This window comes from Mesorhizobium sp. C372A, assembly GCF_030323245.1.
Classification (GTDB): Bacteria; Pseudomonadota; Alphaproteobacteria; order Rhizobiales; family Rhizobiaceae; genus Mesorhizobium.
Map to the genome: position 1 here is coordinate 6456295 of NZ_CP100475.1, position 56299 is coordinate 6512593.

Annotated in this window: 54 protein-coding genes and 3 tRNA genes (2 of these 57 running past the window's edge); 33 read left to right on the forward strand and 24 right to left on the reverse strand. The window is 62.2% G+C overall.

What is annotated here, in order from left to right:
- The 3 genes from NLY42_RS31120 to NLY42_RS31130 form a co-directional block, all read right to left on the reverse strand.
- Positions 1-40: the beginning of a DMT family transporter gene (locus NLY42_RS31120; protein WP_023729069.1), read on the reverse strand. The gene continues 914 nt to the left of window position 1, outside the view; the window shows 40 of its 954 coding nt (coding positions 1-40); it begins with the start codon at positions 38-40; its stop codon lies beyond the left edge, outside the window.
- A gap of 161 nt (positions 41-201) precedes the next feature.
- On the reverse strand, positions 202-1101 hold the full coding sequence (locus tag NLY42_RS31125) for a DUF2167 domain-containing protein (protein ID WP_031244436.1): 900 nt from the start codon (positions 1099-1101) through the stop codon (positions 202-204).
- A gap of 149 nt (positions 1102-1250) precedes the next feature.
- Complete coding sequence (locus NLY42_RS31130; protein ID WP_023753888.1) at positions 1251-2678, reverse strand: helix-turn-helix domain-containing protein; 1428 nt, start codon at positions 2676-2678, stop codon at positions 1251-1253.
- 249 nt (positions 2679-2927) lie between these two features.
- On the opposite strand from NLY42_RS31130, the gene aceA reads away from it, so the two are divergent.
- The 3 genes from aceA (at position 2928) to NLY42_RS31145 (ending at position 5250) form a co-directional block, all read left to right on the forward strand.
- Complete coding sequence (gene aceA, locus NLY42_RS31135; RefSeq protein ID WP_023753887.1) at positions 2928-4217, forward strand: isocitrate lyase; 1290 nt, start codon at positions 2928-2930, stop codon at positions 4215-4217.
- 52 nt (positions 4218-4269) lie between these two features.
- A complete protein-coding gene (locus NLY42_RS31140; RefSeq protein ID WP_023669318.1) occupies positions 4270-4512 on the forward strand; it encodes an SMc00767 family acetate metabolism repressor in 243 nt (80 codons plus the stop codon).
- A gap of 276 nt (positions 4513-4788) precedes the next feature.
- A complete protein-coding gene (locus NLY42_RS31145) occupies positions 4789-5250 on the forward strand; it encodes a response regulator (protein ID WP_023669317.1) in 462 nt (153 codons plus the stop codon).
- A gap of 30 nt (positions 5251-5280) precedes the next feature.
- Here the strand turns inward: NLY42_RS31145 and NLY42_RS31150 are convergent, their stop codons facing one another.
- Positions 5281-5988, reverse strand: coding sequence for an HAD family hydrolase (locus NLY42_RS31150; RefSeq protein ID WP_023753886.1), 708 nt, complete (start codon positions 5986-5988; stop codon positions 5281-5283).
- Positions 5989-6135: 147 nt separating this feature from the next.
- Between NLY42_RS31150 and NLY42_RS31155 the strand changes: the two genes are divergently transcribed.
- The 3 genes from NLY42_RS31155 (at position 6136) to NLY42_RS31165 (ending at position 10114) form a co-directional block, all read left to right on the forward strand.
- Complete coding sequence (locus NLY42_RS31155; protein ID WP_023681878.1) at positions 6136-7572, forward strand: glutamine synthetase family protein; 1437 nt, start codon at positions 6136-6138, stop codon at positions 7570-7572.
- Positions 7573-7706: 134 nt separating this feature from the next.
- A complete protein-coding gene (locus tag NLY42_RS31160) occupies positions 7707-8993 on the forward strand; it encodes an NAD(P)/FAD-dependent oxidoreductase (RefSeq protein ID WP_023753885.1) in 1287 nt (428 codons plus the stop codon).
- A 275-nt stretch (positions 8994-9268) separates the two neighbouring features.
- Positions 9269-10114, forward strand: coding sequence for an SH3 domain-containing protein (locus NLY42_RS31165; RefSeq protein ID WP_023753884.1), 846 nt, complete (start codon positions 9269-9271; stop codon positions 10112-10114).
- Positions 10115-10135: 21 nt separating this feature from the next.
- On the opposite strand, the gene NLY42_RS31170 is transcribed toward NLY42_RS31165, so the two are convergent.
- The 3 genes from NLY42_RS31170 to NLY42_RS31180 form a co-directional block, all read right to left on the reverse strand.
- Positions 10136-11431, reverse strand: coding sequence for a Mur ligase family protein (locus NLY42_RS31170; protein ID WP_023753883.1), 1296 nt, complete (start codon positions 11429-11431; stop codon positions 10136-10138).
- 85 nt (positions 11432-11516) lie between these two features.
- Positions 11517-12812, reverse strand: coding sequence for a Mur ligase family protein (locus tag NLY42_RS31175; protein ID WP_023753882.1), 1296 nt, complete (start codon positions 12810-12812; stop codon positions 11517-11519).
- 179 nt (positions 12813-12991) lie between these two features.
- Entirely contained in the window at positions 12992-13738 is a 747-nt protein-coding gene (locus tag NLY42_RS31180; protein ID WP_027049416.1) for an SDR family oxidoreductase, read from the reverse strand.
- 320 nt (positions 13739-14058) lie between these two features.
- Here NLY42_RS31180 and zwf point away from each other — a divergent pair, with 320 nt between their 5' ends.
- From zwf to edd, 3 genes are all read left to right on the forward strand, one after another.
- Positions 14059-15528 (forward strand): glucose-6-phosphate dehydrogenase, encoded by a 1470-nt coding sequence (gene zwf, locus NLY42_RS31185; protein ID WP_023753881.1) that lies wholly within the window; start codon positions 14059-14061, stop codon positions 15526-15528.
- Positions 15510-16226, forward strand: a complete 717-nt coding sequence (gene pgl, locus NLY42_RS31190) for a 6-phosphogluconolactonase (RefSeq protein WP_023753880.1) — start codon at positions 15510-15512, stop codon at positions 16224-16226. The genes zwf and pgl overlap by 19 nt, the downstream gene beginning before the upstream one ends.
- Before the next feature lie 64 nt (positions 16227-16290).
- Positions 16291-18114: a phosphogluconate dehydratase gene (gene edd, locus NLY42_RS31195; protein ID WP_023753879.1), complete on the forward strand. Its 1824-nt coding sequence runs from the start codon at positions 16291-16293 to the stop codon at positions 18112-18114.
- Between the two features lie 77 nt (positions 18115-18191).
- On the opposite strand, the gene NLY42_RS31200 is transcribed toward edd, so the two are convergent.
- From NLY42_RS31200 to NLY42_RS31215, 4 genes are all read right to left on the reverse strand, one after another.
- Positions 18192-19856, reverse strand: coding sequence for a vWA domain-containing protein (locus NLY42_RS31200; RefSeq protein ID WP_023753878.1), 1665 nt, complete (start codon positions 19854-19856; stop codon positions 18192-18194).
- A gap of 149 nt (positions 19857-20005) precedes the next feature.
- On the reverse strand, positions 20006-21004 hold the full coding sequence (locus tag NLY42_RS31205; RefSeq protein WP_032888631.1) for a GlxA family transcriptional regulator: 999 nt from the start codon (positions 21002-21004) through the stop codon (positions 20006-20008).
- 17 nt (positions 21005-21021) lie between these two features.
- Positions 21022-21921 (reverse strand): bifunctional methylenetetrahydrofolate dehydrogenase/methenyltetrahydrofolate cyclohydrolase FolD, encoded by a 900-nt coding sequence (gene folD / locus NLY42_RS31210; RefSeq protein ID WP_023669302.1) that lies wholly within the window; start codon positions 21919-21921, stop codon positions 21022-21024.
- Between the two features lie 355 nt (positions 21922-22276).
- On the reverse strand, positions 22277-24565 hold the full coding sequence (locus tag NLY42_RS31215; protein WP_023692390.1) for a GumC family protein: 2289 nt from the start codon (positions 24563-24565) through the stop codon (positions 22277-22279).
- A 198-nt stretch (positions 24566-24763) separates the two neighbouring features.
- Here NLY42_RS31215 and NLY42_RS31220 point away from each other — a divergent pair, with 198 nt between their 5' ends.
- On the forward strand, positions 24764-26059 hold the full coding sequence (locus tag NLY42_RS31220) for a lipopolysaccharide biosynthesis protein (protein WP_023669300.1): 1296 nt from the start codon (positions 24764-24766) through the stop codon (positions 26057-26059).
- On the opposite strand, the gene NLY42_RS31225 is transcribed toward NLY42_RS31220, so the two are convergent.
- The 3 genes from NLY42_RS31225 to NLY42_RS31235 are packed head-to-tail and all read right to left on the reverse strand — an operon-like array spanning position 26056 to position 28939.
- Complete coding sequence (locus tag NLY42_RS31225) at positions 26056-26979, reverse strand: DUF6492 family protein (protein WP_023669299.1); 924 nt, start codon at positions 26977-26979, stop codon at positions 26056-26058. The two genes, NLY42_RS31220 and NLY42_RS31225, sit on opposite strands and share 4 nt — an antisense overlap.
- On the reverse strand, positions 26976-27770 hold the full coding sequence (locus tag NLY42_RS31230) for a WecB/TagA/CpsF family glycosyltransferase (protein WP_023669298.1): 795 nt from the start codon (positions 27768-27770) through the stop codon (positions 26976-26978). Before NLY42_RS31230 ends, NLY42_RS31225 begins: the two co-directional genes overlap by 4 nt.
- Complete coding sequence (locus NLY42_RS31235) at positions 27767-28939, reverse strand: glycosyltransferase family 4 protein (RefSeq protein ID WP_023753877.1); 1173 nt, start codon at positions 28937-28939, stop codon at positions 27767-27769. Before NLY42_RS31235 ends, NLY42_RS31230 begins: the two co-directional genes overlap by 4 nt.
- A gap of 173 nt (positions 28940-29112) precedes the next feature.
- Between NLY42_RS31235 and NLY42_RS31240 the strand changes: the two genes are divergently transcribed.
- The 3 genes from NLY42_RS31240 (at position 29113) to proC (ending at position 32302) form a co-directional block, all read left to right on the forward strand.
- Positions 29113-30111, forward strand: coding sequence for a glycosyltransferase family 2 protein (locus NLY42_RS31240; protein WP_023735748.1), 999 nt, complete (start codon positions 29113-29115; stop codon positions 30109-30111).
- Entirely contained in the window at positions 30080-31399 is a 1320-nt protein-coding gene (locus NLY42_RS31245) for an O-antigen ligase family protein (RefSeq protein ID WP_023753876.1), read from the forward strand. Before NLY42_RS31240 ends, NLY42_RS31245 begins: the two co-directional genes overlap by 32 nt.
- Before the next feature lie 87 nt (positions 31400-31486).
- On the forward strand, positions 31487-32302 hold the full coding sequence (gene proC, locus NLY42_RS31250) for a pyrroline-5-carboxylate reductase (protein ID WP_023753875.1): 816 nt from the start codon (positions 31487-31489) through the stop codon (positions 32300-32302).
- Between the two features lie 22 nt (positions 32303-32324).
- On the opposite strand, the gene NLY42_RS31255 is transcribed toward proC, so the two are convergent.
- The 7 genes from NLY42_RS31255 to NLY42_RS31285 all read right to left on the reverse strand — a co-directional run bounded on the left by NLY42_RS31255 (position 32325) and on the right by NLY42_RS31285 (position 41570).
- On the reverse strand, positions 32325-33224 hold the full coding sequence (locus NLY42_RS31255; protein ID WP_023753874.1) for an MBL fold metallo-hydrolase: 900 nt from the start codon (positions 33222-33224) through the stop codon (positions 32325-32327).
- Positions 33225-33499: 275 nt separating this feature from the next.
- Positions 33500-33892 (reverse strand): type II toxin-antitoxin system VapC family toxin, encoded by a 393-nt coding sequence (locus NLY42_RS31260; protein WP_023747214.1) that lies wholly within the window; start codon positions 33890-33892, stop codon positions 33500-33502.
- Positions 33892-34134 (reverse strand): type II toxin-antitoxin system VapB family antitoxin, encoded by a 243-nt coding sequence (locus NLY42_RS31265; RefSeq protein ID WP_023669292.1) that lies wholly within the window; start codon positions 34132-34134, stop codon positions 33892-33894. Before NLY42_RS31265 ends, NLY42_RS31260 begins: the two co-directional genes overlap by 1 nt.
- Positions 34135-34214: 80 nt before the next feature.
- A complete protein-coding gene (locus tag NLY42_RS31270; RefSeq protein WP_023753873.1) occupies positions 34215-35528 on the reverse strand; it encodes an NAD(P)H-dependent oxidoreductase in 1314 nt (437 codons plus the stop codon).
- 152 nt (positions 35529-35680) lie between these two features.
- Entirely contained in the window at positions 35681-37075 is a 1395-nt protein-coding gene (locus NLY42_RS31275) for a multicopper oxidase family protein (RefSeq protein ID WP_023753872.1), read from the reverse strand.
- 182 nt (positions 37076-37257) lie between these two features.
- On the reverse strand, positions 37258-41130 hold the full coding sequence (locus NLY42_RS31280; RefSeq protein ID WP_084779703.1) for a caspase family protein: 3873 nt from the start codon (positions 41128-41130) through the stop codon (positions 37258-37260).
- Positions 41131-41495: 365 nt separating this feature from the next.
- Positions 41496-41570 (reverse strand) — tRNA-Thr (locus NLY42_RS31285).
- Positions 41571-41720: 150 nt separating this feature from the next.
- On the opposite strand from NLY42_RS31285, the gene NLY42_RS31290 reads away from it, so the two are divergent.
- The 14 genes from NLY42_RS31290 to NLY42_RS31355 all read left to right on the forward strand — a co-directional run bounded on the left by NLY42_RS31290 (position 41721) and on the right by NLY42_RS31355 (position 50154).
- Positions 41721-41915 carry a hypothetical protein gene (locus NLY42_RS31290; RefSeq protein ID WP_023753870.1) on the forward strand — a complete coding sequence of 65 codons (195 nt, stop codon included), beginning with the start codon at positions 41721-41723 and terminating at the stop codon, positions 41913-41915.
- A 134-nt stretch (positions 41916-42049) separates the two neighbouring features.
- Positions 42050-43342 (forward strand): UDP-N-acetylglucosamine 1-carboxyvinyltransferase, encoded by a 1293-nt coding sequence (gene murA / locus NLY42_RS31295; RefSeq protein WP_023753869.1) that lies wholly within the window; start codon positions 42050-42052, stop codon positions 43340-43342.
- A gap of 167 nt (positions 43343-43509) precedes the next feature.
- Positions 43510-43944, forward strand: a complete 435-nt coding sequence (locus NLY42_RS31300; protein WP_023753868.1) for a DUF2948 family protein — start codon at positions 43510-43512, stop codon at positions 43942-43944.
- A 134-nt stretch (positions 43945-44078) separates the two neighbouring features.
- Positions 44079-45371: a histidinol dehydrogenase gene (hisD, locus tag NLY42_RS31305; RefSeq protein ID WP_023732390.1), complete on the forward strand. Its 1293-nt coding sequence runs from the start codon at positions 44079-44081 to the stop codon at positions 45369-45371.
- 6 nt (positions 45372-45377) lie between these two features.
- Complete coding sequence (locus NLY42_RS31310) at positions 45378-45863, forward strand: UPF0262 family protein (protein WP_023669283.1); 486 nt, start codon at positions 45378-45380, stop codon at positions 45861-45863.
- Between the two features lie 41 nt (positions 45864-45904).
- Entirely contained in the window at positions 45905-46315 is a 411-nt protein-coding gene (locus NLY42_RS31315) for an arsenate-mycothiol transferase ArsC (protein ID WP_023669282.1), read from the forward strand.
- Between the two features lie 185 nt (positions 46316-46500).
- Positions 46501-46719: a translation initiation factor IF-1 gene (gene infA, locus NLY42_RS31320; RefSeq protein ID WP_006200926.1), complete on the forward strand. Its 219-nt coding sequence runs from the start codon at positions 46501-46503 to the stop codon at positions 46717-46719.
- Positions 46720-46738: 19 nt separating this feature from the next.
- The gene (locus NLY42_RS31325) at positions 46739-47365 is read left to right on the forward strand and encodes a Maf-like protein (RefSeq protein WP_023753867.1); all 627 of its coding nucleotides are present in this window, start codon (positions 46739-46741) and stop codon (positions 47363-47365) included.
- Positions 47362-47553: a DNA gyrase inhibitor YacG gene (gene yacG, locus NLY42_RS31330; protein WP_023669280.1), complete on the forward strand. Its 192-nt coding sequence runs from the start codon at positions 47362-47364 to the stop codon at positions 47551-47553. The genes NLY42_RS31325 and yacG overlap by 4 nt, the downstream gene beginning before the upstream one ends.
- Before the next feature lie 214 nt (positions 47554-47767).
- A tRNA-Phe gene (locus NLY42_RS31335) sits at positions 47768-47843 on the forward strand.
- A gap of 162 nt (positions 47844-48005) precedes the next feature.
- On the forward strand, positions 48006-48728 hold the full coding sequence (locus tag NLY42_RS31340) for a hypothetical protein (RefSeq protein ID WP_023753866.1): 723 nt from the start codon (positions 48006-48008) through the stop codon (positions 48726-48728).
- Positions 48725-49480 carry a hypothetical protein gene (locus tag NLY42_RS31345; RefSeq protein WP_023753865.1) on the forward strand — a complete coding sequence of 252 codons (756 nt, stop codon included), beginning with the start codon at positions 48725-48727 and terminating at the stop codon, positions 49478-49480. Before NLY42_RS31340 ends, NLY42_RS31345 begins: the two co-directional genes overlap by 4 nt.
- Before the next feature lie 62 nt (positions 49481-49542).
- Entirely contained in the window at positions 49543-49953 is a 411-nt protein-coding gene (locus NLY42_RS31350; protein WP_023753864.1) for a hypothetical protein, read from the forward strand.
- A gap of 127 nt (positions 49954-50080) precedes the next feature.
- Positions 50081-50154 (forward strand) — tRNA-Gly (locus NLY42_RS31355).
- 411 nt (positions 50155-50565) lie between these two features.
- On the opposite strand, the gene NLY42_RS31360 is transcribed toward NLY42_RS31355, so the two are convergent.
- Entirely contained in the window at positions 50566-50841 is a 276-nt protein-coding gene (locus NLY42_RS31360; protein WP_023756344.1) for a hypothetical protein, read from the reverse strand.
- 456 nt (positions 50842-51297) lie between these two features.
- Here NLY42_RS31360 and NLY42_RS31365 point away from each other — a divergent pair, with 456 nt between their 5' ends.
- The 6 genes from NLY42_RS31365 to NLY42_RS31385 all read left to right on the forward strand — a co-directional run bounded on the left by NLY42_RS31365 (position 51298) and on the right by NLY42_RS31385 (position 55440).
- On the forward strand, positions 51298-51708 hold the full coding sequence (locus NLY42_RS31365; protein ID WP_156933730.1) for a hypothetical protein: 411 nt from the start codon (positions 51298-51300) through the stop codon (positions 51706-51708).
- A 489-nt stretch (positions 51709-52197) separates the two neighbouring features.
- Positions 52198-52407 carry a hypothetical protein gene (locus tag NLY42_RS31370; protein WP_023753860.1) on the forward strand — a complete coding sequence of 70 codons (210 nt, stop codon included), beginning with the start codon at positions 52198-52200 and terminating at the stop codon, positions 52405-52407.
- A gap of 1414 nt (positions 52408-53821) precedes the next feature.
- Entirely contained in the window at positions 53822-53956 is a 135-nt protein-coding gene (locus NLY42_RS31885) for a YHYH domain-containing protein (protein ID WP_023756346.1), read from the forward strand.
- 1 nt (position 53957) lies between these two features.
- Positions 53958-54287 carry a DUF6804 family protein gene (locus NLY42_RS31375; RefSeq protein ID WP_023756347.1) on the forward strand — a complete coding sequence of 110 codons (330 nt, stop codon included), beginning with the start codon at positions 53958-53960 and terminating at the stop codon, positions 54285-54287.
- A gap of 312 nt (positions 54288-54599) precedes the next feature.
- Positions 54600-54746 carry a hypothetical protein gene (locus NLY42_RS31380; RefSeq protein WP_023753853.1) on the forward strand — a complete coding sequence of 49 codons (147 nt, stop codon included), beginning with the start codon at positions 54600-54602 and terminating at the stop codon, positions 54744-54746.
- Between the two features lie 250 nt (positions 54747-54996).
- The gene (locus NLY42_RS31385) at positions 54997-55440 is read left to right on the forward strand and encodes a hypothetical protein (RefSeq protein WP_031244443.1); all 444 of its coding nucleotides are present in this window, start codon (positions 54997-54999) and stop codon (positions 55438-55440) included.
- 17 nt (positions 55441-55457) lie between these two features.
- Here the strand turns inward: NLY42_RS31385 and NLY42_RS31390 are convergent, their stop codons facing one another.
- Entirely contained in the window at positions 55458-55676 is a 219-nt protein-coding gene (locus tag NLY42_RS31390; RefSeq protein WP_023753851.1) for a hypothetical protein, read from the reverse strand.
- A gap of 545 nt (positions 55677-56221) precedes the next feature.
- Positions 56222-56299, reverse strand: partial view of an ATP-dependent DNA ligase gene (locus tag NLY42_RS31395; RefSeq protein ID WP_023753850.1) — the 3' portion only. 780 nt of this gene lie beyond the right edge of the window; the window shows 78 of its 858 coding nt (coding positions 781-858); its start codon lies off the right edge, out of view — the gene reads right to left on this strand; it ends in the stop codon at positions 56222-56224.

A 56299-nucleotide genomic window follows, 5' to 3' on the forward strand; every position in this document is an offset into this window, starting at 1 on the left:
TCGGCGGTGCGGCGATTGGAGAAGATGCGGTATCGGTCATGGGGTGCGACTGTCGGCTATCTCGGGGTGGCATGATGCACAATGGACGACAGAAACGTGCCGTATTCGCCTAGCGCATAGGCTACCGCCGGACGTGACCCAGCCCGGCATTCCCTTTGGCGCACCGCCAACCGGCAGCCATACGGGCAAACACCGCCGTTTCTAGGACATGCCCTTGTTGCCGCGGATAAAGCGCCAGAGACCGGCCAACGGTACCAGCAGCAGAATGCCGAACTTTTTCAGGGCGATGAGCGCGACTGCAATCAGGCCGGCCTTTGCCGCGAGTTTTCCGGCGATGAGGCCGCCAATGCCAACCGCGGCGACCGTGTCGGTGCCTGGCAGAAAATCGGTGTATTTCTTGCCGGTGTTGAAGTCCGCCACGCCCAGCACTTCGTCCAGGCTCTGCTTGATCTCCGGCAATTGTTCGACCGTAGCGATGTAGCTCATCACGAAGACGCCTTCCCGGCCGAGGAAACGGACGTCGTAATTGAGCGTGTGGACGGTATCGTCTCCGAACTGCAGTTCCTTGGCCCAGTGCAGCCGCTTGTGGACGAAATCATAGACCGGCGGCGAGGCCCAGCCGATCAGCTTGATCGGGGGAAAGCCGTCCTTCACCCGCTGATCGTTGGCCGACAATGTGTCCGCCTGCATGCTGCTCAGCAATTCGGTGTAGTCGATGGATGCGGCGTCGGCGTCATCGACATGGCCGATCTTTTCATAGCGCAATTCGATGCCCCAACCGTTGCCGGCGATGGGCTCGTACTTGGCCGGGAAGATCATGCCGATTGCTTCGGACGCGGTATCAGGCGGATTGCCCCAGGCCTCGGTCAGGACGGACGTCGCGTCCTTCTTGCCCAGAAAATAGAACTTGTCCTTGAGATCGAGATGGATGCCTTCGGGAAGGTCGACCGCGCCGGTCTTTGGATCGATTTTGTCCAGGAATGCCTTGCCGTCGTCACTATACTGTTGATAGTCCTTGAAGAATTCCGAGGATTTTTCTGCCAGAACAGGCCCCGCCAAAAGGGCAAGCGCCACGCCAAGCCACAAAGCTTTCCTGTTCATAAGCCGTCCCCCCTTGGCTGCCCTGCAGCTCACCTTCGATAGCGCAGCGCCGATGCTTAATCAATATTTGGTTCGGCGATGGTTCGGGCCGCGCTCTATTGCTTAGCGCAAACAGCTGCGGTCTTCCGCGACCTCCTGCCCGAGAAGCATCACTGGAAATCGAAGGCGCTCAGGCCCGTCGCCATCTCGTCCAGGCCCAGCGGACGGGTCACCGGCGGCTCGGCGCGGGCGAGGCAGCCGATGCGTTCGCACAGCCGGCAAGCGGGACCGACCGGCGTGGCGGCGCCCTGTCCGGCCTTTGCCAGCAGCCCGGCGCCATAGACGATCTCGTCGCGAAAGCCGATATCGCAGCCCAACAGCAGCGCGGTGCGGCGCGGACGCTCGGAGAACGAACCCTGCGGCCCTTCGAGCGTGCGTGCGATGCAGAGGAACTCGGCGCCGTCGGGCATTTCCACCGCCTCCACCAGGATTTGGCCAGGCGAAGCGAAAGCGGCATGGACCGGCAGTTTCGGGCAGCCGCCGCCAAAGCGGCTTTGCGGAAAGCCCTGGCCGCCGGCCTTGCGGAAGCGGTTGCCGGCATTGTCGACCTCGAGCATGAAGAACGGGACCCCGGACAAGCCAGGACGCTGCAGCATGGTCAGGCGGTTCGCCGCCTGTTCGAAGGAGACGCCGAAACGCGAGCGCAGCACATCGATATCGTAACGAGCCCGCACGGCGGCGGCATGAAAGGCCTGATAGGGCATCATCAAGGCATTGGCGGCGTAGCGGCCGAACTCGAAGCGGGCGAGCCGGCGGGCTTCGTCCGTACCGAGCTTCAGCGCCTGAATTTCGCCGGCGATCGCGACCGTCATGCGGATCAGGCAGGCCTCCATGGCGACTTCGCGCAACTGGTCGAACGGCGACAGCCGCTCCGATAGAAAAAGACGCTGCGAATGACGGTCATAACGGCGGCGCCAGTTCGGCATGGTGGCGACCGGCAGCACCTTGACGACGATGCCATACTCGCGCTTCAGCCACGCCTTCAGCGCGCCGAACAGATCGTCGCCGGGGTCGAGCACCGAGGTGAAGGCCTCGGCCTCTTCCTCCAGTGCTGCAAAATGGTTCGGCCGGCGCTCGAAAATCTCGTGCACTTCGTCGATCGGCAGCCGCGCACCGGACAGCGCCGTGGCGCGGCCCTCGCGCGCCAGAAGCTCGTTGAGATCGGACAGCCGCTCGGCCTGCTCGCGGTAAGCGCGAAACAGTTTTATCATCGCAGCCGATGCGTTGGGGGCTGCCTCGGCCAGTTCGATCAGTTCCTGGTCGCCCGGCAGCTCACCGGCAAGCAGCGGGTCGCCGAACACTTCCTTCAAGGCCGAGATCGACCCTCTCGCCTCACCCTGCAATTCATGCGGGTCGACCTTGTAGACAGAGGCCAGCTTCAGGATCAGTTGCACCGTCAGCGGCCGCTGGTTGCGCTCGATCAGGTTGAGATAGGACGGCGAGATGCCGAGCCCCTCGGCCATCGCCGTCTGGGTCAGGCCTCTGGCGATGCGGATGCGGCGGATGCGCGGCCCGGCGAATATCTTCTGGTCGGCCATCGGCTTTCCTTGACAGGAATTTACACGACTTGCGAGCGATGAACGGCGCACCATCTTTTACAATCATGACAGATTTACAGCGATAAGCAGTCAAACACAACACAGGTTTTCTCTTATTTTCTACCAGAAATAGCGGTTTCCCTCGCTCTCGTCGCGGCGCAATGTAAATGATGTCACACACAGACGACGCACACTATCCCAGGGCGCGGCGTTTCAAGACACTGGCATCGGATTGATCTGGAGTGACCAATGACTGATTTTTACAATCTTGTCCCATCCGCACCCGAAGGCCGCTTCGACAGCATCGAACGAGCCTATTCGCCGGACGATGTGAAGCGGCTGCGCGGGTCGGTCCAGATACGCCAGAGTCTTGCCGAAATGGGCGCCAACCGGCTGTGGAAGCTCATCCACGAGGAAGACTTCGTCAATGCACTCGGCGCCATGTCGGGCAACCAGGCGATGCAGCAGGTGCGTGCCGGGCTGAAGGCAATCTATCTCTCGGGCTGGCAAGTCGCCGCCGACGCCAACACCGCGTCGGCCATGTATCCGGACCAGTCGCTCTATCCCGCCAATGCGGCGCCCGAACTGGTCAAGCGCATCAACCGCACGCTGCAGCGCGCCGATCAGATCGAGACCTCGGAAGGCAACGGCCTGTCGGTCGACACCTGGTTCGCGCCGATCGTCGCCGATGCCGAGGCCGGCTTCGGCGGACCGCTCAACGCCTTCGAGATCATGAAGGCGTTCATCGAGGCCGGCGCTGCCGGCGTCCACTATGAGGACCAGCTGGCCTCTGAGAAGAAGTGCGGCCATCTCGGCGGCAAAGTGCTGATCCCGACCGCCGCGCATATCCGCAACCTCAACGCGGCGCGTCTGGCGGCCGACGTGATGGGCACGCCGACGCTAGTCGTGGCACGCACCGATGCGGAAGCGGCAAAGCTTCTGACCTCCGACATTGACGAGCGCGACCAGCCTTTCGTCGACTACGATGCCGGCCGCACGGTTGAAGGCTTCTACCAGGTCAGGAACGGCATCGAACCGTGCATCGCGCGCGCCATTGCCTATGCGCCGCATGCCGACCTGATCTGGTGCGAAACATCCAAGCCCGATCTGGCGCAGGCCAAGAAATTCGCCGAAGGCGTGCGCAGGCATCATCCGGGCAAGCTGCTCGCCTATAATTGCTCGCCGTCGTTCAACTGGAAGAAGAACCTCGACGACGCGACGATCGCCAAGTTCCAGCGCGAGCTCGGCGCCATGGGCTACAAGTTCCAGTTCATCACATTGGCCGGGTTCCACCAGCTCAATTTCGGCATGTTCGAGCTGGCCCGCGGCTACAAGGCGCGGCAGATGGCCGCCTATTCCGAGTTGCAGGAAGCCGAGTTCGCGGCCGAAGTCCACGGCTACACCGCGACCAAGCACCAGCGCGAGGTCGGCACCGGCTATTTCGACGCCGTGTCGATGGCAATCAGCGGCGGCCAGTCGTCGACCACCGCCATGCATGAATCGACCGAGCACGTCCAGTTCAAGCCGGCAGCGGAATGAACCGATCGACATAACCAACAGAGGAAACGCCCGAAGGGCAAGGGAGAAGAAAATGGCATCCATAAGCCGCGTCAAGGAACGTGCAGAAGAGCAGTCCACAACGATGAGTGTCGACCAACAGGCGACCATCCGCATGCTGGCCAACGACCTGCACAGGCTCAATCAATCGGTGATGAAGGCAGTCGAGGCCGGCGTCTCGGTGGAACTGGTGCGCTCGGCCCGGCATCATGGCGGCGACGGCAATTGGGGCGACCTGCTGATCCCGGTGATCGTCACGCAGAAGAGTCACGGCTGATCTTCCCTTACGGAAGCTTTGTGCTTGTGGAACCTATGGGCCCCGCCGCTCACTGGCCGATTTCAACGTCACCCGCGAGTTTTCAGCGCGGGTGACTTTCGCTTTTGAGCGTGAACTTAACTACAGTTCGAAAACAGAACTTGTCTCCGGGGTTTAATATTTCCGGCTATATTTCGCAGGTCCGTCATTTCAGCTTGACATGGCGGGCGATCTCACGCCAATTGGCTCTCGGATTTCAACCCTGCATTGAAGCAGCGCCGAGTGCCCGCCCCGCCCATGTGCCCTGTGAACCGCGAGACCGACACCGCCAAACATCTGAATTCGTCAAGCAGGGACGCGAACTCCGAGATATCAACGGATTTCTCCCACGTGCTGGTCGTTGGAAAATCGCCGATCAACCGGGTGGTGGTGTCGAAGATCGTCGAGAAGTCCGGACTGAAGCCGATCTCCGAGTCGCCCGAGATGGCGGCCAAGACATTGCGAACCCTCATTCCGGGCGCCGTCGTTCTCGATGGCGGCCCCGACAACGAGGACTGCCGCGCGCTGATGGCGGCCATCGACGCCTTGCGGCGGACATCTGGGCGGTCGCTCCCCAAGGTGATCCTGCTTTCAACCAAGACCGGCACGCCCGACAGCCTGGGTCTGTCGAGCGTGGTCGATGTGGTGGTAACCAAGCCGATCACCACCGAAAGGCTGCAGCCGGTGGTCGACCGGCTGATCAGTCTCGGGCGCGGCTGATCGCAATCCGCCCGAACGCGTGTGGGGCGGTCAGCCTTCCTTGCCGATGCTCTCGATCAAAGCCGGCAGTTCGCCAAGATCGACAAGCTGACGAAAACGCGGTGCCTCGACCGGCGGCTCGACGTGTTCGAGCACCCAGGTCAGCTCGTGCGGCACATACACACCCCAGCTGCCGGCCTCGATGGCCGGCACCACGTCCGACTTGAGCGAATTGCCGACCATCATGCTGGTCTGCGGGCTGCCGTGACGGCCAAAGATCCTGGCATAGGTGGCGGCGCTCTTGTCGCTGACGATCTCGACGGCATCGAACAGGTCGCCAAGGCCGGACGCCGCCAGCTTGCGCTCCTGGTCGAACAGATCGCCCTTGGTGATCAGCACCAGATGGTAGGCGCCGGCGAGCTTTTCGACTGTCTCGCGCGCATGCGGCAGCGCCTCGACAGGATGGCCGAGCATGTAGCGGCCGGCGGCAAGGATTTCGGCGATCGTCGAGGCCGGCACACGGCCATCGGTCACTTCTATCGCCGTTTCGATCATCGACAAGGTAAAGCCCTTGATGCCGAAGCCGTAGACGGCAAGGTTGCGCTTCTCGGCCTCCAGCAGCCGTGCCGAAATGTGCTCGGCCTCGCCATGGTCGGCGAGCAGGGTTGCAAAATGCTTCTCGGTCAGGCGGAAGAACTGTTCGTTCTGCCATAGGGTATCGTCGGCGTCGAAGCCGATAGTGGTCAATTTGCCTGGCATACGGTGTCTTCTGCTGCTCGATCTGCGGGAGGTTGACCCTAATCTGCGTGGCGCGATTTTCAACCAGGAAGGCGAAGACAGGCAGCTCCCCTTCCCTTCCATCACCGGCAACAGCTATACTGTGATAATTGCAACCCAAACTGGTGAATGATGCCGCCTGCGAAAAAGGAAGTCCGTCCGTCGACCCGCGGAGGACGCGTCCGAACGCCTGCCTTCGTGAAAAATCAACGCGGCGTGAAGAACTGGAAGGAAGTCAGCGCCTGGCTGGAATGGCGCGGCATCGAAGACATAGAATGCATCACGCCTGATCAGGCTGGCGTCGCGCGCGGCAAGATGATGCCGTCGAAGAAATTCACTTCCAACACCTCGCTGGCGCTGCCATCGGCAGTGTTCATGACGACGATTTCGGGCGGCTATCCCGAGGATGGCAACGGTTTCCACTATCCGGAGGATGATGGCGACCTAAAGCTGATGCCGGATCTGTCGACGTTGACCGTCGTGCCGTGGGAAGAAGACCCGACGGCCGCCGTCATCTGCGACCTCGTCCATCAGGATGGCCGTTCGGTCGAGTTCACGCCGCGCAACGTCCTGAAGCGCGTGGTAGCAGCCTATGACAAGCGCGGGCTGAAGCCGGTGGTGGCGCCCGAGATCGAATTCTACCTGGTGCGCAAGAACCCCGACCCGGATTACCCATTGACGCCACCAGTCGGGCGTTCCGGGCGGCCAATCGGCGGCGGAGCCGGCTATTCGATCGCCGGCGTCAACGAGTTCGACGAACTGATCGACGACATCTACCATTTCTCCGAAAGCCAGGGCCTGGAGATCGACACGCTGATCCACGAGGAAGGCGCCGGCCAGCTCGAGATCAATCTGCGTCACGGCGATCCGGTCGAGCTCGCCGATCAGGTGTTCATGTTCAAACGCACCATTCGCGAGGCAGCGCTGAAGCATGAGATCTATGCCACCTTCATGGCCAAGCCGATCCAGGGCCAGCCAGGTTCTGCCATGCACATCCACCAGTCGATCATCGACAAGAAGACCGGGCTGAATATCTTTTCGGCGAAGGACGGCTCGGAAACCGACGACTTCTTCCATTTCATCGGCGGCATGCAGAAGCATGTGCCGAACGCACTGGTGATGTTTGCTCCCTACGTCAATTCCTACCGCCGGCTGACGCAGTCGGCCTCGGCGCCGGTCAACAACAAATGGGGCTATGACAACCGCACCACGGCGTTCCGCGTGCCGCGCTCGGATCCGGCGGCGCGGCGTGTCGAAAACCGCATCCCGTCTTCCGACGCCAACCCCTATCTGGCGCTGGCGGCCTCACTTGCCTGCGGGCTGATCGGCATCACCAACAAGATCAAGGCCGAGCCTCCGGTGCTGACCACCGCAAACGCCGATGAGATCGACCTGCCACGCGGCCTGCTCGAAGCCGTCGACCTTTTCGAAGGCGACGAGGAACTATGCGCTCTTCTGGGCAAGTCCTTCGCCGCAACCTATGCAGCGATCAAGCGGGCGGAGTTCGAGACCTTCATGGAAGTGATCAGCCCGTGGGAGCGGGAGTATCTGTTGCTCAACGTGTGAGCGGCGACTTCGTCGTGTGAATGGTGAATAGTGAATGGTGAGTAGTTTCATATTGGATGGATGAGCGCAGACGTCGTGCGTCTCGCAGCCATTCACCATTCACCATTCACCATTCACCATTGGCTGGTGTCCCCATGCCTTACCAATCACCTATCTCCCCCGGTCGCTCCTGGTACGAAGACACAGCCGGACCACGCCCTGAGTACCCTGCCCTGGACGGCGACCGCAGCTGCGACGTCGTCGTCGTCGGCGGTGGCTTCACCGGGCTGTCGGCGGCCGCTCATTTGGCGAAGGCGGGAGCCGACGTCGTTCTGATCGAAGCGCATCGCTTCGGCGACGGCGCTTCAGGGCGCAATGGCGGCCAGCTAGGCACGGGCCAGCGCGCCTGGGCCGAAGAGATGGAGGCCGAATACGGCTTCTCCCGCGCCAAGGCGCTGTTCGACCTTGCCGAAGAGGCGAAAGCGCACCTGCTCGAATTCGCCGCCGTCAACCAGATCGACATCGACTATATGCCGGGCCAGTTGTCCGTGGCGCACAAGCCGCGTTATCTCGACGACTACAAGGCACATGCCGAGATCATGGCCGGCCGCTTCAATTATCCGCACATCGCCTTCATGGATGCCAGGGAAACGGCCGAACGGCTGGGCTCCACACGCTACTTCGGCGGCACCCGCGACACCGGCACCGGACACATCCACCCGATGAAGCTGGTGATCGGCACGGCAAAGGTGGCGGCAGCGGCCGGCGCGCACCTGTTCGAGCAGACACTATCGACCGGTGTTACCTCCAGCGGCGGCAAGGTCAGGGTGACGACTTCGAGAGGAACCATCACCGCCCAGAAATGCCTGATCGGTGTAAATGCCTATGGCGGCACGCTCGAGCCGGTGAGTGCCGCGCACATCATGCCCATCGGTTCCTTCATCGGCGCGACGGTGCCGCTGGGCGTCGATTCGAAAGTGCTGCCGGGCGGCGAGGCGGTCGACGATTCGCGTTTCGTCGTGCGTTATTTCCGCAAATCCAGGGATGGAAGGCTGCTGTTCGGCGGGCGCGAGGTCTATGGCGTCAACGATCCGAAGGACATCCATGTCCATATCCGCCGGCAGATAGCCGAGCTTTATCCGGAACTGAGCGATGTCGAGATCACCCATGGCTGGGGCGGCTATGTCGGCATCACCATGCCCAGGAAACCGTTCGTGCGCGAGGTGATGCCCAATGTGATCTCGGCCGGAGGCTATTCCGGCCACGGCGTGATGCTGTCGAACTTCTTCGGCAAGCTCTATGCCCAGGCCGTCGCCGGCAACCGCGACAGACTGAAGCTGATCGAGGACCTGAACATCCCGGCTTTTCCAGGTGGCCGGCCCTTTAGAACGCCATTATTGTTCCTCGCACTGAACTGGTTTGCCCTGAGGGACCGAATATAGGGAAAGTATCTCATATCAGCCGGGGCTGGTACTGAGCCGATTCTATTGAGCTGTTGGTTGCCGCAGCGAGACGTTGCAGAATCCTTAACAAGAGCGCACAATTCCCCTGAGGGCGCACTGATGCCACAATCAAGGGCAAAGGATGCCGGTTCTGGGCGATTGAACGGGGATTTCTGCGGGCCTGCCCGCTTTGTTGTTGGGACCGATGCCGATCGAATGCCGGGCTGCCGGCGCCGATCGAAAGAACACCGGCTCATCTTTTGGAGGTGGCAAGAGTGAACGAGCCCTTCAGTTTCGGCGCGCCGGAACGTCGGCGGTTCGCCATGCAATTCGGTTATGACATGCGGCCCTCCTTCTGGCAGGGGGTGCGCACGAATTCGCATCTGGTGATCGCCGCGGTCGGCACCGCAGCGCTGCTTGGCGTGGCGGGCATAGCGCTTTGGCTGGCGTTGCCGGCCAGCGACCGGCAAGCGATCGCCAGCACACAGCAGAACGTTCCGACTTTTCCGGTCAAGACGACCAAGATTGCCCCCGTCGCGGCCACGGCCGCCGCGGTAGCGGCGCCACAAGCCGCGCGCAAGGGCGACGCGGTTTCATCGACGGTCGCTGTGGGTGGGGCTGCGATGCCGCCGCTGTCGGCCAACGATCCGCGCTGGACTGCGGCGCAATCCAACAGCGACCCTGCCGCGACGCCATCCGATCAGGCGCCTACCGAGCAGGCTGCCGCCAAACCGTCCGATGCCGCGGCATTCGAAGAACCGGCGGCCCAGGGCGACGCCACGACGCAGTTGTCAAAGGTCGCTGCTCCCGCCAATGACGACGACGCGGAAACCGCCGCCATACCGACGCCAAAACCGCAACTTCCAGACGAGCAATCTTCCGCCGCAACGAACGATACCCAGGCCAAGGCCAAGCCACAGAAGGTGGCTGCTGCCGCCGGCACCGGACGCATCCTCAGGGCGGTGACAATGCGCAGCGGTCCGCAGAAAAACGCCGCCGCCATGGGGACCGTGCCCGCCAAGTCGTCGGTGCAGGTGATGAGTTGCAAGAAATGGTGCCAGATCGTCTACAACGGCAAGCGCGGCTGGATCTACAAGAGCTACATCAAGACCGGGGCTTGAGACGCAAGCCGCCAGATCTGGTCAGCCGCCGAGCAACCACCTGAAACGGTGTCTCCTGCGAGCAAGTTTGCGCTTCGCCAGGAAATCCCGGTGTTCCTCGAACGGCACCTCGTAGAGGCCGCACATTTGGCAGCTTTCCGACTTGCGGCATATCGGGACCCAGCATTTGACGTCGTGTGTCCAGGCGAGCGCGATCCTTTCCAGATGAAGGTTGGACGAACTTTTCAGCAGAATCAGTTCTCCTGGGACTGCCGTCCGTTTGATATGATCCGAAACTTCCTTGGCAGTGCGAAGCTCAATGAAACGGCCGCTGTCGCGGTCGGCCTGGCTGGCGCGCGAGCGATGCGCATTGTCGCCGGTATAAATGACCTCATCGGCGATTTCGCGCGCGATGTTGTAGGCGGCGCCGTATTTCCTCGACGAGCCGGCGTAGTCGGATATCTGCCCCAGCACAATGCGCTTGCGAGCACCCTTGGCCTTTGCAATCATCTCCAGGGCAATGTTGAGCGAATGCCAGGGCGCTTTGGCCGTATCGACCAGGAATTTCGGACCCGCGGATACCTCTTGCACCGTAGAGCGGTTGGGCAGTGGTGCAAACGATGCCGTTCTCGCTACGACTTGCTCTGGCGGGACGCCAAGTTCCAAGGCGGCGGCAACAGCCGCTGCAGTCGGCAGCCAGAATTGCTCGCCGGGAAAAGGCGCTTGAATATTCAGGCTGCCACCGCGCCAATGAAGGGTGAACCGCAGCAATTCCGGATACGCGGCATGCACGTCACTCACGCGGTAGTCTGCCTCGCCGGACTGGCCGAAGGTCGCAATCCGGCATTTCGCGCCAGACGCCATGCCGATCACCAGTGGGTCATCGCAATTGAGAACCGCAAGTCCATCAGGTTGGAGTGCCCCGACCAGCGCCCGCTTCTCTCCCGCCACAGCTTCCAGAGTCTTGAACTTGCCGAAATGCTCCAGACGGATCATCGTAACCACCGCCACACTCGGCTTCAGCATCTGCGCCATGGCGCTGATCGTGCCGAAGTCGGAAGCGCCGGCTTCGAAAACGACGTAATCGACTTTGCCGGCCTTCCTCAGGCGCTTGTAAAGCGTTCGGATGAGCGCAGGCATTGTATTGGCCTGGGCCTGTAGATGCACCTTGCCTTGGGCGGCCAGTATGTGTGCAAGCAGGCTGGTGGATGTGGATTTGCCGGAGCTGCCGGTAATGCCGATGAACGTCGCCTTGTTACGCGCCCGCACCCAGCGCGCCTGCAGCCGTCGCAGCGCCCAGCCCAAGTCCTTGCGAATTTTCAGCAATTCCAGTTTCACACCCCGCCAGCTTTTAGCCCAGCCTAATATGCGTCGTGCCAAGTTCCAGAGTCAAACGGGCGCTGGCGTGCTTCAGCCAAAGATTCTAGCGGCCGAGGAGCCGCAGCAGTCTGTGCTTGCGGCGCTTCGATTTTCTCTGCGCCACAAACTCACGGTGCTGCTCAAACGGCACTTCATAGAGGCCGCATTGCTCGCATCCCTCGGTCTTGCCGCATACCGAAACCCAGCACTGGACGTCGTGGGTCCAGGCAAGAGCGACACGCTCGAGGTGCAGATTGGACGAGCTCTTGAGCAGGATCAACTCGTCACGCTGCGCGGTTTGGGCGATGTAGTCCGACACTTCCCTGGCCGTGCGCAATTCGATGAAGCGGCCGCTGTCGCGATCTGCCTGGTTCGCCTTGGAGCGATGGGCATGATCGCCGGCATAAATCACCTGGTCTGCAATCTCGCGCGCGCTGCTGTAGGCTTGGGCATATCTGTTATTCGAGCCGGAAAAATCCGATAGCTGGCCAAGAACGATACGTTTTCGCCCGAATGTCGATCCGGCTACCATGTCGAAGGCAAGGCTCAGCGAATGCCAGGGCGCCTTTGCGGCATCCACGATGAAGTGGGGGCCGCCCGCGGGGACGAGCACCTGGCCGCGATTTTCCAGAGGCTGGAACGTCGCGGTTCTGTCCTTGACCATCTGCGCAGGCACGCCCAGTTCAAGAGCGGTTGCAACCGCCGCTGACGTCGGCAGCCAGAAATGCTGGCCGGGGAACGACGTCTCGATATCGAGCACACCGCCGCGCCAGTGGAGCGAGAACCGCAACGGCTTGGGATAGGCTGCCTCGATATCGCTGACGCGATAATCCGCCTGCTCCGATGTGCCGAATGTGACGGAACGGCAATAGCTCGCCGAGGCCATGCCCATCACAAGAGGATCATCGGCATTGAGCATCGCGAAGCCGCCCGGCTCCAGCGCCGCGACTAGGGCGCTCTTTTCTCGAGCGACGTTTTCCACAGTCTTGAAACTGGCCCGATGCTCCAGCCGGACCATTGTGACAACAGCCACGTCGGGGCGAAGCAACTCGGCCATGGGCTTCATTGTATCCGGGCCGAATGCAGCAGCCTCGAAGACGACGTAGTCGGTTTTGCCGCCCTTTCCCATTCGCCTGGATAGGGTCGAGACCAACAGTTTCATAGTGTTGGCCAGAACCTGTGTGTGGACCGAACCCTGGCCAGCCAGGATGTGTCCAAGCAGGCTTCCCGCCGTCGTCTTGCCGGAGCTTCCGGTAACACCGATGAAAATTGCCTTGCTTCGCGCCCGCGCACGCCTGGCCAGGTAAAGCCGCAGCCGCCATCCCAGATCGTAGCGACTTTTCTGCTGCCTGATCTTCATCACCCGCCAACACTATCCACGATCCGTTATGCCTTTCGGGGGATCGAGAAGTCAAACTGGGGTCCGGCGTGACGACGTCAACTGTTCGTTCCTCGGCCGGCCGGCGCACCGATGCGAACTCTTGCCGACATTGCTCTGTCTGCCATGCATTGCGAACAGCGAGGTACTTCCCGAATTGCTCAAATGCAGCGGCCGCCGTCGACCTCCAGCGCCACACCGGTGATGAAGGCGGCTTCGTCCGACGCAAGCCAAAGCGCAGCGTTGGCGATATCGAGCGGCGTCGACAGACGGCCGAGCGGTATCGAGGCACGGAATTTCTCGCGGATCTCCGGCGTGTCAGTGCCCATGAATTTCTCCAGCATGCCGGTCTCGCCGGCGACCGGGCAAAGGCAGTTCACGCGGATGTTCTTGGGCGCGAGTTCGACCGCCATCGACTTGGTCGCGGTGATCGCCCAGCCCTTCGAGGCATTGTACCAGGTGAGCCCCGGCCGCGGCCGCAGACCGGCGGTCGAAGCCGTGGTCAGGATGACGCCGCCGCCCTGCCGCTCCATGATCGGCACCACGGCAAGTGCGGCGTGGTAGATCGCCTTCATGTTGACTGAAGTGATCAGGTCGAAGGTCGCCTCGTCGACGTCGAGCATGTCTCCATTGCGATGGGTGTAGCCGGCATTGTTGACCATGATATCGATGCGGCCGAAGGCGCTTTTTGCGGCATAGACCATCTCGTCGAATTCGGAACGCTGCGAAACGTCGGTCTGGGTCCAGATCGCGGCCTGGCCGATCTCTGCTGCAACGCGCTCCGCGCCCTTGGCGTTGAGGTCGGCGACGACGACCTTGGCGCCCTCTTCGGCAAAGCGCCTGGCCATGCCTTCGCCGAAACCTGACGCAGCACCCGTGATGACGGCAACCTTGTTTTCCAGACGCATGCTTTTTCCGCTCATTGAAGACCCACCTCGCAAGCGCATTTTCCTTTTTGTTTGATGCGTGTCTGTCTCCCAGAGCCGCTTCGCACTTCTGGGCGACACGCATTAGCTTTCGTCACATTCCCGCTTTATGTTGCAGGCGCGAAAGCCCCGGACCATCGCTTGACGAAAAGCCTCCGGGTGGCAGCCAGTGTCAAGGCACATTTGGAGCGAATCAATATGCAGTGATTTGGCCTCGATGTGACACCATGGCACTGGATAGTTTAAATCGATTAGATTATATCCTGCCGCGTCACAGCGAGCGGCGTCAAAGCGGACAGACCATGACCAGCCAGATCATTCCCGTCGAGCCTTTCGACTTCATCATTTTCGGTGGCACCGGCGACCTGTCGGAACGCAAGCTGCTGCCCTCGCTCTACCACCGCCAGCGCGACCACCAGTTTTCCGAGCCGACCCGCATCATCGGCACCTCGCGCTCCAAGATGAGCGACGAGGAATTCCAGGCTTTCGCCAAGCAGGCGATTTCCCAGCATGTTAAGCCGGCCGACATCGACGCCGAGGAACTCAAGACATTTCTTGCCCGGCTGTCCTACGTATCGGCCGACGCGACGACTGGTGTCGGCTTCGACAAGCTGAAAAAGGCGATCGGCGAAAGCGACCGCATCCGCGCTTTCTATCTGGCGGTGGCGCCGGCGCTGTTCGGCGACATCTCGCACCAGCTGAAAGCCCACAATCTCATCACGCCGAATTCACGTATCGTGCTGGAGAAGCCGATCGGCCGCGACCTCGATTCGGCGCGCAAGCTCAACGACGTGGTTGGAGACGACTTCCACGAAAGCCAGATCTTCCGCATCGACCACTATCTCGGAAAGGAGACGGTGCAGAATCTGATGGCGCTGCGCTTTGCCAACGCGCTCTATGAGCCGCTTTGGAATTCTGCCCATATCGACCATGTGCAGATCACGGTGGCCGAGACCGTCGGTCTTGAAGACCGCGTCACCTACTACGACAAGGCCGGCGCGCTGCGCGACATGGTGCAGAACCACATGCTGCAGCTGCTCTGCCTGGTTGCCATGGAGGCGCCATCGTCGATGGATGCCGATGCCGTGCGCGACGAGAAGCTGAAGGTGCTGCGGGCGCTGAAGCGCATCAACGGCAATGAGGCACCCAAGCACACCGTGCGCGGGCAGTACCGCGCCGGCGCCTCTGCAGGCGGCGCGGTGAAAGGCTATGTCGAGGAACTCGGCAAAGACAGCTCCACCGAGACCTTCGTCGCCATCAAGGCCGAGATCGGCAATTGGCGCTGGGCCGGCGTGCCGTTCTATCTCCGGACCGGCAAAAGGCTGGCGACCCGCGTTTCGGAAATCGTCATCGAGTTCAAGCCGATCCCGCATTCGATCTTCGGCGACAGCGCCGGGCCGATCTCAGCCAACCAACTGGTGATCCGGCTGCAGCCCGATGAAGGCGTCAAGCAGTTCATCATGATCAAGGATCCAGGCCCGGGCGGCATGCGGCTGCGCCAGATTCCGCTCGACATGAGCTTTGCAACATCTTTCGACGGTCGCGCGCCGGACGCCTATGAACGGCTGATCATGGATGTTATCCGCGGCAACCAGACGCTGTTCATGCGCCGCGACGAAGTCGAGGCGGCATGGAAGTGGATCGACCCGATCCAGAACGCCTGGGAAAGCGCCAGGCAGGAGGCGCAAGGCTATACGGCCGGCACATGGGGTCCCTCGGCCTCGATTGCGCTGATCGAACGCGACGGGCGGACATGGCACGAAAGCAATTGAGCGAGCCCGTCTACAACTGGAACGGCTTTGCCGGGCGCCAGGATCTGGCGGCAGCCCTTGCCGGCAATGTCGCGGCGCGCCTGACCAAGGCCATCGACGGGCGCGGCACGGCCCTGCTTGCCGTTTCCGGCGGCACCACGCCGGCAAAGTTCTTTGCAGCACTTTCGGCCATTCCGATCGCCTGGAACAAGGTGACGGTGACGCTGGTCGACGAACGGTTCGTGCCGGCCTCCTCGCCGCGCTCGAATGCGGGGCTGGTCGCGGCCAACCTGCTGCAGAACAAGGCGGCTGCCGCGCACTTCGTGCCGCTCTACCATGAGGCGGCAAGCATCGAGACCGCCGCGGCGGCCGACGATGCGGCGCTGAAGGCTCTGCCCTGGCCCCTCGATGTCGTCGTGCTCGGCATGGGCGGCGACGGCCACACCGCCTCGTTCTTTCCCGACGCCGAGAATCTCGGCGATTTGCTCGACCCGGCCTCATCAAGGATCGTGCTGCCGGTTCACGCGGCAAGCGCCGGCGAACCCCGGTTGACGCTGCCGCTGGCGCGGATCGTCGACGCCGGCTTCATCGCGCTGCATATAGAAGGCGAGGACAAGCGCACCGCCTTCGACGGTGCGATGGGACCGGGTGCGAAAAAGCCCATCCGCAAAGTGCTCGAAGCGGCACCCATCCCGGTAGAGGTGTTCTGGGCACCCTGATTTCACGCAAAGCAGTCCCGGCAGACGGTGGAGGACGTTCTTCCGGGGCTCGAAAGGACCGACCATGACAGCCAGACGCGACATCGAAGCCATCACGGAACGCATCCGCCAACGCTCGAAAGCCGGCCGCGAGCGCTATCTCGGCCGCATCGCCGAGGCCTCCAGCCGCACCGCCAACCGGGGCGTCCTGTCTTGCGGCAACCTCGCGCATGGCTTTGCCGTCTGCAGCCCGTCTGAAAAGCTGGCGCTCGGCGCCGACAAGGTGCCGAACCTCGGCATCATCACCTCCTACAATGACATGCTGTCGGCGCATCAGCCGTTCGAGACGTTTCCGGCGCTGATCAAGGATGCCGCGCGCGAAGTCGGCGGCATCGCGCAGGTGGCCGGCGGCGTGCCGGCCATGTGCGATGGCGTGACCCAGGGACAGCCCGGCATGGAGCTCTCGCTGTTTTCGCGCGACGTGATCGCCATGTCCGCGGCGATCGGCCTGTCGCACAACATGTTCGACGCCGCCGTCTATCTCGGCGTCTGCGACAAGATCGTACCGGGGCTTGTGATCGCGGCTCTCACCTTCGGCCATCTGCCGGCGGTGTTCGTGCCGGCCGGGCCGATGACGACGGGCCTGCCCAATGACGAGAAGGCCAAGGTTCGCCAGCTCTATGCCGAGGGCAAGGCCGGACGCGCAGAACTGCTCGAAGCGGAGTCTAAATCCTATCACGGGCCGGGCACCTGCACCTTCTATGGCACCGCAAATTCCAACCAGATGCTGATGGAGATCATGGGCCTGCATACGCCCGGCGCGTCCTTCGTCAATCCAGGCACGCCGCTGCGCGACGCGCTGACGCGCGAGGCGACTAGGCGAGCCCTGGAGATCACCGCGCTCGGCAACGCCTACACGCCGGTCGGCCGCATGATCGACGAGCGCTCTTTCGTCAATGGCGTCGTCGGCCTGCACGCCACCGGCGGCTCTACCAACCACACCATCCACCTCATCGCCATGGCGGCGGCCGCCGGCATCACGCTTACCTGGCAGGACATTTCCGACCTGTCGGAAGCGGTGCCTCTTCTCGCGCGCGTCTATCCGAACGGGCTTGCCGACGTGAACCATTTCCATGCCGCCGGCGGGCTCGGCTTCCTGATCCGCGAATTGCTCGACGAAGGCATCCTGCATGAGGATGTGCAGACGGTATGGGGCGAAGGCCTGAGGCCCTATGCGGTCGAGGCCCGGCTCGGCGAAGATGGCGGCGTCCTGCGTGAAGCCTCGCCGCTGCAGAGCGGCGACGAGAAGGTGCTGGCGCCGTTCAAGAAGGCCTTCCAGCCGACCGGCGGCCTGAAAGTGCTCGCCGGCAATCTCGGCCACGCCGTCATCAAGACGTCCGCCGTGAAGCCGGAACGCCGCGTCATCGAGGCGCCGGCCAAGGTGTTCGACAGCCAGCAGGGACTGAACGAAGCCTTCAAGGCCGGCACGCTGACCGGCGACTTCATCGCCGTCATCCGCTTCCAGGGCCCGAAGGCAAACGGCATGCCGGAACTGCACAAGCTGACCACCGTGCTCGGCATCCTGCAGGATCGTGGCCAGCGCGTCGCGCTGGTCACGGACGGGCGCATGTCTGGCGCTTCCGGCAAGGTGCCGGCGGCGATCCATGTAACGCCGGAAGCGGTCGAGGAAGGGCCGATCGCCAGGATCCATGACGGCGACATCATCCGGCTCGACGCCGATGCCGGCACGCTGGAAGTGCTGGTGCCGGGGCCCGAGCTCGCGCTGCGCCGCACGGCCGACATCGATCTCATCGGCAACGAGTTCGGTTTCGGCCGCGAGCTGTTCGCCGGTTTCCGCCAGCTGGTCGGCCGCGCCGACCACGGCGCCAGTGCTTTCGGCACGGCCTGAGGCATCATTGCCTATTTTGTAAAAAAGGCGGCTCGAGCTCGGTTTGAGGCCGCCCTTTGGTGAGGGATGGATGGCGATTACGGCTGAACCGTAATCTCGCTCCGTTCGCCGGCCTTGACCGTCACCGGCATTTCCTTGTCATGGCCCTGATCGGACATGTGGCGGAGGACGACATAGTCGCCGGCCGGGATAGTCTGCTGCCAGGTGTCGCCATAGCTCAGGCCGAGCGCCTTGCGGTTGCCCTGGATATCCTTCTTCGACGACAGCACCTCGATCGAATAGGCGCCCGGCGCCGACATCACCAGCACGCCGGCATCGAGCGTCACCTTGACGTCCTTGACGTCGCCAACCTTGACGCTGAAAGGCTGCTCGACGGTTGCGAGCTCAAGCGAGGTGACCGCGACATAGTCGTCCGGCGCCAGCCAGAATTTGCTGTCGGGCCCATAGGAGTGGGCGACATCGTCACGCGAGCCGTCGATCTTCTTCTTGGCCTTGACGATCTGGACGCTGATGCCCGAGGAGTCAGCCTTGTCGCCACCTGCAGTGTAGTAGGCGTTGACGGCGGCATGGCCGACGCCGACGACTATGTCTTTTTCCACAGTCTGCCCGGCGGCGAGCTGGATGTTCTCGGTCACCGAGCCGCTGCCGATCGCAACCGTCACCTTCTGCTCACCAGCCGGCACGATGATCCTGGTGTCGCCATAGTGGGTGGTGCTGCCGCCCGGGAAGGCGAAGTCGACATCGGCTTCGTCACTGATCTCGGCGCCCTGGCTTGGCTTCGGATGGATGAGCATGGTGCCGGCGTTCAAGGTGAAGAGCGGCTTGTAGACCTGGCCCGCCTCGATCTTGACCTTCTGTTCCGCCCGAGCTTCGTCGGCGCGCGCGACGACGACATAGTCGCCCGGCTCGAGATTGGCCTCGTAGTTGTTGTACTGGGTGGTGACGGCCTCGCCGTGCGTGCCATCGGCCTTGGCCTTGTAGACCTCCCAGGCATTGCCGTCGGTGATCGGATCGCCGCCTTCGGCCATGACCACGCTCGGGATGAAATTGAATTCGGGCTTTGCCGGTTCAGGGGCTGGAGCTGGGGCTGGCGCCGGTGCGGGTTCAGGTGCCGGAGCCGGCGCGGCGACGGTTTCGACCAGTGCTTCCTGCAGCGCCTTCTCGTCCGAGGCCTGGATATATTTGCCGCCGGTGTTGTCGGCAAGGCAGGCGATCTGCTTGCCCTCGTCAGCGGTCAGGCCGAAGCCGACGACGTCGACTGTGAAATCGACGCCTGAGGCCTCCAGTTCCTTGCCCAGCGCGCACGGGTCACCTTCGCAGGTTTCAAGCCCATCGGTGATGAGGACCACGGTCGCCTTGTCCTCGGTGTATTTCAGAGCTTCGGCCGCCTGCTTGACGGCTGCGGTCAGCGGCGTCTTGCCGAGGAATTTCAGGCTGTCGGCAGCGGCCGAAATGGCGCTAGCCGAGCCGGCTTGCGGCGGCACGATCAGTTCGATGTCGTCGCAGCTGCCCTTTTCGCGGTGGCCATAGGCCATGAAGCCGATCTCGTCGTCGCCCGGGACCGACTGCAGCACGGTCCTCAGCGATTCGCGCGCGATCTCGAGCTTCGGCTTGCCGTCGATCTGGGCCCACATCGAGCCCGAAGCGTCAAGAATGATGATGACCTTGTTGGCGGCAAAGCCGAGCGAAGTCATCGACAAAAGGAGCAGCGCCGCAGCGACGCTCCGCAAAAGTCCCGCCATGGAAATCTCCTTGAGACCGCCCTCTGATCCGCGCCGGAAGCTATTTGACGGCGCGTCCGGGCACAAGCCCCGGAGCGGGTTACGAACGGTTGCCGTGTAACAGGATCGGCGCCGGCCGAGGCCTGTTCCGAGGCCGGCTCAGCACCGCGTCAGTACGTGGTGCGCCGCTCTTCGGAAGGCGGACGGCCGAACTGCAGCCGATAGCTCTGCGCGAAATAGGAGTGCGAGGTAAAGCCGGTGGCAATGGCCACGTCGAGGATCGGCATGTTGGTCTGGCGCAGCAGTTCGCGCGCCCGCTCAAGCCTGAGCCGCATGTAGTAACGACCGGGCGTGACGCTCAAATGGCGCAGGAACAAGCGCTCGACCTGGCGCACCGACAGGCCCGCCGATTTGGCAAGCTGCACGGCTGATAGCGGCTCGTCGAGATGGTCGGCCATCAGTTCGACGATGCGCCTTAGCTTCTCCGACTTGCCGGTCAGGTCGCGCTCCGGCCCGACGCGCTGGCGGTCGCCGGCGGAGCGGATGCGCTCATGCTGGAACTGGTTGGCAACGCCGTTGGCGAGGTTCGAGCCGAAGTCGCCACGCACGATCTCCAGCATCAGGTCGATCGAGGTGGTGCCGCCGGCGCATGTGTAGCGCTTGCGGTCGATCTCGAAGACGTTGCCGGTGCAATTGATGTCGGGAAAGCGCTCGACGAAGCCGGCGCGGTTTTCCCAATGGATGGTGCAGCGATAACCTTCGAGCTGACCGGCTTCGGCCAGGAGGTAAGAGCCCACCGACAGCGCGCCGAGCGCATTGCCGCGCCGGCCCCAGCTGCGCAGCGCCGCCAGCACCTTGCTCTTGCCGGGGAACTCGACCGACAGGCCCACCGACACGAACAGGATATCGACCGGCGGCAAATCGGCGACGGCATAGTCGATCTTGAGCGGCAGGCCGTTGGAGGCCATGACGGGATCGCCGTCGGCCGAGACCGTCGTCCAGCCATAGAAATCGCGGCCGAGCAGGCGGTTGGCCGAGCGGAAGGTATCGATCGCCGCTGCCAACGAAAACATCGAAAACTTGTCGACCAGCAGGAACGCGAATTGCCGGCCCCCTTGAACGGGATCATCCACGACCGGCCGTTCAGAGGGAATAGTAAGGTTCGGCAAAGAAGCTGCTTTCTGGGTCAGAAGGAAGGCCGCTTCAAGCCGGCCGCAAGGTAGGCTGAGGCTAACGTATTGGCCATCAGCATGGCAATGGTCATCGGTCCGACACCGCCGGGCACGGGGGTGATGGCGCCGGCGGCCTTGGCCGCTTCGGCATAGGCTACATCGCCGACGAGGCGGGTTTTGCCTTCGCCTTTCTCGGGTGCGGCAATGCGGTTAATCCCGACATCGATCACGGTGGCGCCGGGTTTGACCCAGTCGCCCTTGATCATTTCGGGCCGGCCGACGGCGGCAACCAGAATGTCGGCTGTGCGGGCCAGCGCCGGCAGATCCTTGGTGCGGCTGTGGGCAATGGTGACGGTGCAGTTGGCGGCAAGCAACAGATTTGCCATCGGCTTGCCGACGATGTTGGAGCGGCCGACGACGACCGCGTTGAGGCCGGAAAGATCCTTGCCGCGCACGCGTTCGATCAAAAGCATGGAGCCAGCCGGCGTGCAGGGCACGAAGGCTGTTTCGAGTTCGCCGGTGCCGAGCTTGCCGACATTGATGAAATGAAAGCCGTCGACATCCTTTTGTGGCGCGATGGCCTGGATGATCTTGCCGGCATCGATATGGGCGGGAAGCGGCAGCTGCACCAGAATGCCGTTGATGGCCGGATCGGCGTTGAGTTCGCCGATGATCTTCAGCAGTGCCGCTTCGGACGTGTCGGCCGGCAGTGTGTGCTGCAGCGAATGAAAGCCGCATTCCTTGGCGGTGCGCGACTTCGACGCGACATAGACCTGGCTTGCCGGATCCTCGCCGACGATGACCACCGCCAAGCCGGGCTGGGCCTTTCCCTTGGCGACCAGGTCCTCGGTCAAGGCCTTGACCTTCTGAACCACGTCTGCGGCGACGATCTTTCCGTCAATCACTTCGGCCATGAACCATCCTCGACATCATTCCAGCCAAGGCGCGGCGCGCGCCTTGAACGTTGCTTCGTGCATGTCGTTGTTCCAAACGTTCCGCCCATTCGGGTAAAGCCCGACGGCAGCGTTTTTTGGGCGCCATGCTGCGCGGCATTGTCACGAAATTTGGCCTAAGCAATCCCGTCAAAGCGCCGTCACATGCCGTAAACTCGAAACCGGCAGCTTTTATTCTGTGCTGACGGGCTCAGAGCGACTCATCCTTTCACGGAAAGGCTGAACCGCTCTATTTCTTGTTTTGACGCAATTCCCAAGGGAAAGCGCGCTACGCGCTTTTCCCGGGAAAACCGTTTCACACTTTTCCTGGAATTGCTCAGAAATAGCGGCGGTGCGAACGGCTTTCGGTGAGTTCGCGCACCGCTTCGCGAAATTCGCGCAGGCTGGCGCGGATATCGTCGATTTGCGCCTGCTGGTCTTCCGGCGCCGCCCCAGCGGGCTGCGGAGAAGACCACGGCCCGGACGCCGCGGGCATCGGCTGAGCCTGCGAATAGGCATAGTCAGCCGGCTGACGAGGCTGCGCGTAGCCAGGCTGCTGCGCAGGGGAATTGGCGTGCGGAACCTCGTTCCGGAAGTCCGGCTGGCGATAGCCCACAGGCTCCTGCACCGGCCTTGTATATTCGGCGGCTGGTTGGGCGCGGTAGGTCTCGACGGGTTCGCCTGACGTCCCGCTACCCGGCGCGGCTTTGCGCATCGCCGAGAACAGTCCGTCGAACAGACCTGGGCTCCGGGCGGGAGCGGCCGCGGTCGGCAACACCGGAGGTGCTGCCGGTGGCGGCGCCACAGGCAGCGGCGCGCGATAGACCTTGTCCTCGACCGGAGGGGGGCGCTCGTCCATTCTGCCGCGCGAACGCGAATTGGCAGCGCCGCGCAGGCTGGCAAAGGCGCCGCGCATGGCGCCGACACCGATGCCCGAAGCAAGCCCGAGCAGCAGGCCGGCCATCGCTATTACAGCCCGCGACGGTCCGTTGGGTTCGAGCGGCGGTTGCGCGGGGGTCATCAGATTGATGTTGGTGGTGTTGATGTTTTGCTGTTCGCCGGTCTCCTTGGCGCGCAGAAGGTACTGTTCGTAGACGGAGCGTTTGGCCGTGGCGTCACGCTCCAGTTCGCGCAGGCTGACCAGATCGCTGTTGACGTCGCCGCTCTGGACCTTTGCCTGAGCCAGGCGGGAAGCGAGATCCTGCTCAAGCTGAACCGAGCGCTTCAAATCGACCTGCAGCGACGAGGCGATGCGGCGCAGTTCGCCTGCGATGCGCTCGCGCGAGCCGTCGAGCTGGGCGTTGAGCGCCTGGTATTCGGGATGACGCGGTCCCAGACGCACGGCGGCGCGGTCGGCCTCCTGCTTCAAAACTGCATATTGCGCGCGCAGTTCGCTCATCGTGTTGGAATTGATTTCTTCCGGCAAGGTGCCGTTGATGACCGAATTGACGTCCAGCGAACGCGCCGACGCGGCCCGGGCATTGAGTTCCAGCGTACGGGCCCGGGTGACTGAGAGCTGCTCGTTGAGCTTCAGCATCTGGTCGTCGCTGATCAGATGGCCCTGCGCGTCGACGAGATCATGCGTGGCCCTGAAATCCTCGACCTTGCGCTCCGCTGTCTCGACATTCTTGCGCAGGTCATCGAGCTTGGCCGTCAGCTGGTCCGTCGCGCGCCCGGCCATCCCGAACTGGTATTGGGCCGCCTCCTGCTGGAAAACGTCCCTGGTCGTATTGGCTATCTTCGCCGATTTGTCGGCGCTTTGAGTGGTGGCGCTGATGGAAACGACAAAGCTCTTGCCGCTGCGCTCAACCGACAGGCTCTTGGCCAGATTGCCGACCGCCAGCGCCTGGCGGCGCACTTCACCGCCGCCGCCAGGGCCATCCTGGCGCGACAGTATCGAGCGAATGAGCGACAGGACGCCAAGGCCGCCAGAGCCCTGTCCGTTGAATTCCGGATCGTCGACGAGATTGAGATCGGCCACGACCTTGTCGAGGACCTTGCCGGATGTCACCATCTTGATGCGGGTTTCGACAACAGCCAGCGCCGCATCGGGCTGCCCGACCGGTTGGGTGAGATCGTTGTCGGAAAGCTTCAGGTCGCCTGGCTCGATGACCATCTGTGTGGTGGCTTCGTATTTCTTCGGTGTCGAAACGGCGACGGCGACGCCGAGCACCGTGCCCAATATCGTAGTCGAGACGATCAGCAACTTGGAACGACTAATGCCGCGGACGACCTGGAGCGGATCGATCAGCGGCTTCCATTCCTGCCCGTCATCGTCGTCGCGGTCCGGTCGCTGCTCGTGGAAAGAGCGGAGCTCATAGGCGGCGTGCTGCTGACGCCGGCCGGAAACAGGCTCCTCACGCGCGCTGGCGGCCGAAACGGGTTCGCCGTCGGCCTGGAACTGCGGCGGCTCGGGCGGTGACGTTGGCGCCGGATTCGACCGCGCCTCGCGTTGCGAGCGGGCTATGCGGTGACGCGTGGCGGCGTCCTCGCGCCATGACGGATCCACCCGGTCACCGATCGAGACCGCCGACGCATCCGCCGCCTCATCGCCGCGCACGGCTTTGCCGAGCGCCAGGAGGGAGCGCTCGCGCCTCCAGTCTTCACGGTTTTCCCTGTCGACCATTGTCTCGAAACTTTACCTTCGACGGCGCAGGAGCGGCGGTCGGCCAATCGTTAAGTCACGCTAAACAGGCATGGGAAACAAAAGGTTAATTTCCTAAGTCTGCAAGTGAAAGTTTCTCGCTTCGCCACGCATTGCCGGGATCTGTAAAATGGCGTCAGAACCGCACGTTAAGCTTTGCGGCTTACGGCTTTCCTCGATATGACGCAGGCCAGCGACATACCGCAAAGGCGGACACTCGCCCGCATCGGCACCTTCCTCGCCGAAAGACGGGGGCTGGTTCGCGACTATCTTTCAGCCATCAGCGGCGCCGGCGGGCGGCTGGTGTTCTCGCTTGCCTATTTCATCGCACTTGCCAACACGCTGTCGATTGCCGAGTTCGGCATGTTCGCCACCGCCTCGGCGGCCGGCGTCATGCTGTCGCGCATCCTCGCTTTCGGCTTCATCTCGGCGCTTTACCGCACAGCCACCATCCGCCCCAATCTGATCGGCACCTTCACCGCCGGCTTCCTTTTGCTTGGCGCCGTGTCCTTACCACTGCTGGCGGCGGCCTCCTGGGGCGTCTACCTGATCTTCTTCGCCAGCACCGTTCCGCTGGCCGTCTTTGCCGCAATCGTCTTTGCAGAGGCGCTTTTGTGGCGGCCGGTCGAGGTGGTGCTGATCGTCAACAACGGGCTCGGCAAATTCGGCCGCGCCGCCGTGCTGTCGATCGTGGCCACGGCGTTCCGCGCGCTGGGCGCCGTGCTGTTCATGCTATCGGGCCAGCACAGCGTCTGGATCTGGTCGTTGTTCTACATCGGCGCCAACGCCGCCTCGCTGCTGCTGGCCTTCGGCTTCTATTATCCACGCCAGCGGCTGAGGCTGCGCACCGAGCTCTATCTCAGGCGGCTTGCCGATTCGATCTATGTTGCAGGAGCCGAAGTGCTGTTCTACCTGCAGTCGGAATTCGACAAGCTGCTCGTGCTGGCGATCGGCGGGCCGCATCTGGCCGGCATCTATGCCATCATCATGCGGCTGGTCGACCTGACGGCAATCCCGATCCGCACCTTCTCGATGATGCTGGTGCAGAGGATGATGCGGGCGCCGGAGCTGTTGTCGCGACTGCGGGTCAAGAGCGGTATCGAAGCCGGCGTGTTCCTGGTGTCGACATTGGCACTGGCCGCACTCGGCATCGTGCTGCATTTCTTCCCCAATGCACTTGGCCGGAATGTCGCCGAGGCGGCGCCCTTGGTGGCGTTGGCAATCGGCGTGCCGGGACTGCGCAACCTGGTCGAATACCAGGCCGAGCTGCTGTTCGCGCGCGGCCAGACCGCGCTCAGGGCGCTCAACCTCGGCCTGCTGGCGGGGCTGAAGGCGGTGCTGTTGACCTATGTGCTGACCACGATTGCCGACACGCCCAGGCTTGTCGTATCGCTCAATGTCGTCTTCCTGCTGCTCTATCTCGCCTCGGCGCTGCTAACCTATTCGGCGCTGCGCAAGCCCGCCAAGGCAATCTAAGCCAATCCGATCAGGCGGCGGATGCGGCCGATATCGGTGCCGATGAAGGATTGCATGCCGATCGCCACCTGCCCCGGTGCCATAGCGGCGACGAAGCTGCGGAATTCGTCATCCGACAGCGCCTCCCCGGTCCAGTGCACGCGGCAGAATTCCTCCGAGCCGTGGAAATGGCCGGCGCCCCCCAGCACATCGTCGACATAGCGGCCATAGATCATGCATTCGGAGAACCGGCGCACTGAAGCGATGACCTCGACCCAGCCGCGCGCGTGCACCTTCTCGATCTCGGCGCACATCGCCGTCACGGTCTGACGGCGCCAGGCGATCAGCGTCGAAATATAGTCGTGGTTCGAAACCTCGGATGCATCGATACCAATCGCCGAGGCCGCATTGCGCGACCAGATGCGATGCTCGTCGTGACCGTCGCTCGACAGCACGCCGTCGCGCCGGAACAGCCGCACCTTGCCGTCGCGCCAGAAGGCGCTCAGATCGAATGGCTTGAGGAAGGCGACGTCGGAATCGCAGAAGACCAGCACGTCTTCTCCAGCATGCGCAGCGATGGCGATGCGGCGCAGCTGCTGCACATGCCAGCCGCGCAGCGGCTGGGTCTTGAGACTGAGCCAGATGCGACGGCGAAAGAGGCTCATCGGATCGTCGAACACACGCAGCCAGCGCGGCAGCAGGTCGCGCTCGTCGACAACGCTGCGGCGGTCGTTTTCCAACTGGCGAAACAGCGCCACGTCGCGGTGCTCGACCAGAATGTAATGATGCGCCAAGCCGGAGACATGGCGGTCGAGGGTCTCGCACAACAGGCGGCAGCGTTCGAAATCCGGCGCATAGCTGGCGGTCACCACCGCCGCCGTCGGCGTTTGCGGCAGGGCACCGGTCTCGGCTGCAGGGCTCGGCACGACGCGGCTGTTCACCGCAACTCTCCAGCGGGCTCGGGCCGACGCGAGAATTTCTGCCTGACGACACGCAGCAGGAACACCGGATTGCCGACGACGTAGCGGCGCCACAGCCGGCCGGGCTCGATGCACAGACGGAACAACCATTCGAGCCTCAGCTGGCGCATCCACAGAGGCGCCCGCGGCACCGTGCCGGAGAGAAAATCGAGCAGCGCGCCGACGGCGATCGGCAGCGTGCAGTGGCGGGCATCGATATGACGGGCGATCCACAATTCCTGGCGCGGCACGCCCATGGCCACAAGCAGCACGTCGGGCCGCAATGCCTCGATGCGATCGACGATCGCCTGCTCTTCGGCGGGGGAGAAATAGCCGTCATGGATGACGACGAATTCGTGCTGCACCGCCAGAGCGGCTAGCCTGACCGACGCCGCCTCGGCGTTGGCGCGGGTGGCGCCAAGCAACCCGACGGTCAGCGGCCTCGCCGATGCCTGCAGAAAGGCCGGAATGAGATCAGTGCCGTTGAGATTGTCCGGGAACGGCGCGCCGTAGAGCAGCTTTGCCGCCAGATCGACGCCAACGCCGTCAGGCAGGATGAGGAAATCGTCGAGCGCCTCGGCAAAGACCGGATCGGTAGAGGCGATGTTGGCGTTGTGAGCGTTGAGAAAACTGACCTTGGTGAAGCGCCGCTCGGCAATCAGACGAGCGAGCAGCGCGATCGCGTCATCCCAGCCGATGGCAAGGACCGAAATGCCAAGGATCGTCTTCAGCGTATCGAGCCCGAAGGCGGCGCGGGCGGTGTGCATGTTCATGCAAACACCTCCTCCCCCACCGACCCGAGCTTTTCCAGGCCGAGCCTGATGGCGGCATCCAGTGCCTTGATCTGCCGGCGGTGAAAGGCGCTGCCATCGACATCCTTGACATCGGCCGCCGCTGCCTCCAGCGCGCCGGCGAAGGCGGCCGGATCGTCGGTGACGAAGCAATTTGCCGGGCGATGATCGATGCCGCGCAGCGAACGGCTGGTGGCGACCGACGGCAGGCCGAGCTCGAAGGTTTCGATGGTCTTGAGCTGAACGCCGCTGCCCGTGGTGCTGATCAGTGGAATGACGGCGGCGCCGCGCACGAAATTCTGGGCGTCGGACACGCGGCCGACAAATTCGACACCGGGATGGGCAGAGGTGATATCCGACGGCATGTTGCCGGCGACCCTGATGCGAAAGCTCCGGCGAAGATGCGGCACGACTTTTTCCAGGAACCAGTCGAGGCCGATGCGGTTCGGCTGCCAGGTCCAAGTGCCGATCAGCGCCGCGTCGCAATCGATGCGGCGCGGCTTGACCGGCTTTGGCGCCGTGGCAGTGGTCACCAGCGGCAGCACCGCCGAGCGGTCGTCGCTGGCAACGCCGAGTGCGGCGCGGTCTTCCTCGGCCAGCGTGAAGACGAAGCGAGCCCGGCGGCAGAGCCGCTCCTCCATGGTCTTGAGCAGCCTGGCCTCGCGGGCAAACAGCAGGCGCTGGAAGCGACTGTTTGCTGCTGCCGCATTCTCTTTGGCCGAACCATGTTCGACATTGTGGGCGACGAAAATCGAGGGACGGTCGGCGAACAGTTTTTCAAAGGCGCCGGCGAACTGCACCGAATTCAGGACATAGCCGTCGAAGGGACCGGCGCGCTCGATCGCGGCACTGACTTCGCTGTCGGAAACCGCGCGCAGCTTCACGGAAGCGAAGGTGAGCCCTGACAGCACCGCCTTGCCAAGCCAGGCGAGCTTCTGCCGCGCCGAGGCGCTTTCCGTGCGCACGTCGACGGCGCCGAGCACGATGGTGTTTTCGGGGTCGCTGGGCGCCTTGCCCGGCCAGATGAAGCCGATGACGGTGAGGCGCACGCCGGCGCGCCGCAAGGCGGCGATGATCGCAGCGTTGGCGATCTCATAGCCCGAAGCGAGAGCGCCGTCGGGCACGATCGATGTGGCGAACAGCAGATGCATCTCACCTATCCAAGCGTCAGCCACTAGCAAAGCTGGGTGAACCCTTGATTAAATCATGCGACGCAACGGCTGAAAGGCGCGGACCGGCAGGCGCCGCTGCGAAAGGTGATTAACGAAACGTTATCGTCGCGGTGTTATCAAAAAGCCAGATTTAAAACATGCGGCTGGAGCGGATGATCCCTTTGCCATCGGACGGTTCGGTATCGATTGCGGGACGCTCTCCGGGGCTCGCCGCAGAGACGATCGAAGCCGTCGTCACGCTGCCGACCTTCATGCGGCCACAACTGCTGCTGGAAACGCTGGCGTCGCTGAAGGCACAGCAAACCAGCCGGCGCTTCGCCGTCATCGTCATCGAAAACGAAGCCAAGGCGCGTGAGGGCGCCAAGGCGGCCGTGCCGCTGTTCGAACGCGACGATATGAAAGGCATGGTCATCATCGCGCACGAGCGGGGCAATTGCAGTGCCTACAATGCCGGCTGGCAGACGGCGATCCTGCATTTTCCGGATTTCCGCCACCTGCTGGTCATCGACGATGACGAGATCGCCGACGCGGACTGGCTGGAGCGCATGTGCAAGACGGCGGAGACGCTTGGCGCCGACATTGTCGGTGGCCCGCAAGTGCCAGTGTTTACCGATCCTGCTCACGCCAAATGGGCCGAGCACCCCGTGTTTGCGCCGCCCTATCGCCAGACTGGACGCGTGGCCGCACTCTATTCCTCTGGCAACCTTCTGGTCGGGCGCAATGTGCTCACCATCATGGGGCCACCCTTCCTCGACCTGCGGTTCAACTTCATGGGCGGCGGCGATTCCGACTTCCTCAGCCGCTCGGCGCAGAAAGGTTTCGTGCTTGGCTGGTGCGCCGAGGCAAAGGTGCGCGAAGGCGTTCCAGCCCGGCGCGTCGAGGCTGACTGGATCCGCGCCCGATCCTTACGCAACGGTGTAATCTCGACGCTGGTCGAAAAGAAGAAGCGCGCCGGCACGCCATTCGCCGGCGCCAAGGTGTTTGCAAAAAGCCTGGCGCTGCTGATAGCCTCGCCCGTGCGCGGCGCAATCAAATTGGCGCGGACAGGATCGCTGTCGACGGCGCTTTACCCCGTCTATGTCTCGCTCGGCCGCGTGCTTGCCGAATTCGGATACGCCAATGAGCAATACAGGCAGCCTGAGAAGAACTGACGAGCTGCTGCTGGGCGGCATCGTCACCCGCGACGGCGTGGCGACGGCGATTGCCGCGCTGTTGTTTGCCGTCGTCATCGTGTCGTTCCGGCCGTTTCAACCGGCAGGCGCGGAACTGACCGGCGACGGCGGCGACATCGTCAACCAGCTCGGCTTCAGTTCGCTCGGCGCCATTTCGATCTTCTCACTGCTGACGTTCGCCGACCCCAAGGTGGTGCGCTCGCTGCTCAGCCCGTCCTGGATTCTGATGCTCGGCTTTTTCATGCTTTCGGTCATCAACGCGACCGACCCGTCCTCGGCCATGCGCGCGGCCTTCTTCACGCTGCTTGGCGTTCTGACGATAGCGACGGTCCTGGTGCTGCCGCGCGATGCCGACAGTTTTTCGAAAGTCATCATATTCTGCGCGATCGTCGTTATCGGCCTGTCCTATATCGGCCTCATCGTCTTTCCGCATGAGGCCCTGCATACGGCCGATTCGCAGGAGCCCGAACATGCCGGCCTGTGGCGTGGTGTGTTCGCCCACAAGAACATTGCCGGACCAATCATGGCCTGCTTCAGCTTCGCCGGCCTCTATCTCTTCCGGCGCGGCCAGAAATTCTGGGGCGTGGCGATCTTCGGCGCGGCGATGATCTTCATGCTGCACACCGGATCCAAGACGACGGCCGGCCTAGTGCCGTTCTCGATCCTGATCGTCGTGCTGCCGGGCCTGATCGGCATGCGGTTCGGCACGCCGATCCTGTTTGCACTGGCGATCATTGCGACGGCCATCGGTACCTTAGGCATCGTCTTCATCCCCCCGGTGAAAGAACTGGCGGCCACCTATTTCCCCGACCTCACCTATACCGGGCGCACGACGCTGTGGGAGTTCTCCGGCGAGATGCTGGCGAAGAAGCCCTGGACCGGCTACGGCTATGAAAGCTTCTGGGGCACGCCGCTGCTGCTGAGCCAGGACCAGCCTTTCGACCGGGCCTGGGACATCCGGACCATCGTGCATGGCCATGACGGCTATCTCGACATTGCGGTGCTGATGGGCATCCCGGCGCTGTGCGTTGCCGTCTACACTTTCGTGATCGCGCCGCTGCGCGACTACATGCGCATCCCGCCGCGCAAGGAGAACATCTATCTCGGTGACTTCTTCATGATGGTGGTGCTGTTCACGGCGCTGAACGCTTTCCTCGAAAGCTTCTTCTTCCACCGCGGCGACCCGGTGTGGCTGTTCTTCGTGCTCGGCGCGCTTGGCCTGCGGCAAGTGTCGCTGCGGCCGATCGCGGTGCGCCGGCGACCTTGACCGGCTGGCCTGATCCAGCACCCCTTGAGGGGCTTTCCCGTCTGCCCGCTAGCGTCTAAGGAGAACCCTTGTCTCGGAGGGCTCTCAATGACGATCAGGCTTGTTCTCGCCGGTTGCGGCAATATGGGTTACGCCATGCTTGCGGGCTGGCTGAAATCCGGCAAGCTTGCCCCGCAAGCCGTGTTCGTGGTCGAGCCCACTGCCGAATTGCGCAAGCGCGCCGAGCACCTCGGTTGCAGTGTCGCCGCGGACGCGAACGGGATCCCCGCCGACGCAGAGCCCGACCTCGTCGTCATCGCCGTCAAGCCGCAGGTGATCCGCGACGTCACCGCCGCCTACAAGCGCTTCGGCGACGGCAGGACCACCTTCGTCAGCATCGCCGCGGGCACGCCGGTCGCCACCTTCGAGCACATACTCGGCCATCTCGCGCCTGTTATCCGCTGCATGCCCAACACGCCGGCCGCGATCGGCAAGGGCATGATGGTGGTCTATTCCAACCCGCTGGTGACCGACGACATCAGGCGTTTCGTTGCCGAGCTGCTGTCGGCGAGCGGTGTGGTGACGACGGTCGACGACGAAGGCCTGATGGACGCGGTGACGGCGGTTTCGGGGTCCGGTCCGGCCTACATCTTCCATTTCATCGAGGCGCTTACGGTTGCAGCCGAGAACGCCGGGCTGCCGACCGAGACCGCCAGGCTGCTTGCCATGCAGACCGTCTATGGCGCTGCTGCACTCGCTGCCGAAAGCGGCGAGGAGCCTGGCGTCCTGCGCCAGCAGGTGACCAGCCCCAACGGAACCACGGCAGCAGCCCTTGCCGTGCTGATGGGCGAGGACCGGCTGACGAAGCTGCTGACCGAGGCGGTGGAAGCCGCGCGGCTGCGGTCGGTGGAATTGGGGAAGTAGCCCAGACGCTCGCGGGGCCGTATCAGCCCCACTTCATCTCACCCTTGGCGACCTTTGCGCCCAGTTCCAGGGACGAGACGTCCAGAAGATCGGGATAGCGCCGCTTCATCGCTGCAATCAGCTCGACGCTGGATTTCGCTTTTTCGGCTTCCTTATTGAAAGCTTCGAGGTAGGCGCGGGTGAATTCCACGGCCGCCAGACCGTCCGGTGCACCGGCTACCTGATGGGACGGCACCACGATGTTGGGTTTGCGGGACGCGATTTCGTTGAGCGCGGCAATCCATTTCTTGCGGTCGTCTACGGTTGGCTCGTCGGCAACCCAGACATGTACGCCGGACGAGATCAGCACGCCGCCGAACACCGCTTCAAGGCTGGGCACCCAGAGATACCGCCGGTCTTTCAGATCGGCGACGGTGACGATCTCGATCTTGTTCCCTTCGATTTCAAGTGAGGTAATATCGGAAGCCTCGGGAATGACGACATCCGCCAGGACCTTCGGTCCATTGTCCTTGAGCTGCGGGCTCCAGACCTCGAGCTTGCCTTGAACATTGGCTTTGATCGCCGCCACCGTTGCGCCGGCTGCGATGATCTTGGCGCCGGGGAATGCATCCGCGACGGGACGCAGGCCGAAATAATAGTCAGGGTCGCTGCAGCTGACGTAGATCGTGGTCAGAGTCTTGCCCGTCGCCTTGATCGCATCCGCGACCGCACGGCCATCGGACAGGGTAAATCCGCCGTCGAGGAGGATGGCTTCTTTTTCCCCGGTCAGCAGCACCGGCGTGCGGCGGAAACCATTCTCGTCAGCCTGAAAATAGGTCCATTCCAGCTTGGCGGCGGCCCTGGCTGCAAAAGCCAGAGGCTGAAGCATGGCAACCATGCCCGTTGCCAGAAGGGTTTTCATCGTCTCGCGTCTTGTCCAAATGGTTTGCAAGATTTCAATCCTCAATGGGGGTTCAACTGATCGTTCGGAGATTGGCATCTCGGCATCGTTTGAAAAACCCGGATCAAAGAGACAGACTGTATGAATGGATCATACAATGGCAGCCGATGGGTGTGCGCCGTCAGCACGAGCGCAATGACCAGGCGTGTTGCGCGAGCAGGTCAAAAGCCCCATGGCGCAACCGCGGCAGCATTTGGCCTGCTGGGCGGGAGCGGCTGACGAAGCTGCTGGCCGAACCGTGAACTGGGGGAGTAGGATCAGGCCAGATCGGTGTGGGAAAAGTCTTTCCCTTTGTAGAGCAAGGGCATCCCACGGCTTTTTGCCGAGGCATATGACAGGCAGTCAGCGAGATTGAGCTGAGCCGGGTGGCCGCGACCTTTGCCATAGTTCGAAAAAGCCTGGATCGCGAGCTTGGCATCACCGATTTCGATCGGAACCACCTCGATCTCGGCCTCACGCAGGAACTCCTCTATCGCCTTTTCGGCGAAGAGCGGCTCCACCACCAACTTCGATGAAAGCCGCATCGCCGCTTCGAGCACGACCAGCGGAGATGTGATCCGTATCGAGGCCTGCCCGATCCGGCGACTCCAATCGGCGGCGTCTTCCTCTCCGGCGAGGACAGCGATCACCACCGAGGTTTCGATGAACATCAGGAATGTCCCCACATCTCGTCGATCTCATCCTTAGTCAAATCCCTGCCGCCGCTTCCCGCCTTGGCCTTCAGATCGTTCGATATGGCGGCCAGCCGCTCAGCCAGCGGAACTCGTTCACGTTCGCGCTGAAGCTCGGATTCGAGCGCTTCGATCACCGCCTCGGTCATTGAAATCTTTCGCTTTTCGGCAAGCTGCCGGGCGAGGTCACGGGCGCGCGGGTCTCTGATCTGGAGATTCATCCTGGAAGCCTCCGTTCGGTGCCACTACAACATAGGGAGTTGTCATGACAAGGCCAGCCCGACTGGCCTGTCATCCAATCTCAGCTCCCGTACAGCATCTCATCCTGCAGCTTGCGCAAAGCGAACAGCCTGGTCGTGCGGTCGGGTGTGGCGTTGTCGGTGGTGATGAGCTCGCCCTTCCTGACCGGCTTCAGCACCTTGCCGCCTTCGAGCAGGCCGACCGCGACGGCGCTGACGGCGCGGGCCTCTTCGACGGTCATTGTCCAGGAGCGGCAGCAGGTCTCACCGATGGCATCGAAGGTCTCGCCCATGGCGAGATCGCGCTTGGCGACCGCGCAGACCTCGGCCACCGGCTTCGGCAGCGGCACCATGTCGGGGCGGCCGTAGAGCATGATACGCGCTGCCGTCAGCGGCACTTCCAGCGAGGTCAGATGGTAGGGCCGGAAGAAGCTGTAATAGGGGCCGTGGCCGATATGCAGATCGTCCATGCGCTCGACGATGCGTGGATGCGTCGCCTCGACGATGACGAAGACGCCCGGCGCCACACCCTTGCCGATCGTGTAGTCGACAACACCCTTCTTCGACAGGATGCCGCCATCGGCGCGCGGTATCAGCACCTTGGCCAGCTGGTCGCGGTCGGCCTTAGGCCCGTGCATGCCCGGCACATCGGGCACCAGCCCGGTGGCGTTGGCGATGGCGCACATCTCGACCATGGTTTTCGAGCCGTCGACGAACTCGACCAGCATGCGCGGGTTCATGTTGCGGCGAAGGGCTTCCTCGCGATAGTCATCCGGAACGGCATCGTGGTTGAGCGGGTTGTTCTTGCCCTTGCCAGCCGAGACGATGGTGTAGCCGAGCGCGGAGGCAAACTCGATCAGCTCCATGCAGCTCGACGGCTCGTCGCCGGCCCCGACCGAATAGACGACGCCGAGCCGGTCTGCCTGCTGCTTGAGGTAGCAGCCGATCGTGACGTCGGCCTCGACATTCATCATCACCAGGTGCTTGCCGTGCTCCATCGCCTTCAAGTCGAAATCGGCGGCGACACCAGGCTTGCCGGTGGCGTCGATCACGACGTCGATCAGCGGATTGGTGACCAGCATCTCGTTCGAGGTGATGGCGATTTTCCCGGCCTCGATCGCCGCGGTGACTTTCGAACCCATGTCGGCCTCGACCGCCATCGCCTCGTCGCCATAGGCGATGCGGATGGCGTCGCGCGCCGTGTGCGGACGCCGCGTCGAGATGGCGCAGATCTCGATACCGGGCATCAGCATGCCTTGCGTGACCAGGTCGGTGCCCATTTCGCCGGAGCCGATGACGCCGATGCGCACCGGGCGGCCCTCGGCGGCGCGCCTGGCGAGATCGCGGGCCAGTCCGGTCAGGGCGACGTTGGTCATGCAAGCGTGTCCACGGCTTCTTGATTGCAGGCGGGAATAGCAGGGAACGGCCCCGCTTTGCCAACGAAACCAGCGGACGGCGGCAATTTCTCCGGCAACAGGCCCGGCAGGTGAGGCCAACCCCAGTAGAGGCTGATTGACCCGCCTCGGCGTCAAACCACCCTGATATAGCTCGTCATGCCGGTTTTCTGATGTTCGATGATGTGGCAGTGCAGCAGCCAGTCGCCGGGATTGTCCGCGACGAAACCGAGCTGAACCTTCTCGTTGGGCTGCATGAGATAGGTGTCGGAGATGACCGGCTGAACCTGGCGCGTCGAAGACGACAGCACCTTGAAGCTCATGCCGTGCAGATGCATGGGATGCGATTGCGGCGTCAGGTTTTCCAGGTCGATGACATAGCTTTGGCCGAGCTTCAGCTCGGCCAAAGGCGCGGTCGGGTCCGGCGTGTCGCCCGGCCACGGCACCTTGTTGATGGCCCAGAAGGAGTAGCCGAGCGTGCCACATATGCTGTCGCTCGGCACGTTTTCCGCGGTGGCGCTGAGCGAGAGCGCGATGTGTTTCGCGCTGGCGAGATCCACCTCCGGCACCGGGTTCGCTTCCAGCGGTGCGAGGTCGCGCAGGTCGCGCTTAAGCGAGCTTCCGGTAGCGCGCAAGGTGGCGAGGACCTTGGGTTTGGTGCCCCTGATGTCGCCCAGGCTGACGATCGCGCCCTCCTGGTCAGGCATGCGGATGGCGAGCTCCATGCGCTGCCCCGGTCCGAGCAGCAAGGCATCGGGCGCAAAACGCTGCGGCACCGGATTGCCGTCCAGCGCGATGACCGCGGCCTCCCCACCCTCGACGCGAAAGGCGTAGATGCGGGTGACATCGGTGATGGCGACCCGCAGCCGCACCAACCCGCCGGCCGGCGCGTCGAATTGCGGCTGGTCGAGCCAGTTGGCGGTGCGCACCGTGCCATAGGTGCCGGTTTTCGCGGCATCGCGCGGCCGGAACTGCTGGATGAACTGGGCGTCGTCGCCGAGCCGCCAGTCTCGCAGATTGATGACCGCCTCCGCATCGAATTTCGGATCGCCCGGGTTTTCGACCACGATCACGCCGGTCAGGCCGTGGCCCATCTGCTCCAGCGTGTTGCAATGCGGGTGATACCAGAACGTGCCGGCGTCGGGCGGCGTGAAGGCATAGTCGAAATGATCGCCGGTGTAGACGTAAGGCTGAACCAGGAAAGGAACACCGTCCATCTTGTTTGGAACGCGAATGCCGTGCCAGTGGATGGTCGTCGGATCGTCGATGCCGTTGACAAGCCGTGCGGCGAAAGGCTCGCCCTTTTTCATCCTGAGCACCGGCGGCATTTTGGCCTCTCCATAAGTCAGCACATCGCGGGTCTGGCCGATATCCATGAACCTGGCCTGGATCTTTGCCGTCTTGAGAACCACCGGCTCCGGTGCGGCCGCGGCCCAGCCACCAAGCCTGGCCATCGCTGCAAGGCCAACCCCGCCAGCGCCGGCAACCGCGGCCGTTTTCAAAAGCCTGCGGCGGGTGAATAGGGTCATCTGGCGCTCCAACGGAATATGATTACCTGTCGTCCTGAATGACGGGTGGCGACCGGCGCACAAGCCGATACTGCCACATCGCATCTCTGTCATGCCATGGCGAGCCGGTGACATCTGCTTGCGCAACAGCGTGAACGCTGGCGTGCCCACCATTCGCCCGCATCCGGGAGCGCGGGCTCGGATTAATGCAACTCGGCCAGCAACGCCTGTGCCTCGGCGAGGTTCTTTTCGGAACCGGCGGCGAGATCGTCCATCTTCTTGTCACGGAAGATGACGAGCGCGTCCTGGCATGCGGCGATCGCTTCCTGTGTCATCGCCTTGTCCTTGTGGGCGGCGCCCAGATCGACCAGCACGTCGCACAGGCTGTCCTGCGTGAAGGCGACAGCCGGCACCGAATTGATCTTCTTTTGCACCACGATCGCCTCGCGCAGGACCAACACCGCCTCCTCGAAATGCGCGACATTGTTTTCGGCGCGGCCGGCCATGGTCAAGGCATAGCCCATCTCGTTGCGCGCATTGGCCCAACGTTCGGGATCGCGGTCGCGACCGAGCTGCTCGGCAAGCGCCCGGTTGACGACAATCGCCTCCTCGTACAATTCAGCCGAAGGCTCGCGGGCCGCGATCATGCTCAGCGTCTGCGCGAGACTGGTCTGGTTGGTGATCCAGAGATCGGGATCGCGGGTGATCGTTCGCACCGTGGCGAGGTCGCGGTAGATCTGAGCGGCTCGTTTCAGCTTGCCGACATCGTTCGCCCAGTAACCAAGACTCGACAGCCCGCCGGCGAGATTGTTCTGATTGTTCTCCCAGACAGCCAGCGCATTCTCGCGCGTTACCACGCTGAGCGCTGCGTCATAGGCGGCAATCGCGCGGGTGAGCAACTCGACGTCCTTGCCGTCCGCGGCCATCAGCAAGGCATTGCCGATATCGCCCTTGGTGCGCGCCCATTGCATGCGGTTGGGAAAACCGTCGTAGATCCGCGCTGCCGTCTCGAAGCTCTGCACGGCCTTGGCGTAGAACGTGGCGTCGCCACCAATCCGGCCCTGGCTGTAGAGGGCAAAGCCGAGGTCGTAATTGATATTGGCCCACTCCTCCGGGTCGGCGTCCTTGGAGTAGGCGGGGAGCGCGGCTTCCAGCATGTCGGCTGCTTGCGCCAGCAAGTCCAGGTTGGATGTATTGTCGCCCAGGATCGACAGGGTCTGGCCGAGCACGCGCCGCGTCTGGCCGATCTCCGTGACATCACCGCCTTTCGTCTGCCCGTCGAGCGCCGCCCGCAGCGCGTCGACCGATTGCTGCAGCAGTTGATCGTCAGAGGCCAGCTTGCCTGACATCATCAACGCGCAGCCGAGGCGGAATTCCGTCTTGGCCCAATTGGCTGGGTCCTTGTCGCGGGTGCGAACCCTGAGCACCTGACCGTAGACATCGATCGCCTGCCGCAGGGTCGAGATGTCCCCCGCGCGTTCGCCCCAGTTCGATAGCGTGCCTGCAAGGCTGTAACCAATCGAAGCGAACTCGCCCGGCGCGGCGGTTGCGGTATAGACCTCCCATGCCTGACGATACGCGGTCACCGCCTGAATGTAGTAATCGGTTCCCGTATCGAGACCGCCGAGCGTGTCGTTGACCGATCCCAGATTCTGCTGCAGCGAAGCCCAGTCGAGCGGCAGTTTCTCACGCGGATATTCGGACAGAGCGGCCTGGTACGCGGTGGCTGCCTGCAGCAGCAGTTCCTTGTTCTTCTGCTTGGCGCCGAGGCGCTGCAAGGCGTTGCCGAGCGTCAGCTGGCCGTTGGCCCAGCTCGCCGCGGCGTGCTCGCGCGTCCAAACCGTAAGCGATGCCTCCGCCGCCTCCCGCGCGCGCTGCAACGCGGCGATATCGCCGTTGATCTCGCCGATCGACTCGAATGCGGTGCTCAAATTGTTCTGGATGGTCGCCCATTGCGCCGGCGCGCGTTCCCTGGTCATCTCCTCAGCCGCCGCCTGGAAGGCCGCGACCGATTGCTCAAGCGTCGGTACATCCTTTTCGCGCGCGCCGAGGCTCGCCAGAACGACACCCAGATTGATCTGGCTCAATGCCCAGTCGAGCGGTACGCGCTCTCTGTTGTATTCCGTCAATGCCGCACGATGCGCCTCGATCGCCGCGCGGAAACTGTCCGATGTGGTCTGGCGGTCGCCGATTTCGGACAGCACGATGCCGAGATTGTTCTGCGTCGCCGCCCATTCCAGCGGTAGTTTCTTCAACGACTGCACCTCGAGCGCCGAGCGGAATGCCGCGACAGCCCGCTCCAGAAGCGCCGTCCCGTTCTCGCGCTGGCCGAGCCGCCAGTAGACCGTGCCCAGATTGCCATAGGTCGATGCCCAGTCGTCGGGGTAGGCGTCATGCGTATAGACGGTCAGCGCCTGCTCATAGGCGGCAGCTGCCTTGTCGAGGTTTTCGCGGCCGGCTTCCCGTTCGCCCAACGTAGCAAGCGTGGCGCCCATATTGTTCTGGGTGGCCGCCCAAAGTAGCGGCAACTTTTCGCGGGTGACATAGGTCAATGCCTGTTCATAGGCTGTCAGGGCCTGGGCGAGATACGCATTGTCGCCGGAGAAGTCCCCTTGTTCCGACAGAGCGTTGGCCTCTGCCGCCTTGTAGTAGAACGCGTCTTCGTCGCTCCATTTGGCAGCCTGCTCGAAGGCCTTGGCGTAATCCTGCGCCGCCTCCTTGAAGTTGAAGGAGATTTCATAAGTCCTGGCACTGCTGGCGAAGACCTTTGCGAATTCCAGCCGCTTTGCCTTCAGCTCGGCCTCGGCCTGGTCGACCGTAGACGAAAGTTCGCCGATGCGGGCCTTGGCCTGCTCGTTGAATTTCTGCGCCGCTTCGAGCGCGCCTTCCTGAACCGCCTGTTCGGCGAGTTTCGATAGCCTGGCAATTTCGGGGTCCGGGTTTTTCAAAGTCTCGCGTTCAGCCAACACATGTTTCAGCCGTTCGGTCTGGCCACGCAGCAGCTTGTCGAGCTCAGCCGGATCCTTGGGTATGTCGACCCCGAGCGCCTTCAGCATGGCGTAGAGCCCATCCATCGGCACCTTGCCGTCACGCGATATGGTTTCGATCTGGCGGCGCTCCGGCTCGGGTAGCGTCGAGATGGTCAGCAGGAGCTGGCGCCGCTCCCTGAGGATTTCGCCCTCATCACCTTTCGGCGCCTCGGCGGGGGTACCGAAATAGAGCAGCCGGCGCAGGCTCTCATTGACCCAGGGCCGCTGCTGGCCATTGGTCTTGAGATAGACCTCCTCGCCGATCATGCGCAAAACGGTGCCGAATTCCTCGCCGCCCATCGTGTCGATGTGGCGCAGGATCGCTGCCGCATAGGGGCTGTTGCCATCGGCCGGACCGTCCAGCGCAACCTTGCCGGGCTCGGCGGCAAAGGCGATGACCTGGCCGAGGCTGCCGTCGACCGAGCCCTTGGCGTCGGTGCCGCCCTTCAGGGAAACCACGCCGCGCGTTTCCCCGTGACCGCCGGCGCCGATCGGCTTGCCTTCGTCGCCCGGCGCCAGCTTCAGGAGCGTGCCCGGCGGGAACGGATCGTTGCGGCAGGCGTCCAGCAGAACGATGGTGACCGGCACCTTGGCCTTCAGTTCGGCGACGATGGACGACAGCGGCACCAGCTTTTCGCCGGCATTGTCGAGCGCCGAGATATCGGCATCGACAGGGACTAGATAATTCTCGCCGCCGGCTTCGATGCCGTGGCCGGAATAGTAGATGATGGCGACATCGGCGCCCTCGGCATCGTCGACGAAGCCTTCGAGATCGCGCCGCAATTTGCGCGCGTCGCGGTTGGTGGCGACATTGGTCTCGAAGCCGAGCCTGTCGAACATCTCCTCGATGGCGCGGGCGTCGTTTTCCGGATTGGGCAGTTTGCCGACATGCTGGTAGTCGGACTGACCGATGATGAGCGCGACGCCTTTCAGCGCCTTCGGCTCTTCAGCCAAAGCGGGGCCAAACGCGCATAGGCACAGCGCCAGTGCCGCAGCAATTGCCGCGCACACGCGCCCTGTCGCACCTGCCGTTCGCCCAAAGAGCATTCTCTACCCCAAAACCCAACGCTATCTTCCGCAGGCGAGATGGCATCATGATGGCCGGCCGATGGCAAGTCCTTGGGCGAGCTGTGTTCTTGTCGTGGATATGCGTACGAGGCGGCTGGCTTTCAGCGTGCGAGCGGTAGTGTTCAGCATGCCGGATACGGCCAGTCCGGCCTGTTCATGAGTTGACAGGTCCGGACTTGTTGAGCAGTCGTCCGGCCCCGTAAAGCCTCTTTCTCTCAATGTTTCCGGGCGAGGGGGCCACGGTTGGATGCGCGGGATTGGCACTTTTGCGTCAGCCGGCTTTTTTGGTCCGCAACGAGACCCCGACTTCGCGACTGCATCTTTTTAAAATCAAAGGAATGAACTGGTGCTGCGAGAGAGGATTGAACTCTCGACCTCTCCCTTACCAAGGGAGTGCTCTACCACTGAGCTACCGCAGCCGCTGATGGCGGGGCTTCTGCCATATAGAACCGGCAAGCGCAAGGCGTCTGTGAAAGGCTTTGCCAGACAAGTTTCGCTGACATGGCGGCGCCACAATGCTAGCTATCCCTTGAACGGCAGGCCCTGCCAGTCGCGGGCGGGACGGAACGATGGACGACAAGATAAATCCACCGAAAAAGGCTGATCCGACAAAAAAGGACGGGACTAACCGCAAGGACCGTCTGGCCGAGCAGTTGCGCGCCAATCTCATGAAGCGCAAGACGCAAGCGCGTTCGCGGCGCACCGGTGACGCTGACCAGCGCCCGGAAGGCCTGGCGGCTGCTGAAAAAATGCACAAGGACTGACCGATATCGGCCACACTGGCCGGCCAACTTGGCCAACGGGCTCAGGAATCTTGAACCAAGCCGGCCAATGGTCTAGACGGGCCGATACGCAAACTGACGAAAACCGGCTTTTCGGGCCGAGGGGACATTCTCTCATGGATCGCATCAGAATTGTCGGCGGCAACAAGCTCGCCGGAAGCATTCCGATTTCGGGCGCGAAAAATGCCGCTTTGCCGCTGATGATCGCCTCGCTGCTCACCGACGACACGCTGACGCTGGAAAACGTGCCGCATCTGGCCGATGTCGAGCAGCTGATCCGCATTCTCGGCAATCACGGCGTCGACTATTCGGTCAACGGCCGCCGCGAGAAGCAGAATGAGGGCTATTCGCGCACCATCAACTTCTCGGCCCGCAACATCGTCGACACGACCGCGCCTTACGAGCTGGTGTCGAAGATGCGGGCGTCGTTCTGGGTGATCGGCCCGCTGCTGGCCCGCATGGGCGAGGCGAAAGTGTCGCTTCCCGGCGGTTGCGCCATCGGCACGCGGCCGGTCGACCTGTTCCTCGAGGGCTTGCAGGCGCTGGGCGCCGACATTGATGTCGACACTGGTTATGTGCTGGCCAAGACCAGGAACGGCCGCCTTGTCGGCAATCGCTATGTGTTCCCGAAAGTCTCCGTCGGTGCCACCCATGTGCTGATGATGGCGGCAGCGCTCGCCAAGGGTGAGACGGTGCTGGAAAACGCCGCCTGCGAGCCCGAGATCGTCAACCTCGCCGAATGCCTCAACGCCATGGGCGCAAAAATTTCAGGCGCCGGCACTCCAACCATCACCGTCGACGGCGTCGACTCGCTTTCGGGCGCGCGCGTGCGCGTCATCCCCGACCGCATCGAGACGGGCACCTATGCCATGGCTGTGGCCATGACCGGCGGCGATGTCGTGCTCGAAGGCGCCCGCCCCGAGCTGCTACAGACCGCGTTGGATGTGATTGCCCAGACCGGTACCGAGATCACGCCGACCAATTCCGGCATTCGCGTCCGGCGCAACGGCGCCGGCATTTCGCCGGTCGACGTAACGACGGCGCCGTTCCCGGCCTTCCCGACCGATCTGCAGGCGCAGTTCATGGGCCTGATGACCATGGCCAAGGGCAAGTCGCGCATCACCGAGACCATCTTTGAAAACCGCTTCATGCATGTGCAGGAACTGGCCCGGCTCGGCGCCCACATCACGCTGTCCGGCCAAACGGCGATCGTCGACGGCGTCTCCAAGCTGAAGGGCGCGCCCGTGATGGCGACCGATCTGCGCGCCTCGGTGTCGCTGGTCATCGCCGGTCTGGCGGCCGAAGGCGAAACGACGGTCAACCGCGTCTACCACCTCGACCGCGGTTTTGAGCGGCTGGAAGAAAAGCTGTCCAATTGCGGCGCGGTGATCGAGCGGATTTCGGCTTGACCGCACGGCAGTTGCTTCAGACAGACAGGCGTCTGGTGCTGCCTCCATTCACCGCCAACACTTCAAACCCGAGGCGCTAGCCTCGGGTTGAATTTGTGTCGCGGTTGCACCGACCGGAAAGACCGCCTAACAGAAGGCTGAAACCAACTTTCAGGTGTGCATTCGGCATGGCAGCCCTCAAACTCATTGCGCTCGACGATCAGGATCTGAGCATCGTCTCGGCTCACGTCCAGGACGCCGTGATGAAGGTCTCGGATCTCGAATACCTGCCTTCGGCCAAGCGTTTCATATTGACCATGAAACGCTTCGTCTGGGAGGCGAAGTCCGGATTGTTCAGCCAGCACAATGAGCGGCGCCAGGCCGTGTTGCATTTCGACCGCGTGCTCGGCGCCAAGACCAGCGGCATTGCCCGCGATCGGCCGGCCGAGGTGCTGTCGCTTCTGGCAATCAGCTTTATCGAAATCAGCAAGCCGGCCGGCATCGTCGAATTGGTCTTTTCCGGCGGCGGCGCGATCATGCTCGACGTCGAATGCATCGAGGCGCGGCTTGCCGACATAGGCGGCGCCTGGGAAGCCACCTCGCGTCCGGTGCACAGGGTCTAGAGCATGATCCCAAAAAGTGGGTGCCGGTTTTTGTTGGACAAAACGGGAATCGTTTGTCCAGAGATCTTGCTCCAACAAAGGGTTAGATCGTGATGAGATTTCAACCAAGTCTCATCACGATCTAGACGCAGCCGATGGCCATTACGCTTATCCAGTCCGATGCCGGTTTCGAGCAGCGTTTCGCCGCCTTCCTGACCACCAAGCGGGAGGTATCGGAAGACGTTGACACTGCCGTGCGCGCCATCATTGCGCGGGTTCGTGCCGAGGGCGACGCTGCCCTGGTCGACTACACGCTGAAATTCGACAAGGCCGACCTCAATAGCCTCGGCATTGCCGTGTCGAAGGACGACATCGCGCAGGCCTACAAAGACGCCGATCCGCAGACGGTCGATGCGCTCAAGTTCGCGCGCGACCGCATCCGATCCCATCACGAGCGACAAATGCCCAAGGACGATCGCTATACCGATGCCGCCGGGGTCGAGTTGGGTTCGCGCTGGACGGCGATCGAGGCGGTCGGGCTCTATGTGCCGGGCGGCACGGCAAGCTATCCAAGCTCGGTACTGATGAACGCCGTGCCGGCCAGGGTGGCGGGCGTCGAGCGCATCGTCATCGTCGTGCCGGCGCCGGGCGGCATCATCAATCCGCTGGTGCTGGTGGCAGCCGATATATCAGGCGTTTCGGAGATTTACCGCGTCGGCGGCGCGCAGGCGATTGCCGCCCTTGCCTATGGCACGCAGACGATCCGGCCGGTCGCCAAGATCGTCGGACCAGGCAATGCCTATGTCGCCGCCGCCAAGCGCCAGGTGTTCGGCACGGTCGGCATCGACATGATTGCCGGACCGTCTGAAGTGCTGGTGGTGGCCGACGGCAGCAACGATCCCGACTGGATCGCCGCCGATCTTCTGGCGCAGGCCGAGCACGACGTGTCGGCGCAGTCGATCCTCATCACCGACGATCCGGCCTTCGGCAAGGCCGTCGAACAGGCGGTCGAGCGGCAGCTGCAGAACCTGTCGCGCGCCGAGACGGCGGCTGCCAGCTGGCGCGATTTCGGTGCGGTGATCCTGGTGGAGACCATCGAGGCCGCGCTGCCGCTGGTCGACCGCATCGCCGCGGAACATGTCGAGCTTGCTATCGACGATGCCGAAGGCTTCCTGGCCAGGATGCGCAATGCGGGTGCTGTGTTTCTGGGACGCCATACGCCCGAAGTCATCGGCGACTATGTCGGCGGCTCCAACCACGTGCTGCCGACGGCGCGTTCGGCGCGCTTCTCTTCGGGCCTGTCGGTGCTCGATTTCGTCAAGCGCACCTCGATCCTGAAGCTCGGGCCGGAGCAGCTGAGAGCACTTGCGCCGGCGGCGATTGCGCTGGCCAAGGCGGAAGGCCTCGACGCGCATGGCCGCTCCGTCGCCATCCGGCTGAACATGTAGGCGGCGATGGCGGACGGCGATCAAACCCGCGCAAGGCTGATCGATGTCGAGCTCGACGAATCGATCGGCCGTTCGACGCCCGATGTCGAACATGAGCGCGCGGTGGCGATCTTCGACCTGATCGAAGAAAACAGCTTTCAGCCGGTCAATGATGACGGCGCCGGGCCTTATCGGCTGAAGCTCTCGCTGGCCGAATCCCGGCTGGTGTTTGCGGTCGCCCGCGAGGATGGTGCTGATGTCGTCACCCATATCCTGTCGCTGACGCCGCTCAGGCGCATCGTCAAGGACTACTACCTGATCTGCGAAAGCTATTACGACGCCATCCGCTCCTCGACACCGAGCCATATCGAGGCGATCGACATGGGCCGGCGCGGCCTGCACAATGAAGGCTCGCAGACGTTGATGGACCGGCTGGCCGGCAAGATCGACATCGACTTCGACACGGCGCGGCGGCTGTTCACGCTGGTCTGTGTGCTGCACTGGCGGGGTTAGACCTGACTGGGGCGCCCCGCTCGATCCTGTTCTTGTGCGGCATGAACGCCGTGCGCTCGCCGATGGCCGAGCAGCTGGCGCGGCGCATGCTGCCGCCGGCCACTTTCGTCGCCTCTGCCGGCGTGCACAGGGGCGAGCGCGATCCGTTCGTCGACGCGGTGCTGGCCGAAGAGGGCCTGACGCTGGGCGAGCGCCAGCCGCGCTCGATGGACGATCTCGAGGACGATTATTTCGACCTGATCGTCACCCTGGCGCCGGAAGCCCACCACGCCGCGCTCGAACTCACCCGCTCGCTTGCCGTCGACGTCGAATACTGGCCGATGCCGGATCCGACCGATGTCGGCGGCAGGCGCGAGCAGATCATGGCCAGCTATCGCGACGTGAGAGAACGGCTGAAAGCGCGCATTAGCCGACGTTTTCTGCTTCCGGAGGTAAAAAACGCGGCGGATTGATGCATGTCGCTCAAAAGCGGTCCCGGTTTTGAGACAACGACATGCATAAAACGAAAGCTTGGAGCGCGTCGCTTATGACGCGATCTAAGCGTGTTCACAAGCGCACGATTATCATATAGGTTCCGCCGAAATTCCGGCCTGGGCGCTCCAGGGCGCCGGAACTGCAATCCAAGCAAAGGTATCGAATGCCGAAGGAAGAAGTCCTCGAGTTTCCGGGTGTCGTGACGGAATTGTTGCCCAACGCGATGTTCCGGGTGAAGCTCGAAAACGAACACGAGATCATCGCCCATACGGCCGGCCGCATGCGCAAGAACCGCATCCGTGTGCTGACCGGCGACAAGGTCCTGGTCGAGATGACGCCCTATGACCTGACCAAGGGCCGCATCACCTACCGTTTCAAGTAACAGTCCGGCGCGAACCGCGATGAGCATCCTGCAGAAGCTCGTGCTTGCCTCTGGTTCGCCGCGCCGGATCGAACTGTTGCAACAGGCCGGCATCGAGCCGGGCCGCGTGCTGCCGGCCGATGTCGACGAAACGCCGCTGCGCGCCGAACATCCGCGCTCGCTGGCCAAGCGGCTGTCGAAGGAAAAGGCGGAGAAGGCGCTGGCGTCGCTGAAAAGCGAGGAAGATTATGCGCCAAGCTTCGTGCTGGCCGCCGATACGGTGGTCGCGGTCGGACGCCGCATCCTGCCCAAGGCCGAGACGCTGGACGACGCCGCCAATTGCCTCGGACTGCTTTCGGGCCGTTCGCACCGGGTCTATTCCGGCATCTGCCTGATTACGCCGGGCGGCAAGCTGCGCCAAAGGCTGGTTGAATCCAGGGTACGCTTCAAGCGGCTTCCGCGCGAGGAGATCGACGCCTATGTCGCCTCCGGCGAATGGCGCGGCAAGGCCGGGGGCTATGCCGTCCAGGGTCTCGCCGGTTCGTTCGTCGTCAAGCTGGTCGGCTCCTACACCAACATTGTCGGCCTGCCGCTCTACGAGACGGTGGCGCTGCTTTCGGGCGAAGGCTTCAAGGTCCACACCAGCTGGCATACCGCGCGGCCATGAGCCTGGACGATAAGGTCACACCACTGCGCCCGAAGCGCCCCTGCCCCGAATGCGGCAAGCCGTCGGCGCGCGAGACCTATCCGTTCTGCTCGAAGCGCTGCAAGGACATCGACCTCAACCGCTGGCTGAAGGGCGCCTATGTCATCACCGCGCGGGATGACGAGGACGAGAGCGACGAGCCGAAGTAGGGTTTGGGCGGTGCCGGCCGCGCAATTCCACTTCGCCGACCTTACGCAATTGCTGCTTTGCCGGCGTCGGTATTGTCTGCGACAATTGCCCCGGAAAATCAGCGCTTAGGCGCTGGACAGGCCGGATTCCCGTGCTATAACCCACGCGCTTTCAAGGGGTGCGCCACGGCGCTTTCCTGAAATCCGGTCAGGCGATGTCTCGTTTGCCGGCGAGGCCCAGATAGCTCAGTTGGTAGAGCAGCGGACTGAAAATCCGCGTGTCGGTGGTTCGAATCCGCCTCTGGGCACCATCTCTTTCCTCAACAAAATCAATCGCTTGCGGGGTGGGAAACTTTGCCACTCCAGGTCTTTCATGTCGCATCGTGTTGCAACTGGCTACCGTTGATTTCCAACGGTTTCCTGCGACTATCCGCCAGTCCGTGCGACATGGATGCGACATGAGGGGGGAATGAATGAGCGACGAAAAAGAGCGCCTGCCGGCGTACCCCGAGAAGGATGCAAACTCCGGCCCCTATCACGTGGCACGAACTGCGATCGACGCGGCTGCGTCCGCCAGTCTCATTCCTGGCGCCAGCTATGGCATCGGACTGATCGTCGAAAGGTTTGTCGCCGCTCCGCTACAGAAAAGGCGGGATCAGTGGTTCACCAAAGTAGGCGAAGGCCTGCGCGATCTCCAGGATCGTCTGCAGGACTTTGATCCATCGAAGCTGGACGAAAATGACGACTTCATATCAGCCGTGGCAGAAGCGACAACGGCCGCCGTCAGGACTGCGAAGCAAGAGAAGATCGAAGCGCTCCGCAACGGTGTCCTCAACATTGCCGCCGGGCTCCAGGTCGAGGATGTTCTCCGAGGTACGTTCTTCAGCTACATCGAACGGTTGTCGCCTGCACACATGCGAGTTCTGAAGCTGTTGGCCGATCCCTCGTCGTCGCCCGAGATGAAGCAGAAGGCAAGCCAGATGATGGCCGGCGCCCAGATGTCGGTCCTTCAAGCCGCGTTGCCCGAGAGTGCCATATCGCATGGCGCTCTGACCCGCGTGCTGTCCGACCTGCACCGCGAGGGTTTGGCCGATACAAGCGGTATGATGGCAATGGGAACATCAGGCGTGTTCCTCGCCAAGAGGAGCACCGGCGTCGGCGACGCATTCCTGCGGTTCATTGCCGATCCGCTATGACGCTTTCCTTCGCCGCGGCCAAACCACGCTCAGCGAAGCGGTTTAGTGACGCTGCAGGCGATACAGACGTAAGCGAAACCACTCCTGCGACCATCACCCCCAAGGTAGAACGGTTGGCTGCACTGGTCGGGGCATCCGCACCTGCCTTCGTCCCGGTCGTCGATGATCCATATGGGCTCTATGGGTTCTGCAACACCGGCGTACTGGAAAAGGTCCGCAACGACGGTGGTGGGATCTGTTTCGGCTGGATTATCTGGGAGTGGCCGGGAGTTTTTCTCACTGCAGAGTTTCACGCTGTGTGGCTCGACGGGGCCGGACAGTATGTCGACATCACGCCAAAGCCTCAGAACGAGCGCCGCATTGTGTTCGCCCCGGCGCCTGAACACGAAGCAGACTTCGACTTCAATGCACGCCCGCTGAACGCCCGGCTTCGCACTTACGGCGACCGGTCTGAAGAGATTAGGCTGAGGGTCGCCTCGCTCGGCGATACGAAACGACGGTACGAAGAACGAAGGGCTGAAGCAAAAGGCATGACCATTCAAGAATGGCTGACCCAGAAGCTTCCTACGGATCCCGTGATTGGCCTGGTCGACAGTTTTCTTGAAGCTTGCGATAAGTTCGATCAGCACATGGATAGACTCTCTGACCACAACCGGAATTTTACGCCGGACCGCACGTGGTACCTATTGGGCGAGCGGCGGGCGCAATTGCTGACCCGCATCAGACGCCAACTAAAAAGCCCGCCACCGTGAGGCAACTTGCGCTGGCCTGCCATCCTGCGAGTATACCCAATGCCTGGGCATGGGAGGCGATCATGGGCTGGCCGAAACCGTTTCTCGCGATCTTGGTGCTCTGCCTTTGTGCCTTGCCCGCCGCGGCCGGCCAGTCTTTCTCTTGCTCTTTCGGCGAGCCGGCTTGCCTAGATTACGGTGCCGTCGTCTGCAAAAGCGGAGCCCAATGCGTAGCTAGGGATTCGGTCTGCTTCGATTCCTACACCTGCGATTACAAAGGATTTGTCTGCAGGTCGCAGTTCGATAAGGCAGTCGAGGAGATCGATGACAAGGTCACCAAGTTCAACGCACTCTTGGCAACCTTCAACGATCTGAAGACCGACTACGAGACTGCATCTTCCCAATTGAGCCGTACACAAACCAGCGCCGACGAGCTTGTCAGTTGCGTCCGCAGGGCGACGACATTGGATGAGGCGCAAAGGTGTAGAATGTAAGAACCAGGCAGCGGGGCGAAAGCGTGTACTTCATCATCGCATGTTGCCACTACGTCCAATGCATGTGCTGGTTAGCCCAATCTCTAAATTGCTCGAACGACCCCGTTCTTTTAGCCTGCCAAAATTAGCGCTCGTAGCTCAATCTAGGACAGAGCGGGACCTCCCGGGTAGATGCAGGTTCGAACCCTGCCAAGTGCACCAAAAGTCCTAGCTGCCTCCCCGCGCGGGCCACCTAAACACGGGAAGCGATAATGCCAAAAGTTATAATTGCTGGATGCTTGTTAGCTCTCACATCTCTTCCGTCATCCGCCGACGATTTCGGCGGGCTGACGTTAGCCTCAACCTGCGACCAATATAACGAATCATCAGCTTCGAACCGTGTCGGCTTCGTCCACGACTTGATCGTCGGAACAAGTGCTGCAACGGGCAAAGACTACCAATCCCACCGCGTTGACATCCAAGCGTGCGTTGCAGCGACGTTTGCTCCACCGTGCGTTACGGATACAACGACGTTCGCGAAGTGTTGGCGGCGTGCATGCTGATGGTAGGCCAATGATTTGCGCACTAGGGCGCGACTTAAAGCCCGCCCACATGAGGCAGCAGCCCGTTCGTCTAGCCGTTTTTGAAGACAATGTGGGCTAAGGCGCCTTTGTCCGCTTTGATCGCAGCATGGCAAGCCTTATCTTTGGAAGTCGCGGTTCCGTGTTTGGCGTGAGCTAACCGAATGTAGTCAAGCGCCCCTCGGGCCGTGTCGCTTCGTCCATTAAACACGTATTCCACTGACGATGTTTTGATCGTGATACTCTCGTATAGCTTGTCGAGCGGCGGACCAGGATCATTCCGAATGCTCCCGTCCTGCCGGAGAAGCACTTTCATTTCATTGGGCATTTTTGAATCCTCCCGGTCCAAAAGCTGATCTCCTTTTTCCAGTAGATCAAGACCCGGAAGTGGAAAGCCCCCGTGCCAAATTGCGGTGCCAGTTCTTTCCTGCGACAGTCGGCAGGCGCGACAAAAGAGGATGGGGGCAGTGAAAGATCTCATCTATTGGTTGCTCAGCGTGGACTGGCTCAACGTTGCGGGGGTATTCGCGACAGTGATCGCCCTTGGACTGTCGCTGCATTTCTGGCGTCGACAGTATTGCCCGCTCATCAGGGCGATGGTTAAGACCCACCGGCGGCAACACCGGTATCGAGTATGATCTTGTTGTCCTCAACTCTGGGTCCATCCCCGGCCGCGACGTTTGGCTCGAAGTCGCGGACGCTAAAGCCCTGGCTCCCCTCGGAGAGCCGGCTTGCGTTCGCACTCAGCCGGCGCGATGCTACCCTTGGGGAACGGGAGGGAAGTATGGGCGAACGAGCAAGAATTGCACTCGTCGCTGTCGTCGTGATCGGCTTTGTTTGGATATTCAAGGGCCCTGAAGACGTGAGTCCGGTGGGCACCGCCGCATCTTCGGGTGTCAATGCCGGGGTCTACGAGGGCTGCGCCAAGATCAACCCGAAAGCCGTGCTTGCTTCGTGGGATAACACGATAGACCGCATTAGGCGCAGCGATGCTACCGGTTTCAGCGGACCTGGGATATTCGTCCACGTCTCGACCGAAAGATGGATGGCTGCGGGTCACGATGGGCGACTGAGCATCGCGATCGCCGCGTATTGCGATGCAGCCGACGCGCATGGCAAGGGCGTAGCCATCATAAAGGGAAGCCTTGACGAGAACCTCGGTGGCGTCGTTGACGGCAACTACACGAGCCACTGAGGATGGCGGCGGCGCTGGCGTGAGGTTGAAGAAGGGCGGCGGCATAGACAGCGGCGGCTAGTTGGGGCGATGGCAAAAGAAGAGTTCCAGGCCAACTGGCGTGGTGCGCGCAAATATCAATTTGACGAGGAAACGCGCCGGAAGCCATGATCCCATAATCCCGATCACCGAAGCAGCGGCGCAGCTACCAAGCTCGCGACCGAGACGGCGCGGTCTCTCCACCGCCCTGATGCTATTATTATTGGCAACCGTCGCCTCGATCTCGGGCTATGTCACAATGCTGTTTTTGGAAGGGCAACGAATTGTCTCGCCGACGCCGACGCAGACAACGAAAGCGCAGCCTCAGACCAGCACGCCAAATCCTTCCCTTCCTTCTGAGGTGCCACTTCCACCGGACAGGCCGCGAGACTAGCGCCTCTTGTGCTCCAAGGGAGCCGCCTTGCGTGGGCTTCGGGGTTGCGCGATGCTTACCGCGGGAGGGCTTGGCATATGGGTGAGCGCAGTGGGAAGACGGTATATCCGAAGATCGGGGTCTGGTTCGACATCGAAGCCGGCGACATCCATCTGAGCATTGAGGGCCAGGGCCTTTCAACGGTGAACGCAAATGCTTCCAGCGCCAGAGGCAACCCTCATCTGTTCAAGAAACTGGCGAAGGTTCTTCGCGACAGCGGCAAGCCGCACCCGGCAATCACGGAATAGATATCGCGCCCTTGTGGGGGCGAAGCTTGCGTCCAGGAATGCAACCATTAATCTGGGTTCGGTCGCCGCTTATTCAACACGAGGCGCACCCTAGGGCGCAACGGAAGCCCAAGTCCCGTCCGGTTGGCACTCATTCTTGGGGCTGTCCTTCCCGCCCTCAATCGCGCCCGTACTATAGAACTCGCCCTTGTAGATGCAGCCTGAAGCTGAGGTGTTGGTGTTCTGCCAGACAAACGTCGGCGAACATACCATAACCGCATCATTTGCTCTTACGGTTGAACCAATGGAGTACCCCATGCCACCAAGCCAGCATCGCTGCTGTTCGAGCGGAGCTTCCTGCGCGATGGCGGCATCGGAAGCTAGAAGAATCAGGACCGTTGAGATGATTGACCGCATTCGACTACCGCTAAATCGGAGTGATTAGGCTCATTTTAGTGAGCCCGTGTTTTCGGATTTCGTCAAGCACTCCCCTTTAGCGTCGACCCTTGCGTGTAAAGGAACTGATGGGCATAACTCGAGTGGCGCGGGACCGAAGCTGGCGGTCGCAACAACAGGGGTGAACGAATGCTGGTCTTCCACATCTTCTGGACCATCTTCTGGCTTGTTGTCCTCGCTTCGATCCCACCACTGGGCGCGATCCTCATTGCGTACTTGGGTGCGGGTTTAGCCGAGACGCTGGGGTTGACAAAGTAGGCAGTGTCCAAAGGCTTGTAGGCGACGGCGGCCGGCGTCGAGGTCATCCCCGAGAATGGCGGCGGCGCAGGCGTGAGGTTGCGGAAGGGCTAACAGCAATGGCATCTACTAGGCCTACGCCGGCGTCCCCTTGGCGCATTCTCTTATTGTGTTGGCTTGCTGCTTTTGCGCCTGCGCGATTCGAAGAACATGAGCGGCAAGATAACGCCATTCTGGATAGCGATACGCAGCGACCACAGGCCGCCACTGGCATTCGAGCAGTAAGGCAAGCCTTTGGACACTCAGCTGCATGGGGACTCTCTGCCGTTGTCGTCGGCGCGTTGATGGGATGGATAACGGCATTCCTCTTCGATCTGGGATCATTTGCGTTGGCTGTGGCGGCTTCCTTGGGAACGGCAATCCTTCTTTGGGCCACGCTCGCACTTAAAGGTTGGGAAATTCAAACTTGGAGCGGCGTCACGCTGACTGAGAGAGTAAACCTTTGGTGGTTCCGCGGTCTCTACTGGATCGGCACCGTACTGGTCGTTATGGCCGCGATTTGGGGTGTTCACTAAACCGTCTAGCGCTCCCCCAGAGCGCAGCACTGGAGGAGGCACGAAGCAAGAGATCCGGCTTGGCACGCCAAGCCCACGCCGTCCCGTTCAGCCGAATGAGCGGTCCTACCCTTGCACTGCCGCCGCAATAGTGCTTTTTGGAAAAAATACTTGGGAGGGGAATGATTATGAAAACAACATTTGTCGCTGCTTTGTCGGCTGCAATCATCGCGTTCGCGACCAGCGCCCATGCACACAGCGGTGGCACGGACCAAAACGGTTGCCATACCAATCACAAGACCGGCGAATATCACTGCCACTAAAATGCTGAAGACCATGCTGTCGACGCCTGCCGGAACTGTCCGGCTGATCGCTAGCGTGACTGCCATAGCGATGCTACTGGCCGTTGCGCCCTGGCCTTATGGCTATTACCAACTGCTCCGAGTTGTGGGCTTCTTTGCTGGCGCCTACTGTGGCGCTATGGTCTGGCGCACTGGCCAAGAAAACCGCAACCTAGCCTGGGCACTCTTTGCCGCTGCGCTGGTGTTCAATCCGTTCATGCCAGTCTATTTGCCGCGGGAACTCTGGGCCGTGCTCGACGTCGGGGCCGCTGTCCTCTTTGGCTTTGTGGCGTTTCGGAAGGGAAATCGATGAGTGCCGGGGGAGCAAGCCGACGGCTCACGGTGCATTACGCAACCAGGCCAGGGTTCGAGGATGATCCGGATTCATTGAAGTCCCCGGTTATCGACTTAGCTGTGGGTTTCGCGCCGACCTTTAGGAAGATACGGGCGCTGATCGACACTGGCGCAGACGAGATCTTACTGGATGCTGGCATTGTACAGACCTTAACGGCGCCTCGGACAGGCGCGGTAGCCAGCGTCAAGACCGTACACGGCGAAGAAACGCTTTATCGCCATTAGCATCCACATAGACATCCCAGAAATAGACTTGCAGGGCACAGTGGAGATGACCGCTCTTTCCGGTCTTGACGATGGCAGCCGGGCCTACCAGGCGATATTCGGCCAGAGCTTTCTCAAGAGCGGTCGCTTGGTGTTAGACCCGCTCGGTGAGAGCTATTTCATTCTGTACGAGTCACGTCTCGACGAAAAATGAGCCTCATCCCGACTATATCGCCGCCATTACCGCTGCGATGCTCGCCCGCGCGGTATGGCGCTATAGGCAGCGCGACATGCTTGGGATGACCGCCTGCCTCCTGCTGGGGGGTTCTTGCGTCCGGGGTGCTGACGCTGCCGGCCGGCGACTGACCCATGGCACTGGATTCTCAACTGGAAATCCGTCGAGCACGCCTTGCGGTCGGAGCTTTTGTCGTTCAAGTGTTCCTTGACGGGTGGGGGAAAACACAATGCGCAAGCGATACTTGTTGGCAGCTTTGGCTATAACTGGCTGCCAGTCGGCACCCGCATATATCGTTTACAAACCTGGTGTGGACTTGAACACTACGCAGGCCGCGAAAGACCAGTGCAAGATCGATTCTTTCAAGGAAATTCCGCAATCGCTCGCGACTGATGTCAATCCGGGTTATAGCAACCCAGGAACGATCCAATGCAACACCTACGGCACTATGACGACGTGCAATCGTGTCGGGGCCGTCAATATCCCAGCGTCAAGCACGACCTACGATGTCAACGATGGCCTTCGGGACCGCTACATTACTCGCTGTCTGGAAGCGAAGGGCTTCGGCGTTAAACTCGCGAGGTCTTGCGCCTCCAAGGCGGAGGAAGACAAGGCACTAGCGGATCGCGCAGCTGGTCAATTCCCAGAATGCGCTGTTAGCCTTCCTCAGTAATCTGGAGCGCCGCGGCCTTATCGTTCGAACGTCGGCTTCCACTCGCGGTTGCGCTTTGCGTTGATGCCGTCATAGTCAGGGACCACTGTGAAGAACACCGGCCGGCGATCGCGGCCTGCGGTCTTGCAATCCGAGCAACCGAACAGCCCGACGAGATCCTGATGCATCGCGCCATGATCCGGCCCAAGCCTATCGATCAGCGCCTGGATATCGAGCTTGGTCGATTTGCAGCACATGGGTGCCCGCAGTTCACATAGATGGATTCGCAGGCGGCCAAGGCATCGGCGAGGGTGTGGGGCACTGGCGATCTCCGTTGAAGGGGTCGCCGCAACGGGAGGAGATCTCGATGACGCTGGCAAGCGCTATTGAGCAGATCACCGGCAAGAAGGCTGAGTTCATCCAGTGGAACGGGACAGGGCCGGCTCAACGGCGAGGGAACGTCTGTGGATAGTAACCCACTGTTCACCATAGCAGCAGTCCTTCTCGGCTCTCACGCTTCGCGCCGCAAACGACTCGGATAGCTTGACTTGCGCGGGGCCCCAACCCCGCATTGGCCGGCGCTACGCCCATCAACCCCACCACGGCGCCGGCCATCTTTCCTTTCCGGAAGCCGCCGCCGGCTAGCGTGCAGACGTTTATTAGGTTCCGCTTATGAGCTTCCCCCGCGTCAGAACGTCCATTGTACGGTCCGGGAACGAACCCCGAAGGCCTTAAGGAGAGGCTACCCCTTTCGCGGTAGCCACGCATTCACATGCGCCGCCCGAGCCGCTGGGCCTACTGCTCATTCCTCTCGGAAGTCCTGCAGCGAGGCATGCCGCAGATCCTCCTCGCCGCGCAGATGCTTCACACGCCCGACAAG

Coding starts and splice junctions, on each gene's coding strand:
- NLY42_RS31290 (WP_023753870.1), top strand. CDS start 41,721: ATGGACGACAAGATAAATCCACCGAAAAAGGCTGATCCGACAAAAAAG.
- NLY42_RS31140 (WP_023669318.1), top strand. CDS start 4,270: ATGGCATCCATAAGCCGCGTCAAGGAACGTGCAGAAGAGCAGTCCACA.
- hisD (WP_023732390.1), top strand. CDS start 44,079: ATGGCCATTACGCTTATCCAGTCCGATGCCGGTTTCGAGCAGCGTTTC.
- NLY42_RS31375 (WP_023756347.1), top strand. CDS start 53,958: ATGCTGAAGACCATGCTGTCGACGCCTGCCGGAACTGTCCGGCTGATC.
- NLY42_RS31315 (WP_023669282.1), top strand. CDS start 45,905: ATGAACGCCGTGCGCTCGCCGATGGCCGAGCAGCTGGCGCGGCGCATG.
- NLY42_RS31180 (WP_027049416.1), bottom strand. CDS start 13,738: ATGCGTCTGGAAAACAAGGTTGCCGTCATCACGGGTGCTGCGTCAGGT.
- NLY42_RS31230 (WP_023669298.1), bottom strand. CDS start 27,770: ATGAACATGCACACCGCCCGCGCCGCCTTCGGGCTCGATACGCTGAAG.
- pgl (WP_023753880.1), top strand. CDS start 15,510: ATGGCACGAAAGCAATTGAGCGAGCCCGTCTACAACTGGAACGGCTTT.
- NLY42_RS31345 (WP_023753865.1), top strand. CDS start 48,725: ATGACGCTTTCCTTCGCCGCGGCCAAACCACGCTCAGCGAAGCGGTTT.
- proC (WP_023753875.1), top strand. CDS start 31,487: ATGACGATCAGGCTTGTTCTCGCCGGTTGCGGCAATATGGGTTACGCC.
- zwf (WP_023753881.1), top strand. CDS start 14,059: ATGACCAGCCAGATCATTCCCGTCGAGCCTTTCGACTTCATCATTTTC.
- NLY42_RS31240 (WP_023735748.1), top strand. CDS start 29,113: ATGATCCCTTTGCCATCGGACGGTTCGGTATCGATTGCGGGACGCTCT.
- NLY42_RS31370 (WP_023753860.1), top strand. CDS start 52,198: ATGGGTGAGCGCAGTGGGAAGACGGTATATCCGAAGATCGGGGTCTGG.
- yacG (WP_023669280.1), top strand. CDS start 47,362: ATGAGCCTGGACGATAAGGTCACACCACTGCGCCCGAAGCGCCCCTGC.
- NLY42_RS31145 (WP_023669317.1), top strand. CDS start 4,789: ATGTGCCCTGTGAACCGCGAGACCGACACCGCCAAACATCTGAATTCG.
- NLY42_RS31885 (WP_023756346.1), top strand. CDS start 53,822: ATGAAAACAACATTTGTCGCTGCTTTGTCGGCTGCAATCATCGCGTTC.
- NLY42_RS31200 (WP_023753878.1), bottom strand. CDS start 19,856: ATGGCGGGACTTTTGCGGAGCGTCGCTGCGGCGCTGCTCCTTTTGTCG.
- NLY42_RS31125 (WP_031244436.1), bottom strand. CDS start 1,101: ATGAACAGGAAAGCTTTGTGGCTTGGCGTGGCGCTTGCCCTTTTGGCG.
- NLY42_RS31310 (WP_023669283.1), top strand. CDS start 45,378: ATGGCGGACGGCGATCAAACCCGCGCAAGGCTGATCGATGTCGAGCTC.
- NLY42_RS31130 (WP_023753888.1), bottom strand. CDS start 2,678: ATGGCCGACCAGAAGATATTCGCCGGGCCGCGCATCCGCCGCATCCGC.
- NLY42_RS31275 (WP_023753872.1), bottom strand. CDS start 37,075: ATGACCCTATTCACCCGCCGCAGGCTTTTGAAAACGGCCGCGGTTGCC.
- murA (WP_023753869.1), top strand. CDS start 42,050: ATGGATCGCATCAGAATTGTCGGCGGCAACAAGCTCGCCGGAAGCATT.
- folD (WP_023669302.1), bottom strand. CDS start 21,921: ATGGCCGAAGTGATTGACGGAAAGATCGTCGCCGCAGACGTGGTTCAG.
- NLY42_RS31220 (WP_023669300.1), top strand. CDS start 24,764: ATGACGCAGGCCAGCGACATACCGCAAAGGCGGACACTCGCCCGCATC.
- NLY42_RS31385 (WP_031244443.1), top strand. CDS start 54,997: ATGCGCAAGCGATACTTGTTGGCAGCTTTGGCTATAACTGGCTGCCAG.
- NLY42_RS31260 (WP_023747214.1), bottom strand. CDS start 33,892: ATGTTCATCGAAACCTCGGTGGTGATCGCTGTCCTCGCCGGAGAGGAA.
- NLY42_RS31380 (WP_023753853.1), top strand. CDS start 54,600: ATGACCGCTCTTTCCGGTCTTGACGATGGCAGCCGGGCCTACCAGGCG.
- edd (WP_023753879.1), top strand. CDS start 16,291: ATGACAGCCAGACGCGACATCGAAGCCATCACGGAACGCATCCGCCAA.
- NLY42_RS31155 (WP_023681878.1), top strand. CDS start 6,136: ATGATGCCGCCTGCGAAAAAGGAAGTCCGTCCGTCGACCCGCGGAGGA.
- NLY42_RS31325 (WP_023753867.1), top strand. CDS start 46,739: ATGAGCATCCTGCAGAAGCTCGTGCTTGCCTCTGGTTCGCCGCGCCGG.
- NLY42_RS31340 (WP_023753866.1), top strand. CDS start 48,006: ATGAGCGACGAAAAAGAGCGCCTGCCGGCGTACCCCGAGAAGGATGCA.
- NLY42_RS31150 (WP_023753886.1), bottom strand. CDS start 5,988: ATGCCAGGCAAATTGACCACTATCGGCTTCGACGCCGACGATACCCTA.
- NLY42_RS31265 (WP_023669292.1), bottom strand. CDS start 34,134: ATGAATCTCCAGATCAGAGACCCGCGCGCCCGTGACCTCGCCCGGCAG.
- aceA (WP_023753887.1), top strand. CDS start 2,928: ATGACTGATTTTTACAATCTTGTCCCATCCGCACCCGAAGGCCGCTTC.
- NLY42_RS31360 (WP_023756344.1), bottom strand. CDS start 50,841: ATGCCCAATGAAATGAAAGTGCTTCTCCGGCAGGACGGGAGCATTCGG.
- NLY42_RS31350 (WP_023753864.1), top strand. CDS start 49,543: ATGGGCTGGCCGAAACCGTTTCTCGCGATCTTGGTGCTCTGCCTTTGT.
- NLY42_RS31280 (WP_084779703.1), bottom strand. CDS start 41,130: ATGCTCTTTGGGCGAACGGCAGGTGCGACAGGGCGCGTGTGCGCGGCA.
- NLY42_RS31390 (WP_023753851.1), bottom strand. CDS start 55,676: ATGTGCTGCAAATCGACCAAGCTCGATATCCAGGCGCTGATCGATAGG.
- infA (WP_006200926.1), top strand. CDS start 46,501: ATGCCGAAGGAAGAAGTCCTCGAGTTTCCGGGTGTCGTGACGGAATTG.
- NLY42_RS31175 (WP_023753882.1), bottom strand. CDS start 12,812: ATGAAGATCAGGCAGCAGAAAAGTCGCTACGATCTGGGATGGCGGCTG.
- NLY42_RS31215 (WP_023692390.1), bottom strand. CDS start 24,565: ATGGTCGACAGGGAAAACCGTGAAGACTGGAGGCGCGAGCGCTCCCTC.
- NLY42_RS31160 (WP_023753885.1), top strand. CDS start 7,707: ATGCCTTACCAATCACCTATCTCCCCCGGTCGCTCCTGGTACGAAGAC.
- NLY42_RS31270 (WP_023753873.1), bottom strand. CDS start 35,528: ATGACCAACGTCGCCCTGACCGGACTGGCCCGCGATCTCGCCAGGCGC.
- NLY42_RS31245 (WP_023753876.1), top strand. CDS start 30,080: ATGAGCAATACAGGCAGCCTGAGAAGAACTGACGAGCTGCTGCTGGGC.
- NLY42_RS31365 (WP_156933730.1), top strand. CDS start 51,298: ATGGGCGAACGAGCAAGAATTGCACTCGTCGCTGTCGTCGTGATCGGC.
- NLY42_RS31300 (WP_023753868.1), top strand. CDS start 43,510: ATGGCAGCCCTCAAACTCATTGCGCTCGACGATCAGGATCTGAGCATC.
- NLY42_RS31235 (WP_023753877.1), bottom strand. CDS start 28,939: ATGCATCTGCTGTTCGCCACATCGATCGTGCCCGACGGCGCTCTCGCT.